This is a genomic window from Cupriavidus sp. 05N40 (genome assembly GCF_056397305.1).
This window is the reverse complement of sequence record NZ_JBFTND010000028.1, coordinates 1-43372: the sequence shown is the minus strand read 5'-3', so window position 1 is coordinate 43372 and position 43372 is coordinate 1. Positions and strand designations below refer to the sequence as shown.

42 protein-coding genes and 1 pseudogene are annotated in these 43372 nt (G+C 66.9%); 13 read left to right on the top strand and 30 right to left on the bottom strand.

Annotated elements, in window-relative coordinates; all coding sequences use genetic code 11:
• The 8 genes and pseudogenes from AC1DO7_RS09080 to AC1DO7_RS09045 form a co-directional block, all read right to left on the bottom strand.
• Positions 1–176 (bottom strand): annotated as a pseudogene (locus tag AC1DO7_RS09080) (HPr(Ser) kinase/phosphatase); the annotation flags it as partial.
• Between the two features lie 77 nt (positions 177–253).
• Complete coding sequence (gene ptsN, locus AC1DO7_RS09075) at positions 254–709, bottom strand: PTS IIA-like nitrogen regulatory protein PtsN (RefSeq protein WP_441613713.1); 456 nt, start codon at positions 707–709, stop codon at positions 254–256.
• Positions 710–1113: 404 nt separating this feature from the next.
• A complete protein-coding gene (gene hpf / locus AC1DO7_RS09070) occupies positions 1114–1464 on the bottom strand; it encodes a ribosome hibernation-promoting factor, HPF/YfiA family (protein ID WP_441613712.1) in 351 nt (116 codons plus the stop codon).
• Between the two features lie 49 nt (positions 1465–1513).
• The gene (locus AC1DO7_RS09065) at positions 1514–2989 is read right to left on the bottom strand and encodes an RNA polymerase factor sigma-54 (protein WP_441613711.1); all 1476 of its coding nucleotides are present in this window, start codon (positions 2987–2989) and stop codon (positions 1514–1516) included.
• Between the two features lie 147 nt (positions 2990–3136).
• Complete coding sequence (lptB, locus tag AC1DO7_RS09060) at positions 3137–3922, bottom strand: LPS export ABC transporter ATP-binding protein (protein ID WP_441613710.1); 786 nt, start codon at positions 3920–3922, stop codon at positions 3137–3139.
• Between the two features lie 44 nt (positions 3923–3966).
• Complete coding sequence (gene lptA / locus AC1DO7_RS09055; RefSeq protein ID WP_477116016.1) at positions 3967–4611, bottom strand: lipopolysaccharide transport periplasmic protein LptA; 645 nt, start codon at positions 4609–4611, stop codon at positions 3967–3969.
• Between the two features lie 89 nt (positions 4612–4700).
• Positions 4701–5330, bottom strand: coding sequence for an LPS export ABC transporter periplasmic protein LptC (lptC, locus tag AC1DO7_RS09050; RefSeq protein WP_477116015.1), 630 nt, complete (start codon positions 5328–5330; stop codon positions 4701–4703).
• Positions 5331–5345: 15 nt separating this feature from the next.
• A complete protein-coding gene (locus AC1DO7_RS09045; protein WP_441613707.1) occupies positions 5346–6329 on the bottom strand; it encodes a KpsF/GutQ family sugar-phosphate isomerase in 984 nt (327 codons plus the stop codon).
• Between the two features lie 151 nt (positions 6330–6480).
• On the opposite strand from AC1DO7_RS09045, the gene AC1DO7_RS09040 reads away from it, so the two are divergent.
• Entirely contained in the window at positions 6481–8460 is a 1980-nt protein-coding gene (locus AC1DO7_RS09040; RefSeq protein WP_441613706.1) for a monovalent cation:proton antiporter family protein, read from the top strand.
• Positions 8461–8530: 70 nt separating this feature from the next.
• Here the strand turns inward: AC1DO7_RS09040 and AC1DO7_RS09035 are convergent, their stop codons facing one another.
• Both AC1DO7_RS09035 and AC1DO7_RS09030 read right to left on the bottom strand, forming a co-directional pair.
• On the bottom strand, positions 8531–8923 hold the full coding sequence (locus AC1DO7_RS09035) for a ribbon-helix-helix domain-containing protein (RefSeq protein ID WP_441613705.1): 393 nt from the start codon (positions 8921–8923) through the stop codon (positions 8531–8533).
• Positions 8924–8980: 57 nt separating this feature from the next.
• The gene (locus AC1DO7_RS09030; RefSeq protein ID WP_477116014.1) at positions 8981–9559 is read right to left on the bottom strand and encodes a DJ-1/PfpI family protein; all 579 of its coding nucleotides are present in this window, start codon (positions 9557–9559) and stop codon (positions 8981–8983) included.
• Between the two features lie 164 nt (positions 9560–9723).
• Here AC1DO7_RS09030 and AC1DO7_RS09025 point away from each other — a divergent pair, with 164 nt between their 5' ends.
• The 3 genes from AC1DO7_RS09025 to AC1DO7_RS09015 all read left to right on the top strand — a co-directional run bounded on the left by AC1DO7_RS09025 (position 9724) and on the right by AC1DO7_RS09015 (position 12906).
• Positions 9724–10296: an adenine phosphoribosyltransferase gene (locus tag AC1DO7_RS09025; protein ID WP_441613703.1), complete on the top strand. Its 573-nt coding sequence runs from the start codon at positions 9724–9726 to the stop codon at positions 10294–10296.
• A 44-nt stretch (positions 10297–10340) separates the two neighbouring features.
• Positions 10341–10949 (top strand): LysE family translocator, encoded by a 609-nt coding sequence (locus AC1DO7_RS09020; RefSeq protein ID WP_441613702.1) that lies wholly within the window; start codon positions 10341–10343, stop codon positions 10947–10949.
• 271 nt (positions 10950–11220) lie between these two features.
• Positions 11221–12906 carry a Na/Pi cotransporter family protein gene (locus AC1DO7_RS09015; RefSeq protein ID WP_441613701.1) on the top strand — a complete coding sequence of 562 codons (1686 nt, stop codon included), beginning with the start codon at positions 11221–11223 and terminating at the stop codon, positions 12904–12906.
• A 31-nt stretch (positions 12907–12937) separates the two neighbouring features.
• Here the strand turns inward: AC1DO7_RS09015 and AC1DO7_RS09010 are convergent, their stop codons facing one another.
• Positions 12938–13423 carry an adenosine-specific kinase gene (locus AC1DO7_RS09010; RefSeq protein WP_477116013.1) on the bottom strand — a complete coding sequence of 162 codons (486 nt, stop codon included), beginning with the start codon at positions 13421–13423 and terminating at the stop codon, positions 12938–12940.
• A gap of 131 nt (positions 13424–13554) precedes the next feature.
• The gene (gene uvrA, locus AC1DO7_RS09005; protein ID WP_441613699.1) at positions 13555–16416 is read right to left on the bottom strand and encodes an excinuclease ABC subunit UvrA; all 2862 of its coding nucleotides are present in this window, start codon (positions 16414–16416) and stop codon (positions 13555–13557) included.
• Between the two features lie 338 nt (positions 16417–16754).
• Here uvrA and AC1DO7_RS09000 point away from each other — a divergent pair, with 338 nt between their 5' ends.
• Together AC1DO7_RS09000 and AC1DO7_RS08995 are read left to right on the top strand one after the other, a co-directional pair.
• The gene (locus tag AC1DO7_RS09000; RefSeq protein ID WP_441613698.1) at positions 16755–18023 is read left to right on the top strand and encodes an MFS transporter; all 1269 of its coding nucleotides are present in this window, start codon (positions 16755–16757) and stop codon (positions 18021–18023) included.
• A gap of 205 nt (positions 18024–18228) precedes the next feature.
• Complete coding sequence (locus AC1DO7_RS08995) at positions 18229–18783, top strand: single-stranded DNA-binding protein (RefSeq protein ID WP_477116012.1); 555 nt, start codon at positions 18229–18231, stop codon at positions 18781–18783.
• A 221-nt stretch (positions 18784–19004) separates the two neighbouring features.
• On the opposite strand, the gene AC1DO7_RS08990 is transcribed toward AC1DO7_RS08995, so the two are convergent.
• From AC1DO7_RS08990 to AC1DO7_RS08970, 5 genes are all read right to left on the bottom strand, one after another.
• Positions 19005–20237 (bottom strand): MFS transporter, encoded by a 1233-nt coding sequence (locus AC1DO7_RS08990; protein WP_441613696.1) that lies wholly within the window; start codon positions 20235–20237, stop codon positions 19005–19007.
• Between the two features lie 76 nt (positions 20238–20313).
• Entirely contained in the window at positions 20314–20775 is a 462-nt protein-coding gene (locus tag AC1DO7_RS08985) for a chromate resistance protein ChrB domain-containing protein (protein ID WP_441613695.1), read from the bottom strand.
• 37 nt (positions 20776–20812) lie between these two features.
• Positions 20813–21403 (bottom strand): superoxide dismutase, encoded by a 591-nt coding sequence (locus AC1DO7_RS08980; RefSeq protein ID WP_441613694.1) that lies wholly within the window; start codon positions 21401–21403, stop codon positions 20813–20815.
• A gap of 18 nt (positions 21404–21421) precedes the next feature.
• Positions 21422–22627, bottom strand: a complete 1206-nt coding sequence (locus tag AC1DO7_RS08975; protein WP_441613693.1) for a chromate transporter — start codon at positions 22625–22627, stop codon at positions 21422–21424.
• 40 nt (positions 22628–22667) lie between these two features.
• On the bottom strand, positions 22668–23642 hold the full coding sequence (locus AC1DO7_RS08970; protein ID WP_441613692.1) for a chromate resistance protein ChrB domain-containing protein: 975 nt from the start codon (positions 23640–23642) through the stop codon (positions 22668–22670).
• Positions 23643–23926: 284 nt separating this feature from the next.
• Between AC1DO7_RS08970 and AC1DO7_RS08965 the strand changes: the two genes are divergently transcribed.
• Positions 23927–25267 carry an MFS transporter gene (locus AC1DO7_RS08965; protein WP_441613691.1) on the top strand — a complete coding sequence of 447 codons (1341 nt, stop codon included), beginning with the start codon at positions 23927–23929 and terminating at the stop codon, positions 25265–25267.
• On the opposite strand, the gene AC1DO7_RS08960 is transcribed toward AC1DO7_RS08965, so the two are convergent.
• Positions 25240–25395 (bottom strand): hypothetical protein, encoded by a 156-nt coding sequence (locus tag AC1DO7_RS08960; protein WP_441613690.1) that lies wholly within the window; start codon positions 25393–25395, stop codon positions 25240–25242. The genes AC1DO7_RS08965 and AC1DO7_RS08960 overlap by 28 nt on opposite strands.
• 149 nt (positions 25396–25544) lie before the next feature.
• Here AC1DO7_RS08960 and AC1DO7_RS08955 point away from each other — a divergent pair, with 149 nt between their 5' ends.
• Positions 25545–26006: a MarR family winged helix-turn-helix transcriptional regulator gene (locus AC1DO7_RS08955; RefSeq protein ID WP_441613689.1), complete on the top strand. Its 462-nt coding sequence runs from the start codon at positions 25545–25547 to the stop codon at positions 26004–26006.
• A gap of 130 nt (positions 26007–26136) precedes the next feature.
• On the opposite strand, the gene AC1DO7_RS08950 is transcribed toward AC1DO7_RS08955, so the two are convergent.
• The 4 genes from AC1DO7_RS08950 to AC1DO7_RS08935 all read right to left on the bottom strand — a co-directional run bounded on the left by AC1DO7_RS08950 (position 26137) and on the right by AC1DO7_RS08935 (position 29750).
• Positions 26137–26556, bottom strand: a complete 420-nt coding sequence (locus tag AC1DO7_RS08950) for an organic hydroperoxide resistance protein (RefSeq protein ID WP_441613688.1) — start codon at positions 26554–26556, stop codon at positions 26137–26139.
• Positions 26557–26688: 132 nt separating this feature from the next.
• Complete coding sequence (locus AC1DO7_RS08945) at positions 26689–27282, bottom strand: copper resistance protein CopQ (protein WP_441613687.1); 594 nt, start codon at positions 27280–27282, stop codon at positions 26689–26691.
• A 414-nt stretch (positions 27283–27696) separates the two neighbouring features.
• Positions 27697–29013, bottom strand: coding sequence for an ATP-binding protein (locus tag AC1DO7_RS08940; RefSeq protein ID WP_441613686.1), 1317 nt, complete (start codon positions 29011–29013; stop codon positions 27697–27699).
• Positions 29010–29750 (bottom strand): response regulator, encoded by a 741-nt coding sequence (locus AC1DO7_RS08935; protein WP_441613685.1) that lies wholly within the window; start codon positions 29748–29750, stop codon positions 29010–29012. The genes AC1DO7_RS08940 and AC1DO7_RS08935 overlap by 4 nt, the downstream gene beginning before the upstream one ends.
• 442 nt (positions 29751–30192) lie before the next feature.
• Between AC1DO7_RS08935 and AC1DO7_RS08930 the strand changes: the two genes are divergently transcribed.
• Together AC1DO7_RS08930 and AC1DO7_RS08925 are read left to right on the top strand one after the other, a co-directional pair.
• Positions 30193–30756 (top strand): thioredoxin family protein, encoded by a 564-nt coding sequence (locus AC1DO7_RS08930; protein WP_441613684.1) that lies wholly within the window; start codon positions 30193–30195, stop codon positions 30754–30756.
• 153 nt (positions 30757–30909) lie between these two features.
• Entirely contained in the window at positions 30910–31962 is a 1053-nt protein-coding gene (locus AC1DO7_RS08925; RefSeq protein WP_441613683.1) for an alpha/beta fold hydrolase, read from the top strand.
• Positions 31963–32000: 38 nt separating this feature from the next.
• Here the strand turns inward: AC1DO7_RS08925 and AC1DO7_RS08920 are convergent, their stop codons facing one another.
• Positions 32001–33332: a sensor histidine kinase gene (locus tag AC1DO7_RS08920; protein ID WP_441613682.1), complete on the bottom strand. Its 1332-nt coding sequence runs from the start codon at positions 33330–33332 to the stop codon at positions 32001–32003.
• Positions 33329–34072: a response regulator gene (locus tag AC1DO7_RS08915; protein WP_441613681.1), complete on the bottom strand. Its 744-nt coding sequence runs from the start codon at positions 34070–34072 to the stop codon at positions 33329–33331. The genes AC1DO7_RS08920 and AC1DO7_RS08915 overlap by 4 nt, the downstream gene beginning before the upstream one ends.
• Before the next feature lie 246 nt (positions 34073–34318).
• Between AC1DO7_RS08915 and AC1DO7_RS08910 the strand changes: the two genes are divergently transcribed.
• On the top strand, positions 34319–36100 hold the full coding sequence (locus AC1DO7_RS08910) for a cytochrome c biogenesis protein DipZ (RefSeq protein WP_441613822.1): 1782 nt from the start codon (positions 34319–34321) through the stop codon (positions 36098–36100).
• 33 nt (positions 36101–36133) lie between these two features.
• On the opposite strand, the gene AC1DO7_RS08905 is transcribed toward AC1DO7_RS08910, so the two are convergent.
• Positions 36134–36817: a Crp/Fnr family transcriptional regulator gene (locus tag AC1DO7_RS08905; RefSeq protein ID WP_441613680.1), complete on the bottom strand. Its 684-nt coding sequence runs from the start codon at positions 36815–36817 to the stop codon at positions 36134–36136.
• A 197-nt stretch (positions 36818–37014) separates the two neighbouring features.
• On the opposite strand from AC1DO7_RS08905, the gene AC1DO7_RS08900 reads away from it, so the two are divergent.
• Complete coding sequence (locus AC1DO7_RS08900; protein ID WP_441613679.1) at positions 37015–38526, top strand: class I adenylate-forming enzyme family protein; 1512 nt, start codon at positions 37015–37017, stop codon at positions 38524–38526.
• Positions 38527–38582: 56 nt separating this feature from the next.
• Here AC1DO7_RS08900 and AC1DO7_RS08895 read toward each other — a convergent pair whose 3' ends face one another.
• From AC1DO7_RS08895 to AC1DO7_RS08875, 5 genes are all read right to left on the bottom strand, one after another.
• The gene (locus tag AC1DO7_RS08895; protein ID WP_441613678.1) at positions 38583–38795 is read right to left on the bottom strand and encodes a hypothetical protein; all 213 of its coding nucleotides are present in this window, start codon (positions 38793–38795) and stop codon (positions 38583–38585) included.
• A gap of 292 nt (positions 38796–39087) precedes the next feature.
• Positions 39088–39546, bottom strand: coding sequence for an FAD-dependent oxidoreductase (locus tag AC1DO7_RS08890; RefSeq protein ID WP_441613677.1), 459 nt, complete (start codon positions 39544–39546; stop codon positions 39088–39090).
• A gap of 38 nt (positions 39547–39584) precedes the next feature.
• A complete protein-coding gene (locus AC1DO7_RS08885) occupies positions 39585–40112 on the bottom strand; it encodes an FAD-dependent oxidoreductase (RefSeq protein ID WP_441643142.1) in 528 nt (175 codons plus the stop codon).
• Between the two features lie 37 nt (positions 40113–40149).
• Entirely contained in the window at positions 40150–41133 is a 984-nt protein-coding gene (locus AC1DO7_RS08880) for a Bug family tripartite tricarboxylate transporter substrate binding protein (RefSeq protein ID WP_441613675.1), read from the bottom strand.
• 163 nt (positions 41134–41296) lie between these two features.
• Positions 41297–42247, bottom strand: a complete 951-nt coding sequence (locus AC1DO7_RS08875; RefSeq protein WP_441613674.1) for a LysR family transcriptional regulator — start codon at positions 42245–42247, stop codon at positions 41297–41299.
• Positions 42248–42469: 222 nt separating this feature from the next.
• Here AC1DO7_RS08875 and AC1DO7_RS08870 point away from each other — a divergent pair, with 222 nt between their 5' ends.
• Complete coding sequence (locus tag AC1DO7_RS08870; RefSeq protein ID WP_441613673.1) at positions 42470–43240, top strand: sulfite exporter TauE/SafE family protein; 771 nt, start codon at positions 42470–42472, stop codon at positions 43238–43240.
• The last annotated feature ends 132 nt before the right edge of the window (positions 43241–43372 follow it).

Sequence of the window (43372 nt, the reverse complement as noted above, 5' to 3'; positions counted from 1 at the left end):
CGGTTCGGGTGGATCAGGTTCAAGTGCCCGACGAGATCGGCGGCGGACGTGGCTTCACGCGCGAACTCAACGTCGAAGGCCCGGTCGGCCCCTTCCAGGCCAGCGACCCAGGAGAGTTTGATGTCGGCTGCGTTGTCGTCGAAGATCGACTGCGAGGTGACGCCAGTGAGTTCCATGCGGTGCTTTCGGGGGACAGGCTTTCAGGCCGGGGAGGCAACGGCCCTGTTGGCCGGGCAGGGCTTGCCCCGGCGGGTCAGGGATGCCATTGCGTCAGCAACTGGTGCACGGCATCGGGAGTGGGCAGGGTAGCGAGTCCTTCGCGCATTTCGCGGTCGGACAGCAGCTGGGCAATCTCGGAAAGGATCTCCAGGTGCTGCTGGGTAGCCTGTTCGGGCACGAGCAGGAAGATCAGCAGCGACACCGGCTTGCCGTCAGGCGACTCGAAGGGGATCGGCTCGCCCAGGCGCATGAAGGCGGCCAGGGGCTGCTTGAGGCCCTTGATGCGACCGTGCGGAATGGCAACCCCGGCTCCGAGGCCGGTCGAGCCCAGCGATTCGCGGGCGAACAGGTTGTCGGTCACGGTAGCGCGCGCTACGCCATGGTTGTTCTCGAAGAGGAGCCCGGCCTGTTCGAACACCCGCTTCTTGCTGGTGACGCTGACGTCGAGGTTGATGTTGCCGGGTGGCAGCAATTTAGCCAAACGATTCATGTGGAATGCGCAGGTTTTTCTAGTAAGCAGGCCCGTGGCCAGGAGAGGGCCGCACCAGGCAAAGGGGATAGAAAGGCTCGTGCCCTCGTTTCACCGGTTATCCCATGCCGGTGTCGGGCGTCTGGCCATTATAGAGCAGGCCCGCCCCCGCCTTGTGCATTGCAATAGCCGATGCGCGGAAGCGGTGCCGCGCGCACGGAAAAATTGCCGCGCTATTGCTTATGTATTGCACAGCATACACCGGGAGCGTGGCCTTGCGGAATCCCCTTGCGTGATTCGATACCGGCCGTAAATGCGGGAGAACGCCACAAAAATGTGCGCAAAAAAGCCGCGCATCGGGCGCGGCTTGTTCTGGTTTCAAGGGACTGACACCGACGGCCCCCTAGGTGGGCCGCCAGGCACGGTCATTGCTGCATCTGCGCTGCGGCCAATTGATACTTGACCGCTTCGCGGTCGTGGCTTTGCACGCGATCCTTGTGGCGAATCACCTGCCGGTCGAGCTTGTCGACTAGCGCGTCGATAGCGGCATACAGGTCTTCGTGATGCGCTTCGACAAAGATGTCCTTGCCCTTGAGATGTAGATTGATTTCCGCGTACTGCCGCCGGTCCTTTTCTTTTGTATTGTCGACAGATAGCAGCACACTTACGCCAATGACTTGATCGAAATGCCTGACGATACGCTCCAGTTTCGTTTCCACGTACTCACGCAGCGGGGGCGTGATGTCCAAGTGGTGTCCACTGATCTTGAAGTTCATAGCGTTTCTCCTTCTGAAAGAGTTGCATCAGGCAGGCGATGCAACTCGGCTACAAAGACTTGCGGAGATTTACGGCAGGGATTTTCAGCGCCTCGCGGTACTTGGCGACGGTACGGCGCGCCACCACGAAGCCTTGCTCGCCGAGCAGTTCGGCGATCCTGCTATCCGACAGGGGATTCCTGGGATCTTCGGCTCCTATGAGTTGCTTGATCAACGCTCGAATTGCCGTTGAAGAGGCCGCGCCGCCGGTTTCTGTGGATACGTGACTGCCGAAGAAATACTTCAGCTCGAAAGTCCCCATCGGCGTTGCCATGTATTTATTGGTTGTCACCCGAGAGATGGTGGACTCGTGTAGACCCAGTGTATCGGCAATCTCCCGCAAAACCAAGGGGCGCATCGCAATTTCCCCGTGGGTGAAGAAGTTCTTTTGACGTTCGACAATCGCTTGTGCGACGCGCAATATGGTGTCGAAGCGCTGCTGGATATTCTTGATCAACCAGCGTGCTTCCTGCAATTTTTGCTGCAGTCCGGCAGCCCCTGAATCGCCTTTTGCACCGCGCAAAATCTGCGCGTACATATCGTTGATGCGTAGCCGCGGCATCACATCCGGATTGAGTTGCGCGATCCAGCCGCCGCTCATTTTTCGCACGAAAACATCCGGCACCACGAAATCCGCCTCGGGGCGGCTATAGGCATGGCCGGGATACGGGGCGAGCGAGCGGATCAGTTCGTGCGCGGCCTTGAGGTCGGCCTCGTCGACCTGCAGCGCTTTCTTCAGGCGCGTGTAGTCGCGCACCGCGAGCAGCTCCAGGTGGCTGGTGACGATGGTCAGGGCCAGTTCGCGCTGCGGATGGGTGAGCCGGCGCAGTTGCAGCGCCAGGCATTCGGCGGCGTTGCGCGCACCTACGCCGGCCGGGTCGAAGCTCTGCAGCAGGGTCAGGACGGCGTGTACCTCGTCGATCTCGAACTCGAGTTCCTCGGGCAGTTCGGCGCAGATCTCCTCGAGCGAAGCGCTAAGGTATCCGTCGTCGTCCAGCGACTCGACCAGGAAGATCGCGAGCCCTTTGTCGCGCATGGAAATCTTCAGCGGCGCGAGTTGCTCCATCAGGTGCTCGCGCAGCGTCGGCTCGGCGTCACGCAGCTGCATCGGCGTCTTTTCGTCCTCGTCGCCCTGCGGGCGGCGGGCAAAGTCGTCGAGGCTCCAGTCGCTGCCGTAATCCTCGCCGCTGTCGGCGTAGTTGTCGTCGCCATCGGCGGCGCCGTCGGGGCGGTTCTCGCTGGTGCCCTGGCCATCGGCGGGCGCAGGCGCGGGCGCGCTCTGCAGGTTGACGGAGCCATCGGCACCCACGCGCAGCGGGCTTTCGATCCAGTCGTTTTCGCGTTCGAGCAGGGGGTTCTCGGTGAGCGCTTGCTCAACTTCCTGCTGCAGTTCGAGCGTGGACAGTTGCAGCAGCCGGATCGACTGCTGGAGTTGCGGCGTAAGCGCGAGATGCTGCGAGAGGCGGAGCTGTAGCGACGGTTTCATGCGACCTATTTTATGCGCAACTTCCATGCCGTTGGAACGGAAATTGCTATCGCTGATGCCGCCGTGATCGTTTGCAGGATGAAAGGCGACATGAACGCCGCCTGGCCGCGAATATCCCGGCTGCGCGGCAGTAGGCCGCGCCCCGCGTTACATGCGGAAGTTCTCGCCCAGGTAGACCTTGCGCACCGATTCGTTGGCAATGATGTCTTCGGGCTGGCCTGACGCCAGCACGGTGCCTTCGCTGATGATATACGCGTGGTCGCAGATGCCAAGCGTCTCSCGCACGTTGTGGTCCGTGATSAGCACGCCGATGTTGCGYGCCTTGAGGAAGCTGACGATGCGCTGGATTTCGCCCACCGCGATCGGGTCCACGCCGGCGAACGGTTCGTCGAGCAGGATGAAGCGCGGCGCGGAAGCCAGCGCACGGGCGATTTCCACGCGGCGGCGCTCGCCACCGGACAGCGACAGCGCCGGATTCTCGCGCAGGTGGGCGATCTGCAGGTCGTCGAGCAGCGAGTCCAGGCGTCGCTCGATATCCGCCTTGGACAGCGGCTTGCCGTCGTGCACCTGCAACTCGAGCACGGCGCGGATGTTCTCCTGCACGTTGAGCTTGCGGAACACCGAGGCTTCCTGCGGCAGGTAGGACAGGCCCATGCGCGCGCGCTCRTGGATSGCSAGGCCGCTGATGTGCTTGTCGTCGAGCACGATGTCGCCTTCGTCCAGCGCCACCAGCCCGACGATCATGTAGAACGAAGTGGTCTTGCCCGCGCCGTTGGGACCCAGCAGCCCGACCACCTCGCCGCTCTTCACGTCGAGCGACACGTCCTTGACCACCGTGCGCGAGCCGTAGCGCTTCTTCAGGTGGCGCACGACCAGGGTGCTGCTCTCGGTCAGGACGTTGGGCTGGGACGGTTCGGTTTGGGTAGCGGTCATGAAGGCTGAATCCGTGGATCGGGCGGCGCTGCTGCGCGCCGGCGTCAGGGGTTGGYGGGGGCAGGGGCCGGCTTGAGCGGCAGCGGACTGGCGGCGGCGCCGCTGGCGGGCTGCTCCTGGCGCGGCGAGAGCACCGCGCGCACGCGTCCGGACGGGCTGCCTGCCGTGGCGTTCTCGGCGCCGCCGGTGGCCGTGTAGAACTCGTTGCGGCTGTCGTAGGTGATCACGGCACCGCGGATCTCGTCGACCAGCTTGGCGCCGGCCAGGCGCGCCATGCGGGCGCGGCCGATCAGCTTGGAGATTTCCTGCTTGCCGTCGGACTCGATGCGGTCGCCCCAGCCGTCGATGTATTCGTCGACGTTGTCGCGCTTCTGGCGGATATAGGCCTGCTTGCCTGCCTTCGAGGTGGCCACGGCGTACTGGTAGCCCTCGGGGTCGGTGCGCACTTCGGCCGCATCGGACTTCAGCACCATGGTGCCCTTGGTCAGCACCACGTTGCCGGTCAGTACGTACACCTGCTTGACGTCGTCGTAGCTGGCATTGTCCGCCTCCAGCACCAGTGGCTTGTCGCGGTCGGCCTTCTCGGCGCGGGCGGGCGCGGCCAGCGCAAGGCCGAGCATGGCTGCCAGCGTCAGCAGGGCAGCCGTGCTGCGACGGCGACAGGACGATGTCGTCAGGAATGGATTCATATTGGCGTGGTGGCGGTTGGCGCGGGCGGCTCTGGCCCGCGGGCGGCTTCGTTTCTTGGCTGTTTCCGGGCGCGGCGCGTCAGGCTTCGTCAGGGCTGCTTCGCGGCGCTGGCCGGCGGCCCCGTAATGATGGTGCCGTGTACGTTACCCAGCAATTGTACTTCGCGSGTGACRTTGTTGAAGAYCAGKCCGTTGGCSGTCATCACCGACGGGCCGCGCGTGAGCTTGACGGCCTTGTCGGTCTTGACGATGTCGTCGTTGACCAGCACCTGGAAGTACTCGGACGCAGCGGTCATCTGCGGATCCTTGGCGGGATCGGGCCCCTGCGCGCGCACGATCAGCGCGTTGCCGAACAGGTCCACCACCGAGCCCTCGGCATTCATGGTGCCGCGGTCGGAGTGGCCGGTCACCGGCGGGCGGTCAATCTCATAGGCGCGCATGGCCGGGCGCGTCACTTCGTAGGTCTGGTCGTCCTCGAAGTGGGTCATCTTGTCGCCGGTGAAGCGCATCTTGGTGTTTCCGTCCTCGGCAAGCTCCGTGGCGGAAAAATGGATCATGTAGTAATCCGGCTCGTGCTTCTTGCCGACCGGGCCGGTGGCGGCTTCGCGCGGCGAGTTGACCTGCACCAGCCAGAAAGTGCTGCCCGCCACCAGCGCCATCAGCAGCAGTGGCAGCAGCCGCATTCCGAGCCGGCTCACGGAGGACAGGAGATCCCGCATATGCTGTGGCCGCCCTCAGATGACCTTGGCGCGGGTCAGGTCGTGGATATGCAGCGCGCCGACCAGGCGGTGCTCGGCGTCGACCACCAGCATCTGGTTGATGCGGTTCGCCTCCATCACCTGCACCGCTTCCACGGCCAGCTGGTCCGGGCCCACGGCGTGTGGCGCGCGGTGCATGACCTCGCTGATCGGCACCGTCTTCCAGTCGCGGGGGGTCTCCAGCAGGCGGCGCAGGTCGCCGTCGGTGAACACGCCGATCAGGTGATCGTCCGGATCCACCACGGCGGTCATGGCCATGCCCTTGCGCGTGATTTCCATCAGCGCCTGTGCCAGCGGTGTGCTTTCGCGCACCTTGGGCACCGCGTTGCCGCTGCGCATGACATCGCGCACATGGGTCAGGAGCTTGCGCCCGAGCGCGCCGCCCGGGTGCGAGCGGGCGAAGTCTTCCTCGCCGAAGCCGCGCGCGTCGAGCACCGCCACCGCCAGCGCGTCGCCCATCGCCAGCGCGGCGGTGGTGCTGGCGGTCGGCGCCAGGTTGAGCGGGCAAGCTTCCTTCTCGACGCCGGCATTGAGGTGGGCGTCGGCCATCTTGGCCAGCGTGGAGCCGGGATTGCCGGTCACCGAGATCAGCTTGGCGCCGATGCGCTTGACGATCGGCAGGATCGACAGCARYTCGGCGGTYTCGCCGGAATTGGAGAAGGCGATCAGCACGTCGTCGCGCGTGACCATGCCGAGGTCGCCGTGGCTGGCCTCGGCAGGATGCACGAAGAACGAGGGCGTGCCGGTCGACGCCAGCGTAGCGGCCACCTTGCGGCCGATATGCCCGGACTTGCCGATGCCCGACACCACCACGCGGCCGCTGCACTCCAGCGTGAGCTGCACGGCATGCGCGAATTCGCCGTCCAGGCGGCCCGCAAGGGCGGCAACGGCGTCTGCTTCGATCTGGAGGGTCTCGCGAGCAAGCCGAAGTGCTCGATCCGCATTGAAATTAGCTATCATGGCGACGAAGTATACCAACGAATGCGATGGCGCCTTGCCTGTTCCGGGGATCGGGCAGCAAAGGCGGCCGCCGCGCTTGCCGTAATCCGCCGGCAGGGTCGCCCGCGCCGGGCGTGGCCCTGTCCCGGGGCGGCGTACCAGGCCCTTGTCGATGCACTCTCCRCTGGACCTGACTCTCGTGTTGCTGGCCGCCGCCGTGTTCGGCGTGGTCGCATTCCGCATGCTGCAGCTGCCGCCGATGCTGGGATACCTGGCGGTCGGCATCCTGATCGGTCCTCACGCGCTAGGCCTGGCCAGCGATACCGCGCAGACCAAGTACCTGGCCGAATTCGGCGTGGTCTTCCTGATGTTCTCGATCGGGCTGGAGTTCAGCCTGAGCAAGCTCAAGGCCATGAAGCGCCAGGTGTTCGGGCTGGGCGGCTCGCAGGTGGTGCTGTCGATGCTCGTGGTGGTGCCGGCGAGCTGGCTGTTCAACTGGGCGTTCCCGATGACCTGGCAGGCTTCGGTGGCGCTCGGCGGGGCGCTGGCGATGTCGTCCACCGCAATCGTGTCCAAGATGCTCTCGGAGCGCCTGGAGCTGGAAAGCGAGCACGGGCGCAACATCATCAGCATCCTGCTGTTCCAGGATCTGGCGGTGGTGCCGCTGCTGATCGTGATCCCCGCGCTGTCGCGCGATCCCGGCGACATGGCCATGGCGCTGGCGCTGGCCACGCTGAAGATCGCGGTGGCCCTGAGCCTGATCTTCTTCGTCGGGCAGAAAGTGATGAGCCGTTGGTTCCACGTGGTGGCCGCGCGCCGCTCGCAGGAACTGTTCATGCTCAACCTGCTCCTGGTCACGCTCGGCATGGCGGCGCTGACCGAGCGGCTCGGGCTGTCGATGGCGCTGGGCGCCTTCATGGCCGGCATGCTGATCTCCGAGACGCCCTACCGCCACCAGGTGGAAGAAGACATCAAGCCCTTCCGCGACGTACTGCTCGGGCTGTTCTTCGTCACCATCGGCATGTTGCTCAATATCCACGTGGTGCTGGACCACCTGTGGCTGGTGCTGGGGCTGCTGGCGGTGCCGATCCTCTTCAAGCTGCTGCTGATCTCCGGCCTGGCACGCGCGTTCGGCTCGCGCCAGGGCGTGGCGATCCGCACCGGCCTGGGCCTGGCGCAGGCGGGCGAGTTCGGCTTCGTGCTGCTCAACCAGATCGACGGGCTGAACCTGGTCGATCCGGTGCTGATCCAGGTCATCCTGGCCTCGATGCTGCTCTCGATGCTGGCCGCGCCCTTCCTGATCCAGTACAGCGATGCCATCGTGCTGCGCTTCGCCGCCAATGAATGGCTCATGCAGTCGCTCAACATGACGCGCATCGCCGCGCAGAGCCTGCAGACGGAAAAGCACGCCATCATCTGCGGCTTCGGCCGCAGCGGGCAGAACCTCGCCCACATGCTCGAGCGCGAGGGCATCACCTATGTCGCGCTCGATCTGGACCCCGACCGCGTACGCGAGGCCGCGGGCGCCGGCGACACCGTGGTGTACGGCGACGCCGGCCGGCGCGAGGCGCTGATCGCCGCCGGGCTGCACCGGGCCGCCGCCATGATCATCACTTACGCCAACACACCTTCCGCCCTCAAGGTGCTGCACCACGTGCAGGAGCTCGCGCCGGCCCTGCCGGTGATCGTGCGCACCGTGGACGACTCGGAACTCGACATCCTGCAGAAGGCCGGCGCCACCGAGGTGGTGCCGGAGATCATCGAAGGCAGCCTGATGCTGGCCTCGCACGCGCTGGTGCTGCTCGGCGTGCCGATGCGCCGCGTGGTGCGCGGCGTGCAGCAGGCGCGCGACGCGCGCTACAGCCTGCTGCGCGGATACTTTCACGGGCGCGACGACGAAGAGGATATGGTCGAGCGCGACTCGGTGCGCCTGCATTCGGTCTCGCTCGGCCCCGACGCCACTGCGCTCGGGCGCAGCCTCGGCGCGCTGGGGCTGGAACGCATCGGGGTGGAGGTGACGGCAGTGCGCCGGCGCGGTATCCGCGCCTTCGACCCCCAGCCGGAAACCGTGCTGGAGCCGGGCGACGTGGTGGTGTTGCGCGGGCAGCCGGAGGCGCTGGAGGCGGCGGAAAAACGCATGCTGACGGGCTGAAGGGCGCACGGCCCGCAAGGACGGCCTGCAAGCACGCCCCGCAAGCGCCCGGCAAGGCACGGCTGTGGCGCTATGCCGCCACGCGGCTGGCGGTTTTCGATCCTTCCACGCTGTCGGCCCATGACGGCGGCAGGCCTTCGAGCACGGAGCGCGCGTCGAGCGAGCGGATCGGGATGCTCGGATCGGCCGGGATGCGGCCCTCTGCCTGCAGCATCAGGTACCGCAGGCAGCACACGCGCAGGAAGGAGGTGAAATTCGCCGCCTCGCCGCGGTAGGCGGCCAGTTCGTCGTGCAGCCGCGTGATGAGCTGGCCCACGCTCATGCCGTCGCGCCCGGCCAGCGTTTCCAGGACTTCCCAGAACAGGCTTTCCAGCCGGATGCTGGTGGCCACGCCGTGCAGGCGCAGCGAGCGCGACTGGCAGAGGTACGACTCCGGGTTGGCCCGGATAAAGATTTCGCACATGGGGGACTCCGGTTCGGCGCGGCCCGGCGCAAAGGGCGGGCCGCGTTTCGGCAGCCTCTACTGTACGATCCGGGTGCCCAGCACCGCAAGGAACTGCGCCAGCCAGGCCGGATGCGCAGGCCATGCGGGCGCGGTCACCAGGTTGCCGTCGGTGTGGGCCTGGTCCACGGGGATGTCGGCGTATTTGCCGCCAGCCAGGYGCACCTCGGGCGCGCAGGCCGGGTAGGCCGAGCAGGTGCGGCCCTCCAGCACGCCGGCCGCGGCCAGCAGCTGGGCGCCGTGGCAGACCGCGGCGATCGGCTTGTTGGCGCTGGCGAAGTGGCGCACGATCTCCAGCACACGGTCGTTCAGGCGCAGATACTCCGGCGCGCGCCCGCCCGGGATGACCAGCGCATCGTAGGCGACGGGGTCGACCTCGGCGAAGGTCGCGTTCAGCGTGAAGTTGTGGCCGCGCTTCTCGCTATAGGTCTGGTCGCCCTCGAAATCGTGGATGGCGGTCGCGCAGCTGGCGCCGGCCTTCTTGTCCGGGCAGACCGCATGGACCGTATGGCCCACCATCTGGAGTGCCTGGAAAGGCACCATGGTTTCGTAGTCCTCGGCGTAGTCGCCAACCAGCATCAAGATCTTTTTTGCCATCGCGGTCTCCTGTATGGTTACGGGTGCCCGGCGGAACGGCGCGCAAGCCTGCGCGCCCGGCCCCCCTGGTACCAGCCCATTGTGTTGCCGTTCGCGGCAGCCCGGGTGGTAGCCCATTACCGCATCCGGCCTGCCACGGCGGCAGGCTGTCAGAACGAGTTCCCATGCCCAATACCACTATCCAGTCGTCCGCCCTCGGCCACGTCACCGACTACCTGCGCGAGCGCATCCGCACCGTGCCCGACTGGCCGCAGCCCGGCGTGATGTTCCGCGATATCACGCCTCTGCTGCAGGATCCCAAGACCCTGCGCGTGCTGATCGACGTCTTCGTCCACCGCTATATGGACGCCCGCCTGGACCTGGTCGCCGGCATCGACGCGCGCGGCTTCATTCTCGGCGCCATCGTGGCCTACGAGCTCAACCTCGGCTTCGTGCCGATCCGCAAGAAGGGCAAGCTGCCCTTCCAGACCGTGTCCGAGGAATACGAGCTGGAATACGGCAGCGCCACCGTCGAGATCCACGCCGACGCCTGCAAGGCCGGCGACCGCGTGCTGCTGATCGACGACCTGATCGCCACCGGCGGCACCATGATGGCCGGGCGCAAGCTGCTCGAGCGCCTGGGCGCCACGGTGGTGGAGGGCGCCGCCATCGTCGACCTGCCGGAGCTGGGCGGTTCGCGCCATCTGCTCGACAGCGGGCTGCCGCTGTTCACGGTGTGCCGCTTCGACGGCCATTGAGGCGCGCCGCGCGCTCACCTGGATAGACCACCGGAGCCTGTTCCATGCCGGATCTCATGCTGTTCCTCGTCACCTCGGTGGCCATCACCCTGGCTCCCGGGCCCGACAACCTGCAAGTGCTGGCGCGCGGCATGGCGCAGGGGCGCCGCGCCGGCGTGGCGGCGGCGCTGGGCTTTGCTTTCGGTTGTCTCTTCCACACCGTGGTGGCAGCCGTGGGGCTGGCGGCCGTGCTGCGTTCCTCGCCGCTGGCCTTCCAGTGCATCAAGTTCGCGGGGGCCGCCTACCTGATCTGGATCGGCATCCAGGCGCTGCGCTCGCGCGGGGCGCTGGGCAAGGCCGCCGACACGCCGGAGGTGCCGCTGTCCACGGTGTTCCGCCAGAGCGTGCTGGCCAACCTGATGAACCCCAAGGTGACGCTGTTCTTCCTGGTGTTCCTGCCGCAGTTCGTGCGCGCCGATGCCGCCCACCCGGGCTGGCAGATGCTGGTGCTGGGCGTGGTCTTCATGCTGCAGACGGCGGTGGTGTTCTCGCTGTTCGGGCTGTTCGCGGGTGTGCTGGGCGACTGGCTCAAGCACCGTCCGCGCGCCGGCCGCTGGCTTGACCGCGTTGCCGGCGCGATCTTCGTGGTGCTCGGCATCAAGGTCGCGCTATAGGCCCGGACGCCCGGGCATCCGGACGCCCGAACAGCCCGGACGCCCGGTGTCCGCGCGGCCCCGCTGCCGCCCGGACTGCCGGCACTGTTGCGCAGTTCCACGCGCCATCCCCATGGCGTTGCCCGCACATGCATGCGGGCGCATAATGCCCCATTGACAACAACGATACGATGACCGGGCGGCAACTTGCGGCCGGCATTTGCCTCAGCCTTCATGCCGGGCTCCGGCACCTGCCATCGCAACGGCGGCACCGGTCACAGAAGGGTGGACCATGGGCGTTTTACTTCATTTGCTTTCCGGCGTGGCGCTGCTGGTTTGGGGCACCAACATCGTCAAGGTGGGCATCTTGCGCGTGTACGGCGCCAACCTGCGCCACGTGCTTTCCTCCAGTATCTCCAACCGCCTCTCGGCCTTTGCCGCCGGGCTCGGCGTGACCGGCCTGGTGCAGAGCAGCAATGCCACCGCGGTGATCGTCAGTTCCTTTGTCGGCCAGGGCCTGATTGCCGTGGCACCGGCGCTGGCCATCATGCTGGGCGCCAACGTGGGCACCGCGATCATGGTGCAGGTGTTCTCGCTGGACCTGTCGTGGCTGTCGCCGCTGCTGATCTTCGTCGGGGTGATCCTGCACCTGTCCTGGAAGGGCAACAAGCCCGGCCACGTCGGCCGCGTGCTGATCGGCCTGGGGCTGATCACGCTGGCGCTCGAGCTGATCTCCATCGCCACGCGCCCGGTGGTGCAGGCAGCCGGCGTCAAGGTGCTGTTCGGCACGCTGACGGGCGATCCGACGCTCGACATGCTGATCGGCGCCTTCCTCACCATCCTGTGCTACTCGAGCCTGGCAGTGGTGCTGTTCTGCGGCGCGCTGGCCTCGGCCGGCGTGGTTTCGCTGCACGTGGCGCTGGCCCTGGTGCTGGGCGCCAACCTCGGCTCCGGGATCTCGGCGCTACTCACCACCTCGGGCAACAACCAGCCCGGCAAGCGCGTCACGCTGGGCAACCTGCTGTCGCGCCTGCTTGGCTGCGTGGTCGCGCTGCCCCTGCTGGGGCAGGCCGAGAGCCTGCTCGCGCTGTTCGATGCCGACCCGCAGCGGCTGGTGGTGAACTTCCACCTGCTGTTCAACGTGGCGCTGGCGGTGTTGCTGCTGGGCGCCACCGGCCCGCTGGCGCGCCTGTGCGAGGCGGTGCTGCCGGGCCGCAATACCGGCGACAGCCAGGTCACGCCGCGCCACCTGGACCTGGCCGCGCTGTCCACGCCCGCGCTGGCGCTGTCCAACGCCGCGCGCGAAGTGCTGCGCATCGGCGACCGCATCGAGCAGATGCTCGACAACATGCTGCGGGTGCTGCGCAACAACGATGCCAAGCTGGCCGCCGCCACCTGCCGCATCGACGACGAGGTGGACGACCTCTACACCGCCATCAAGCTCTACCTGACCCAGATCAGCCTGGAGGCCCTCGACGAGCGCGACGGCCGGCGCTGGACCGAAATCATCTCGCTCACCATCAACCTCGAGCATGCCGGCGACATCATCGAGCGCATCCTGCTGGATGCGCGCGACAAGAAGATCGCCCACAACCTGGCCTTCTCGGAGGCAGGCATGCAGGAAATYGCGCAGATGCATGCGCGCGTGGTGGCGAACCTGCGCCTGGGCTTGTCGGTCTTCCTCTCCGGCGACCTCAGGAGCGCGCAGCAACTGATGGCCGAGAAGGCCACCTTCCGCGACCTGGAGCGCCAGTACGCGCGCACCCACCTGCAGCGCATCGCCGTGCAGACCGCGGAGAGCATCGAGACCAGCTCGCTGCACCTCGACGTGATCAGTGACCTCAAGCGCCTGAACTCGCTGTTCTGCGCCACGGCCTACCCGGTGCTGGAAGAGGCGGGCGTGCTCAACCGCAGCCGCATGAAGGAGGACGACGGCGAGCCGCCGGTGCGGGCAGTGCCGTCCGCCCAGGCGCACTGAGGCGCGGCCCGCGCCCGGCGGGCGCGGGATGTCAGAGCTTGTAGCCGATCTGGCGCAACAGGTCGCGCCGCCAGGCGATGTCGGCGTCGGTTTCCAGCCCGAGCGGCGGCTCGCCGTCCACCACGCCCAGTACCGCGCGGCCTTGCGCGGTCTGCGCGATCACCACCTCGACGGAATTGGCCGTGGCGCAGTAGATCCTGCAGACCTCGGGCACCGCGCGCACCGCGCCCAGCACATTGACGGGATAGAAGCCGTCGCCCAGGAACAGCAGGAAGCTGTGCCCGGCGCCGATCGCCATGGCGTTGCTGCAGGCCAGGTCGATCAGCCCGTCGTCGTTGCCGGACCAGCGCACCAGGCGCTTGCCCGAGGCTTCGCAGAAGGCCAGCCCGAAGCGGATGCCCGGCACCGCGCCGACCAGCGCCTCGTGGATGTCGTCGACGGTCTTGATGAWGTGCGACTGGCCGAAGATGAAGTTGGTCGCCTCCGGCTTGGAGACCGGTACTACGCTGAGTTCCATGGCCATGCTCCTGCATCGACCCGAGCGAATCGGGATCTTCCGCAGTCCATGGTAGGCCGCGCGGTGTCGAATGCAAGGCGCCACCGCCGCGGGGGCGCGCACGGCGGCGCGCCGGCCAGGCCGATGCGCGCTCAGCGCGCGAGCAGCGGCGCGAGGTACTTGCCGGTAAAGCTGGCGCGGCTGCCGGCCACGGTTTCCGGCGTACCCTTGGCGATCACCTGGCCGCCGCCGGCGCCGCCCTCGGGGCCCATGTCGAGCAGCCAGTCCGCGGTCTTGATCACGTCCAGGTTGTGCTCGATGATCACCACCGTATTGCCCTGGTCGCGCAGCTTGTGGATGACCTTGAGGAGCAGCTCGATGTCGTGGAAATGCAGGCCCGTGGTGGGCTCGTCCAGGATGTAGAGCGTGCGCCCGGTGTCGCGCTTGGACAGCTCCAGCGAGAGTTTCACGCGCTGCGCCTCGCCGCCCGACAGCGTGGTGGCGGACTGCCCCAGGCGGATGTAGCCCAGGCCCACGTCGAGCAGTGTCTTGAGCTTGCGCCGTACCACCGGCACTGCGTTGAAGAACTCGTGCGCCTGCTCCACCGTCATGTCCAGCGTCTCGTGGATGCTCTTGCCCTTGTAGAGCACCTCCAGCGTCTCGCGGTTGTAGCGCTTGCCGTGGCACACATCGCAAGGCACGTACACGTCGGGCAGGAAGTGCATCTCCACCTTGAGCACGCCGTCGCCCTGGCAGGCCTCGCAGCGCCCGCCCTTGACGTTGAACGAGAAGCGGCCCGGATCGTAGCCGCGCTCCTTGGCCGCCGGCACGCCGGCGAACAGCTCGCGGATCGGCGTGAACAGGCCCGTGTAGGTGGCGGGGTTGGAGCGCGGCGTGCGCCCGATCGGGCTCTGGTCGACGTTGATGACCTTGTCGAAGTGTTCCAGCCCGTCGATGCGGTCGTGCGCCGCCGGCTCCGCCGTGGAGCCGTACAGGTGGCGCGCCACCGCGTGGTACAGCGTGTCGTTGATCAGCGTCGACTTGCCCGAGCCGGATACTCCCGTGACGCAGGTCAGCAGGCCCACCGGGATCTCCGCGCTGACGTTGCGCAGGTTGTTGCCGGTGGCGTTGATGATGCGCAGCAGCTTTTCCTCGTCGGGCGCGGCACGCTCGGCCGGCACCTCGATGCGGCGCGCGCCGGACATGTACTGGCCGGTAAGCGAGTTGGGCGACTGCTCGATCTGGGCCGGCGTGCCCTCGGCCACGATCATGCCGCCGTGCACGCCGGCGCCCGGGCCGATGTCGACCACGTAGTCGCAGGCGCGGATCATGTCCTCGTCGTGCTCCACCACCAGCACGGAATTACCGATGTCGCGCAGGTGCTTGAGCGTGCCGATCAGGCGGTCGTTGTCGCGCTGGTGCAGGCCGATCGACGGCTCGTCCAGCACGTACATCACGCCGGTCAGGCCGGAGCCGATCTGCGAGGCCAGGCGGATGCGCTGCGCCTCGCCGCCCGAGAGCGTGTCCGCGCTGCGCTCGAGCGAGAGGTAGTCCAGCCCCACGTTGTTGAGGAAATTCAGGCGCGCGGTGATCTCCTTGACGATCTTGTCGGCGATCTCGCGCTTGGCGCCGTGCATGTCCAGTGTGAGGAAATACGTCAGCGCATCGCGCAGCGGCCAGCCGTTGATCTCGAAGATGGCGCGCGCCTGGTCGTTCTCGCCCAGCTTGACGTGGCGCGCCTCGGTGCGCAGCCGCGTGCCGTGGCAGGCGGGGCAGGCCTGGTTGTTCTGGTACTTGGCCAGTTCCTCGCGCACCGCGACCGAGTCGGTCTCGCGGTAGCGCCGCTCCAGATTGGGGATGATGCCCTCGAAGGCATGCTCGCGCACCGTGGTGCGGCCGCGCTCGTTCATGTAGGTGAACGGGATCTCGACGTCGCCCGAGCCATGCAGCACCACCTCCTGCACCTCGGCGGGCAGGTCCTCGAAGGCCGTATCCAGCTCGAAGTCGTAGTAGGCGGCCAGGCTCTGCAGCATCTGGAAGTAGAACTGGTTGCGCCGGTCCCAGCCCTTGATCGCGCCCGAGGCCAGCGACAGGTTGGGAAACGCCACCACCCGCTTGGGATCGAAGAAGGTGATCTGGCCCAGCCCGTCGCAGCTCGGGCAGGCGCCCATCGGGTTGTTGAACGAGAACAGGCGCGGCTCCAGCTCCTGCAGCGAGTAGGAACAGATCGGGCAGGCGAACTTGGAGCTGAAGCCGTGCTCGTGCGCGCTGTCGATCTCCAGCGCAATGGCGCGGCCGTCGGCCAGGCGCAGCGCCGTCTCGAACGATTCCGCCAGGCGCTGCTTGATGTCGGCGCGTACCTTGACGCGGTCCACCACCACGTCGATGGAATGCTTTTCGGTTTTCTTCAGCTTGGGCAGCGCGTCGACTTCATAGACCACGGCCGGCGCCTCGTGCGTGGTGCCGCCGCCCGAGCGGATGCGAAAACGCACGAAGCCCTGCGCCTGCATGGTGTCGAACAGGTCGAGGTGCTCGCCCTTGCGATTGGCCACCACCGGCGCCAGGATCATCAGCTTGGTGTCTTCCGGCAGCGCCAGCGCGGCATCCACCATCTGCGACACGCTCTGTGCCTGCAGCGGCAGGTTGTGGTCCGGGCAGTAGGGGGTGCCGGCGCGCGCGAACAGCAGGCGCAGGTAGTCGTGGATCTCGGTGACCGTGCCCACCGTGGAGCGGGGGTTGTGGCTGGTTGCCTTCTGTTCGATGGCGATCGCCGGCGACAGGCCTTCGATCAGGTCCACGTCGGGCTTTTCCATCAGCTGCAGGAACTGGCGCGCGTAGGCCGAGAGCGACTCCACATAGCGCCGTTGCCCCTCGGCATACAAGGTGTCGAAGGCCAGCGATGACTTGCCCGAACCGGATAGCCCGGTGATCACGATCAGCTTGTTGCGGGGCAGATCGAGATTGATGTTCTTCAGGTTGTGGGTACGGGCACCACGGATTCTGATTTCTTCCATATACCGAATGTCTTCGCCAGGCGGGCCGCCAGTCAGGTCGACAGGCCGGTCTCACGGAATTTCCAAGAAAAAAGCATGCCAGGCACGGCTCTGGCAGCCCGCTCCGGGCCGCGCGGCGCCCGTTGCGGCGCCCAAAGCGCGGCGAAGCAAACCTGTTAATATACCGAACTTCGGTTTCCGGGGTTGCCCGTCCTTGTGTGGCGATGCCTCCGAGGGTGTCTCCGAGGGTCCCGCGATGGGTGCCATCCGGGGGCTTCCGGGGGTGCAGCGCGGCACCGCATCCGGCGTGCTGCATGGGCCGGTCCGGCAACCAGTCTCGGAAATTCCCCACGATCGCAATGTCGTCGATCCATAGCTCCTCCCAAGATGCGGCCAAGGCCGACGATTCCAAGGCCGATGGCGCCAGGCCCCAGGCCGCCGGTCGCGACCGCATGACCCGCATGGAACTGCGGGCCAGCATCTCGCTCGCCAGCATCTTCGCACTGCGCATGCTCGGGCTGTTCCTGATCCTGCCGGTGTTCGCCGAATACGCCGCCGGGCTGCCCGACGGGCACGACGCCCAGCGCGTGGGCCTGGCCATGGGCATCTATGGCCTGATGCAGGCCTTCCTCCATATCCCGCTGGGCTGGCTGTCCGACCGCGTCGGCCGCAAGCCGGTGATGGTGGCGGGGCTGCTGCTGTTCGTCGCCGGCGGCCTGGTGGCGGCCGGGTCGGACACGCTGACCGGCATCATCGTCGGCCGCTCGCTGCAAGGCATGGGCGCGATTTCCGCGGCCATCACCGCCTGCATCGCCGACCTGACCCGCGAGCAGCACCGCACCAAGGCCATGGCCATGGTCGGCGGCAGCATCGGCCTGACCTTCGCGCTGTCGCTGGTGATCGCCTCGCCGCTGCTGCACAGCATCGGCATGCCGGGCATCTTCACGCTGATGTCGGTGCTCGGCGTGGTCGCCATCCTGGTCACGCTGTTCCTGGTGCCCGCGCCGCCGCCGCCGCACCCGGTGCGCTTGCCGTTCCGTGCCGTGCTGCTCAACCCCGACCTGATCCGCCTCAACGTGGGCGTGCTCGCCCTGCATGCGTCCCAGGTCGCCATGTTCATGGTGGTGCCGGCCATGCTCAGCAGCGCCGGCATGCCGCTGGACCAGCACTGGAAGGTCTACCTGCCCGTGGTGCTGGTTTCCTTCGTCCTGATGCTCGGACCCATGATGGCGGCCGAGCGCTATGGCAAGGTGCGCCCCGTGCTGCTGTGCTCGGTCGGCCTGATGACTGCCGTGCAACTGCTGTTCGCCGCGGTGCACGGCCTGTGGGGCATCGTTGGCGTGCTGCTGCTGTTTTTCGTCGCCTTCAACGTGCTCGAAGCCATGCAGCCTTCGCTGGTGTCGCGGTACGCCGCCGCGGCGCGCGGGGCCGCGCTGGGCGTGTACAACACCACGCAGGCGATGGGCCTGTTTCTCGGCGGCGCCGTCGGCGGCTGGCTGCTCAAGCACGAAGGTCGCAGCGCGGTGTTCATCGGTTGCGCGGTCGTGCTCCTGCTCTGGCTTATAATCGCCTGGAACATGAAGTCGCCCCCGGCCCGGAAAAGTAGTGCGCCGGCCGTCGCTGCCTGAAGCAGGCGGCAGCGGGAAGGCAGGTCCGAAAGGGTTTGTCGCATCACTTCGTAAAGCTTTTCGCCGCTGTTTGGCACTAGCATGACCGCGCGCCCGACTCTATGGCCGGGGGCGCGTTATTCGTTTACGCGCATTTGTTTGCGCATCAGTCAAGGCATCGCCACGCCGCTTGCAGCAGAGGGCGTGGTCCTGGGAGAACATTYACATGGCATCGRTCAACAAAGTCATCCTCGTCGGCAATCTGGGCGCGGACCCCGAAACCCGCTACATGCCCAGCGGCGACGCCRTGACCAACATCCGCCTGGCGACCACCGACCGCTACAAGGACAAGCAAAGCGGCGAGATGAAGGAAGCCACCGAGTGGCACCGCATTGCCTTCTTCGGCAAGCTGGCCGAGATCGCCGGCCAGTACCTGAAGAAAGGTTCGCAGGTCTATATCGAAGGCCGCATCCGCACGCGCAAGTGGACCGACCAGGCGGGCGCGGAAAAGTACAGCACCGAAATCGTGGCCGAACAGATGCAGATGCTGGGCTCGCGCCAGGGCATGGGCGGCGGCGGTGGCGGTGACGACATGGGCGGCGGCTACAGCGGTGGCCGCGAATCGGGCGGTGGCGGTGGTGGTGGCTACGGCGCCCGCGGCGGCCAGGCCTCCGGTGGCCAGGGCGGCGGCCAGGGTGGCGGTCAGGGTGGCGGCGCGCGTCGTCCGCAGCCAGCCCCGTCGAACGGCTTCGAGGATATGGACGACGATATTCCGTTCTGAGATACATATCTCCAGAAGTGGAGAAAAGTAGCCAAGGCCCTCTTTCTAGAGGGCTTTTTTGTTTCTGGTGACCGTCACGGAGCTATTTTGATGTGACTGGTGATGCCCGTGCCCCACGCATTGCTACACGCTCGCCTGCGCATCCGGGACTTTTGCCATTCGCATTCTCCACGCCAGCGTCACCGTTGGAAGGAGGCGGGCCGGATCAACGCCCATGTACGCTAATCGAGTGGCCTGACACGCCTGAAAGCGGCCAGGATGGCGAGGTCATAGCCAATCTTCAGCACGCCGCAGGCCAGCAACGGCGCGCCTATCCAGCCCATTGCCATCAGGCCACCGGCAAGCACCGGGCTGATGGCGGCAGCCAGGCTCCTCGGTACCGCAGTCAGGCTCGCGGCCGCAGTGCGCTCGGCTGGCGTCACCACGGCCATCACGTACGCCGTCCGGGTCGGCACGTCCATTTGCGACAGCGCACTGCGCGCGAGCAATAGCAGCAGGGTCATCGTCAGTGACGGCGCGAATGCGGCGGCGATCAGGAAGACGCTGGAAGGAATGTGTGTGAACACCATCGTGTTCAGAAGACCGACCTTCCGTGCCAGTGGCACCGCGGCGAACTGCGAGGCCGTTGTCAACATTCCAGCCCAGAAGAAGAACTGCCCTGCCGCGCCGGGAGACATCCCGAAGCGCTGCATCAGCCAAAGTGAAAGCAATGCATTGACCACCAGCCCGCCCGCGAACGCGTCCACGCTGAACAGCATCGCCAGACGAATGACGATGCGACGAGACGGGCCCAGAGGCGTTGTTGCCGAGACCGACTGCGGGGGGCTTTCGGGCAGCCGCGCATAGAGGCCCCAGAGCGCAATGCCGGTCAAGGCGTAGATGCCGAACATCAGGCGCATTGCAGCCAGAAGCGACAGGCCGGCATGCAAGGAAATCCAGCCGGGCAGGGCTGCGGCCAGGGCGCCGATGGCAGCAGAGAAGGCGCCAACAAGGCTGTAGCGGGCGTATAGCGCGGTGCGCGCGTCGGGTATCGCCGCCTCTGCCARCCGGGCCTGCTCCAGCGGCAGGAACACGCTGACATCGCCGGAACTCGGGTTCAGCGTGCCGATGAAAGCGACGATCAACAGCGGCCAGAGCGAGGACAGGCCGGCAAAGCCCACCCCGGTCGCCGCCATCAGCACTGCCGCCAGTTTCAGCAAGCGACGTTGTGGAAAACGGCTGCCGACGAGCCCGACCAGAATCGTAGCGAGGGCAGAGCCGATCAGCGTGGCGCTGCTGATCAGCCCGACAGCCAGCTGGCCAAAGCCGAGCCCCAGCAGGTACGCCGGCAAGAGTACCGCGACGAACCCGTCGCACAATCCGCGCAGCGCTCGCCCAATGAGAAGCGGCGTGACACGTGCGTCGATGCCCTGCGGAAGCAGAATCCCCGCGAGCTTGGTGTGGACGGTGGCCATTACCGACACCTCAGTCCCGTCTTGTACTCCGCAAGCTCGCGGCGAAAATCCGTTTCATCTGATGCCCCAGCGCTTTTCATGCGGACATTTGCGGCGGCCACGCATGTGTCTCCGCCTGGCAACTCTGACACCAAGCATATAGCGCGTCGTACATCACCATGCCATGTTCAAGCATTTCATGGTCGTCGGTGAAAACGTGAGACAGCCCCAGCGAAATGGCATAGAGGCCGCTCGACTGCGGTGTGAGGTCCAGCCGTGATGTATCCGCGCCGCGCACGATGCCGGCCAGTTGCTGCAGGGCCGGATCACCGCCGAGCTTGTACTTGCCGAGGAATGCGTCGAAGCTGCAAAGCTCGCCCACATGCGTCAGTTCGACACCAGGGATGTCATAAGGAATTGCGCCGCTTTCGCTGGCGATGCGCGCGACGTCCCCGGCCCGCACGTACAGGAAGTCCGGTGTCTCGTCGATAAAGCGCGCGATCAGCCATGGGCAGGCGATGCGATCGATCTTGGGGCGTTCCCGCGTGATCCACTGCATGGTGACAGTCTCCGTTGGTTTGCAGGATGCATCCAGCCTACTGCTGCAGGGCCGCCAGTCGGTCGGCCACGCGTTTCCAGTGGATGTTCTGCATGAATGCATCCACATAGGCCGCGGCCTTGGCGCCGTAGTCCATGTGATAGGAATGCTCATACATATCGAGCGCCAGGATGGGCGTGGCACCGGCCAGCGTATGAGCGTGATCCGACGCCCACTGGTTGACAAGCCGATGGTCGCGCGGCGAGTAGGTGAGCAGCACCCAGCCCGAGCCGCCGCCAAGCGCCTTGCCCATGGCCGTGAATTCGGCCTGCCAGCGTGCGAACGAGCCGAAATCGCGCTCGATGGTGGCCTTCAGATTGCCTTCCGGCGGCCCGGCATCGCCAAGGCTGTCGAAATAGACCTCATGCAGGATCATCGAATTCGTGGCGATCAGCTCCTCGCGCTTCAAGCCATTGAGCAAGAACACGGGTGCGGTCGCCATATCCAGTGCGACAAGCTCCGCCGTAATGGCGTTGAGCCGCTTTACCGCACCACCGTAGTTGTTCTCGTAGTGGCTGACGATCAGTTTCTCGGACAGGCCCGGCAGCCTGGTTGGATCGCATGAGAGCGGCTTCGTCTGGTAAGTCATGGTGTCTCCTTTGGCGACTCAGTGATGCAGCAGCGGATAGGCCACCAGGCCGATCACGGCAGCACCCGCAACAATCATGGGTTCGGGCAGCTTCTTGAACTTAAGCAGCAGCGCAACGGTGACCAGCGCCAGCAGCGCGGTGGGAATATCGACGATCGAGCGCCTGGCCAGCACAATGACCGCTCCGGTGATGGCGCCGATGGCGGCTGCGGTGACGCCATCCACGAACGCCAGGATGGCGGGCAGCTTGCCGTACTTCTTGAAGTAAGGCGCCGGCAGGATGGTGAACAGGTAACAGGGCAGGAAAGTCGCCGCCGCTGCCACGCAGGCACCCGGCAGTCCCGCGACCAGATAGCCAATGAAGCCGACGGTGATGACGACCGGGCCAGGCGTAATCATGGCCACGGCCACGGCGTCGACAAACTGCTTGTCGTTCAACCACTGGTGCTCAGTCACCACGCCGCCGTACAGGAACGGTACGATGGCAAGCCCTGAACCGAAGACGAACGCACCGGCCTTGGCAAAGAACACACCGATCTGCGAGAGCAGTGGCCAGTCCACCGTACTCAGCAGGCCGCTTGCCGCCGGGAAGGGTGTTGCTGCCATCGCATTCAGCTTGCCTTGACGCAGCCATTTCGGCGGCGCACGCCAGAACCAGACCAGAATGCCGGCCGCGAGAAATAGCCAGGCCACCTCCGACTCGGTGATGACCGTCACTGCGACGAGGACCAGGTAGATGAACCACAGCAGTTTGTCCTTGCCCACGCTTTTCCTGGTCAGCTTGTAGGCACTGATCGCGATGATGCCGATGACGGCTGCACCCACGCCGTAGAACACCGACTGCATCCACGTCAGCCCGCCGAAGCGCAGGTACGCCCAGCCGAGCGCCAGCACCATCAGGAACGATGGCAGCACAAAGGCGATGCCGATGAGCGTCGCGCCCAGGATGCGGTAATGCACATAGCCAAGATAGATCGCCAGCTGGGCCGCCAGCGGCCCTGGCGCCAGTTGTGCCAGCGCGATGCCTTCCTTGTAGTCGGCATCGGTGATCCACTGCCGCGCATCCACCAGGTCACGGTGCATGTAGCCGGCCAGTGCTACCGGGCCACCAAAGCCGAAGGTGCCAAGTCGCAGGAAGTAGAGCACCAGTTGCCGCAGCGTGTAGCCGGGGCGGCTATGCGTTGGCTGGGCCGACGAGGTATCGGCTGGTTGGGGCGAGTTCATCGTTAGTCTCGAGGGGTGAGCTTGATTGGGGGGGAGTGGCCTAGCGTTTGCGGCTGCCGGAGAAGTGCACATGGAGCGAATCGAGGACATGGCTCATCTCGCCCAGCAGGGCATCGTCATCGGGCAGCCGCTCGCGGGCACCGGTCAGCATGGCCTCGAAGCCGCTCGCTTCCGCGACGGGCGTGCCGCCGATGTCGAGTACGTGAATCATCTGGCCAAGGCGCGCCAGTCCCTTGTCCTCGTCGAGCCCAAAGCTGGCGAGCAACACCTCGAACGAAACGCGGTCGCCGATATGGGTGAAGGTCGCGCCATCGAAATCGAATCCCAGCGCATCGTCCGGGCATTGGCGCACGTCGTCGAGCCAGAGGAAGGTGGCGTGGGGATCGATGAAGCGCTGGATCAACCAGGCACAGGCGACTCGGTCCACCCAGAGGTGCCGGCGGGTCGCCCAGCGCCTTCCCTGATACTGGGCGGGATCGCGTCGCGGGATGCGGCCGGCTACTCCGTGCGGTTCGCCGGGCGACAGGAGGATGTCGACGGCCGCGTTGAAGTCGCGCCATTGCGCTTCCGCCCGGGCTGACGCATCGCTGTGGAAGAAATCGATATTCCGGATCGCGTCGAATGCCCGGCCGTGACGGCGCACCAGGCGCAGCAGTTCCGCTTCGTCCGCGTCACCCAACGTTGCACGGGCGCCGGAGAGTTCGGCCGTCCAGGTCGCATACTCGGCAGACCGGTCGAACAATGCGCGATACTCGGCATCTTCATGCGCATCGTTCGTCTGGACCGAAAGAATCCAGACCTTGCCGTCCTCGCTTTTCGCGTCCCCGGCCAGCTTTTCGAGCTGGCCGCGCAATCCTGGCTGGTCGGGCAGAAGATAGGCGCCGTCGCGCAGCGGCGCTGCGCCGAGCGACTTGATGCCGCGCCACAGTCGCATGCGCGGCGTGGCGGCCGATGTCGGCAGGCTGACGATCAGCAGCAGCCAGGCGGCCTGGGGGCTTGATTGGAGAGGGTTCATGCGCCAAGCGTAGCTGGCCGTAGTCGCCTCWTCAATGTTGTAGATATCTCTACAATTCCGGGAATCCGGTAAAGATGCGCAATCGTCACAGGCACGGGCGCTTAAGTTCAGACGCCGCTGGCGATAGTCGTCATTGGTGGACGCATCATGGCGACCGTGCCGACGCTGTTTGTCCTGCCGGCCCCATGCGGCGCGGCGTGGCCCTGGGCCGGCAACGGCATGCCGTCACAGGCGACAGCGCACTGGTCGAAGTGTAGTGAGCGTTTTGAAGCGTCGGAGACGTCATGCTTGAAGTACTGGGAAATCGCACGTACAGGCACCTGTTTGCGGCGCAGGTGATTGCACTGGTCGGGACGGGGCTGGCAACCGTTGCGCTTGGGCTGCTGGCCTACGACCTCGCCGGGGCAAACGCTGGAAGCGTCCTTGGCACGGCGCTCGCTATCAAGATGGTGGCCTATGTCGGCATCGCGCCCGTGGTGGGCGCCTTCGCCAACCGCCTGCCGCGCCGCGCATTTCTCGTGGCGATGGACCTCGTGCGTGCCGCCGTGGCCATTTCGCTGCCGTTCGTGACACAGGTCTGGCAGATCTACGTGCTGATCTTCCTGCTGCAATCGGCCTCCGCCGCCTTCACGCCAACGTTCCAGGCGACGATCCCGGACGTGCTGCCGGAGGAGAAGGACTATACCCGTGCACTGTCGTTGTCGCGCCTGGCCTACGACATGGAGAGTCTGGCGAGTCCTGCGCTTGCTGCGGCATTGCTGTCGGTCATCAGTTTTCACTGGCTGTTTGGTGGCACGGTCATTGGCTTCCTTTGCTCGGCCGCACTGGTGGTATCGGTGCGTCTGCCGCAGTCCCGTGCCGTGGACCGTACGGGCAGCATCTACGCGAAGACCTTTCGCGGGATCTCCATCTACCTGCGTACCCCGCGCCTGCGAGGGCTGCTTGCGCTGAACCTTGCCGCGGCAGCCGCCAGTTCGATGGTGATCGTCAATACGGTTGTCTACGTGCAGGGCAATCTGCAGCGTCCGGCATCGGACGTGCCGTTCGGACTGGCGGCATTCGGTTTCGGCTCGATGCTTGTTGCGCTGATGCTGCCGCGCTTCCTCAATGCGCGTCCGGACCGGCCCCCAATGCTGACCGGGGCGTTCATCATGACCCTTGGCCTTGCGTTCGGCGTGGTGCTGACCGGCCTTGCGCCGGCGGCCGAGTGGCCGGCATTTCTTCTGACGTGGTTTGTGATCGGCGCTGGCTACTCGATGACGCAGACGCCGGGCGGACGCCTGCTCAGGCGATCCGCCACCTCGCCCGACCGAGCGGCGGTGTTTGCCGCGCAATTCTCCCTGTCACATGCATGCTGGTTGATCGCCTATCCGCTGGCCGGCCAGATCGGCGCCGGGTATGGCATGACTGCAGCGTTTGCAGTGCTGGCCGGCATCTCCTTGATTGGTGTCCTTTGCGCATGGCGGCTATGGCCGGCCAATGACCCCGACATGCTGGAGCACGAGCATCCTGAAGGCGACGAACTGGATGCCCACCTGGAAGAAGGAGAGAGGACCGGACAACGCAGGCATCGCCACGCTTTCACGATTGACGACCTTCACCGGGAATGGCCCGGCAAGTGGTAATCGATGCCGCTCGCCTCGCGGGCGATCGCTTTGATGGCCTCAACTTCCACGGCTTCGAGTGAGGCCAGAGCTTGCTGAAACAGGCTTTCAATATTTAGCGTGTCAGCAGGCAGAGCCTCCTCGGACATCCACTGCCCGAAGCGGTGAACCCGGATGTGACGCCATCGGAACAGGCACCCCCGGTGTTTCCGTTCCCGATTTTCATAGCGGTTCCGATTAACGCGTATCCGATGTATGCTGTGTCATTCAACGGACAGCGCTAACGCGAGGGATACAGATGAAATCGAATGTACGGGCCGATCCCGAAGACGTAAAACTGGCCGACTTCCTGTGCTTTGCGGTCTACTCGGCGAACCTGGCGTTCGGCAAGGCCTACAGGCCGCTCCTCGATAAACTCGGCCTCACCTACACCCAATACGTCACGATCATCGCGCTTTCGGAGGAGGACGACCAGACGGTCAGCGGCCTCGGCGAGAAGCTCTTTCTCGAATCGAATACCCTCACGCCGATCCTCAAGAAACTCGAAGCGGTGGGCTACGTGGAGCGCAAGCGCGATGCGGCCAACGAGCGCCAGGTGCGGGTCAGCCTGACGAAAAGCGGGAGGCGCCTGCGCGAACGGGCCCAGGACGTCAATCTGGTGGAGGCCTGCGGCCTCACGCCCCAGGGATTCACGAAGCTGCAAAAGGACATCGTCGGGCTGCGCAACAATCTCGTCAAGGCTGTGCGAAGCGAGGCGTGACGGCCGGCACGGCCGGTCAGAAGCTTGCTGCCAGGCCCGGGGAAACGCCTGAGATGTCTGGCGGGGCCTGCAAGGCAGGGGGCAGCCCGCCCGATCGGCGCGGGCGGGCCGGGGCCGTGATGCGCGTGGCTCAGACCACGTTGATCACGACGTCGATATTGCCGCGCGCGAGCTTGGAGTAAGGGCAGGTCTGGTGCGCGCTGTCCGCCAGGGCTTGCGCAACGTCGCGCTCCAGTCCCGGCAGGCTGACGTTGAGGCGGGCCTGCAGGAAGTAGGCGTCGCCGCCGTTGACCAGGTCCACTTCGGCGTCGACGGCCAGGTCGGCCGGGAGCGCGACCTTCAGCTTGCCGGCCGCAATCCCCATCGCGCCGATGAAGCAGGCCGACCAGCCGGCGGCAAACAGTTGCTCCGGATTGGTGCCGCTGCCCGTCGTGCCGGGCGACGAAAGCTTGATGTCCAGGTGGCCATCGGTGCTGCGGGAGCTGCCGTCGCGGCCGCCGGTGGTGTGGGTCTTGCCGGTGTACAGGACCTTGTTTTCGACTTGGGTCATGATGGACTCCTCAGAGTAAAAAACTGCCTTCGGATTCTTTGAAAGCGGGCACGGCTGCCGTGCCCGGGGTACAGAATCAGCGTGGGTATTGCGTGGATGTGCCGTTGCGCGCAGGCGGGACCCGCGGGGGCCTCAGGCAGCGGCGCGGGCACCATCGGTGAAGACATCGCGCTGGCCGATACGGGCGCCGTCCAGGTAGGGGTCGGCGGCGCGGGCCGGGTCGGCCGACACGCCGGTGCGGTCCAGGCCGGCAAGCGTGCGGGCACCATCGGTGAAGACATCGCGCTGGCCGATGCGGGCGCCGTCCAGGTAGGGGTCGACGGCGCGGGCCGGGTCGGCCGACACGCCGGCGCGGTCCAGGCCGGCGAGCGTGCGGGCACCATCGGTGAAGACATCGCGCTGGCCGATGCGGGCGCCGTCCAGGTACGGGTCGATGGCGCGGGCCGGGTCGGCCGAGGGGCCGCTGCGGTCCAGGCCGGCGAGCGTGCGGGCACCGTCGGTGAAGACATCGCGCTGGCCGATGCGGGCACCATCGATGAACGGGTCGCGTTCGCTGGTGCGGGCACCGTCGATGAACGGGTCGCGTTCGCTGATGCGGGCTGCCGCCGCGCTCTGGCCAAAGCCGTGATTCGTGGCCGCGTCCGCCGCGAAGGCCGCCTGCACGCCGCTTGCGGCGGCGACCAGTGCGATGGCGGAAACGAAGCGCTTTGCAATGATGGTGTTCATGATGACTCCTAGGCTGTATTCAGGGTCCGTGGACCAGTCCTGGTCCGGGGCTTGTGTTGCTGCCGCCGCTGGGTTGTCCGGGTTTTTCCGGGGTTTGTCGTTCCCGCCGCGCCATGAGATGCATTTAAGGCGACCGAAGTATCTGGCCCGTATCCGTGCAGGAGCACATCTGTGATCACACGTATCGTGTCGAGCAGCCGATACAAGCGAATACAAAGTCGTCGGCCGCGGCTGCGGCATGTGACGAAGGCGGCGAAAAGGCAGGCTGGCGGGGGGAGGGGGGCGACGCAGGACGCGCCAGGAATGGCGGGCCGCAACCGTAGCCGTGCTTCCACACGGTTACGCCCACGGCCACGATCGGGGCAAAGGAGGCAAGGCGGTGAGCCCGGCGCCGGCGCCGGGCGGAACCGGCCGCTAGACGGCCAGGGTGAGCTTGGCCTGGAGACCTCCGCCTTCGCGGTTGGAAAGCACCAGCCCGCCGCCGAGGGCCTGCGCCAGTTGCTGCGCGATCGCCAGGCCCAGCCCGGTGCCGCCGGTTCCCCTGTTGCGCGACATCTCGAGGCGATAGAACGGCTGCATCACCCGCTCCAGTTCGGACTCGGGGATACCTGGCCCGCGGTCGCGAACGGCGATGGCAAGGCGCCCGTCGGCCTCCCGTGACACGCAGACGGCGACGTCGCCGCCGAACTTCAGAGCGTTGTCGACGAGGTTCGTCAGGATGCGCCGCAGCGCCTGCGGCCGCGTCACGATCGGCGCGCATACCTTGCCGTCAATGGCAATCGCATGCCCGCCGTCCAGGTAGTCTCCCGCCAGGCTGTCGAGCAGCGCGTCGGCATCGACGCGAACCGGCGTCTCCGCGCTGCCATGCAGCGTGCGCGCGTAAGTGATGCCTTCGCGCACCAGATGCTCCATCGCGCGCAGGTCGCTGCGCAGCTTGCCCAGCGTCTCGGATTCGTCCATCAGGTCCAGCCGCAGCCGCATGCGCGTGATGGGGGTCTGCAGGTCATGGGAGATCGCCGCGAGAATCTCGATGCGCTCGGCGAGGTATCCGGCGATCCGCTGCTGCATGGCGTTGAAGGCTGTGGCGGCGTGCACGATCTCGGCGGGTCCGCGTTCCGGGATCCGCTCGGCCTTCAGGTCCGGTCCCAGCATCTCGGCGGCTTTCGCCAGCTGCTTGAGCGGACGCGTGACCAGGCGCACGGCGATCCACGCACATCCCGCCAGCAGGGCGAGCTGGATGCACAGCAGCACCGGAAGCCATGTCGACACCGTCATGCGGGCCGGCAGGATATCGATGGTGAGCGGGCTGCCGTCGCTCAGCCGCAAGTGCACCTGGAGATGCTCGCGCTTGCCCGGCAGCGCGTTTGCCTGCACTTCGTAGCGCCCCGCCAGCGCCTGTGCGATGGTCGTGGCTGCCCGCGCCGATTCCGACGAATGCAATGGCATGCCGGGCGTTCCGTGATCGAGCCTGTAGCTATATGCCGCTCGCCGCAGGCGGTCCAGCCAGGCCGGCCGTTCCGCCGCCGGCAGCCGGTCGAGGACCGCGACGGATCCCGCCACGTCGAGTTCGAGGTTGTCCAGCATCAGCCTGTCGGCGGCTTCCCTGCGCTCCATCACGACAAGCCCGAAGGAAAGCCCTTGCGCAAGCGTGAGACCGATCACGAGGATGACCATCAGGCGTGCAAACAAGGTGCGCGGCCATATGCGCAAGGCGTGGGTGGCAAAGCTCATGTGCGCTCCTCGTGGATTGCCACCGTCGCGGCGAATACATAGCCTTCGTTGCGCACTGTCTTGATATAGCGGGGCTCGCGCGCGTCGTCGCGCAGGCGCTGGCGCAGCCGGCTTACCATCAGGTCGATGGAGCGCTCGAACAGCTCGGCGTCGCGGCCCTGCGTGAGGTTGAGCAACTGGTCGCGGTTCAGCACCCGCTGCGGATGATCCAGGAAGGTGCGCAACAGCCGGTACTCCGCGCCGCTGAGGGCAACGACGACATCGTTCTCGTCGAGCAGGTGCCGCGCGGTCGTGTCCAGCCGCCAGGTACCGAAGGCCAGCACGGTAGCGGCTTCGGTGACCTGCAGGTTGGGCGGCAGCATGCGCGTGCGCCGCAGCACCGAACGTATCCGGGCCAGCAACTCGCGCGCCGCAAACGGCTTCACCACGTAGTCGTCGGCGCCCATCTCGAGGCCCAGGATGCGGTCGGTTTCCTCGTTGCGGGCAGTCAGCATCAAGACCGGCATGTTCCTGCGATCGCTGGCGCGCAGGTCGCGGCATAGCGTCAGCCCGTCTTCGCCGGGAAGCATCAGGTCCAGCACGACGAGGTCCACCGCGCCGGTTTCGAGCGCCGAGCGCATCTGGAGGCCGTTCTCAGCCAGGGTGACCCGCATCCCGCCGCGCTCCAGGTAGGTGGCGACCAGTTCACGGATCTCGCGGTCGTCGTCAACGATGAGGATATGGTCAGGCTGGATCATTTACGCATTCCATGGGCAGGTTGGGGGGCCGGTCATCTGGAGTGCGTCTTGCGCCGGGGGGCGCCGACGGTCCGCACGGCAGGCGGATTCGCAGGCCCCCAGCGGCAGGTCACGGAGCCGCGCAGCTCATACACGAACGCGGACAAGATCATGGCGACGACAAGCAACGGACGCGTCATTCGATGGTCCTCCTCACAGGTTGCGAAGGCGCGCTTTTGCGCGGTGAGGCAATTATGTGTGGGGTCGCGCGGCCCCTTGTATCGCTGTGTATCCAGGCCGCCGCCAGACAAGATACTTTTCAAATCAGGCGGTTTTCGAAACAGGCGGGATACGCGCGGGCGTTGAAATGCGTCTACCGCTTCCATGCAGGCGGCCGGTGCCGGCAGATATGCATTGCCTCGCAGACCGGGCGATTTTCCCATCCAACCCTGGAGCCTGAACCATGCGCCACGCAATCCGCGCCTGTATCGCAGCAGTCACCCTTCTCGGCGCAGCCACCCTGCTCGCCGCGACCTACGCCAACACGGCGACCCCGGCGCCTGCCAGCCACGGGATGGCGCCGGAGTTCACCGGCATCGAGCGATGGCTGAACTCGGAGCCGCTGTCCATTTCCTCGCTGCGCGGCAAGGTCGTGCTGGTCGACTTCTGGACCTACAGCTGCATCAACTGCATTCACACGCTGCCGTACGTCAAGCAGTGGCACGAAAAATACCGTGACCAGGGGCTGGTGGTGGTGGGCGTGCACACGCCCGAGTTCGCGTCCGAAAGATCGACCGCGAACGTACAGGACGCGCTCAAGCGCTTCGGCATCAAGTACCCGGTCGCGCAGGACAACGCGTACGCAACCTGGGGCGCGTACGGCAACCAGTACTGGCCCGCCCTCTACCTGATCGACGCCAGCGGCAAGATCGTCTACCAGCACTTCGGCGAAGGAAACTACAAGGAAACGGAGGCGACCATCGAGCGCCTGCTGTCGGAGCGCAAGCAGGAGCGCGCCGCGCAATGAGCGGCCGGTGCCGTCGGCTTGGGCCTTTGTAGCGCCATGTATCCGGAGGCGCAAAAGCTACATGCGCATGCAATCGCGCCGGGCCGCGGAAATATGCCGGATACACGGCATGCCTATTCTGCGGTCCGAGTGCAATCCATTGGGAGAGAGAGAATGTCGGATGAAATCAACCACCTTCGCCGCCGCATCTTCGGGACTGCGGCCATGACTATCGCCGCCGCCCAGTTCGGCCTGGCCGGCTCCGCCCGGGCGCAGGCCGGCAAGGCAGCACCGGCAAGCCTGCCCGCCATCAAGCCGGGTACGAATACATCGTTCGGCGCCTTGAAGCAGATCGATGCCGGCGTCCTGAATGTCGGCTACGCGGAAGCGGGCCCCGCCGACGGCCCCGTGGTCATCCTCCTGCACGGCTGGCCCTATGACATCCACAGCTTCGTCGACGTGGCGCCCATGCTGGCATCGGCGGGCTACCGGGTGATCGTGCCGCATCTGCGCGGGCACGGCACCACGCGCTTCCTCTCCGCCCAGACGCAGCGCAATGCCCAGCAGGCGGTGGTCGCGCTCGATATCATCGCCCTGATGGATGCCCTCGGGATCCAGCGCGCGATCCTCGCTGGCTATGACTGGGGCGCGCGCACGGCCAACATCATCGCGGCGCTCTGGCCGGAGCGCTGCAAGGCCATGGTCTCGGTGAACGGCTACCTGATCAACAACCGCGAACGCAACAAGGTGCCGCTGCCGCCGAAGGCCGAATGGGGATGGTGGTACCAGTTCTACTTCGCCACCGAGCGCGGCAAGGCCGGCTACGAGGCAAACCGCAAGGACTTCGCCAAGCTCATCTGGAAGGTCAACTCGCCGAAGTGGGATTTCGACGATGCCACGTTCAATCGCGCCGCGTCGTCCTTCGACAACCCGGACTACATCAGCATCGTGATCCACAACTACCGCTGGCGGCTGAGCCTGGCCGAGGGCGATCCGCAATACGACGAGCTGGAAAAGCGGCTCGCGGCGGGTCCCGCCATTGGCGTGCCCACGATCACCCTGGACGGCGATTCGGACGGCGTCGCGCCGGCTACGGACGGTACCGCCTACGCGAAGATGTTCACCGGCAAACGGACGCACCGGATCATCAAGGGCATCGGGCACAACCTGCCGCAAGAGGCGCCCCAGGCCTTCGCCGAGGCAGTCGTCGAAGTCGACCGGTACTGATCAGGCGCGGGCATTTCAGCGAGGCCCGGCGCCGCGGGTCAAGGCGTTGCGCAAGGGATGGTGATTTCCGCGCAGAGCCCGCCGCCTTCGCGGTTGCTCAGCTTGAGCGAGCCGCCGATCGCAAGCGCAAGCTGGTGCGCGATGGCCAGTCCGAGCCCGGTCCCGCCGGTCTCGCGGCTGCGCGACTGTTCCAGGCGGAAGAAGGGCTGCATGACGGCCTCGAGTTGCGCCTCGGGAATGCCGCGCCCGCGATCCATCACCTTGATGATGACCGAGCCTTGCGCATCTGTCTGCGCGCAGAGCTCCGCGGAGCCGCCGAACTTCAAGGCGTTGTCGATGAGATTGGTGAGGATGCGGCGCAGGGCGTGGGGACGCGTCAGGATGGTGCCGTCGAGCTTCTGCGCCATGGTCACGGCCTTGCCGGTGTCCTGGTAGTCGTAGGCGAGGCTCTCCATGAAGGACCCGATGTCGATGCGGGACGGCTTCTCGGTATCGCCATGCGTACTGCGCGCATAGGCCAGGCCTTCCTGGACGAGTCGCTGGATCTCGGCCAGGTCCTGAACCAGCTTGTCCTTTTCGACGGAGTCCTCCGCCATTTCGGCGCGCAGCTTCATGCGCGTGATCGGGGTCTGGAGGTCATGCGAGATCGCCGCCAGGATCTGGACCCGCTCCTCGACATAGTGGGCGATGCGGTCCCGCATGGCGTTGAAGGCCGTGGCGGCATGCGCCACTTCGCTTGGCCCCGTTTCGCTCAGCCGCGGTGCCTGCTTGTTCGGGTTGAGCGCATTGGCGGCATTGGCGAGGTCCGCCAGCGGGCGTATCGCCAGCCGCACCGCGAACCAGCAGCAAAGCACCAGAAGAATGAGCTGCGTGATCAGGACATAGGGCAGCCACTGTGCCAGCGGCATGGCGGCGGGGTGCACGTCGATCGTCAGGGGATTGCCGTCGCTCAGGGTCAGGTGGGCCTGCAGGCGCTTGCCGTCGCCCGGTATGGATTCGACCTTGACGGGAAAGCGCTGGCCGCCGGCGTCCTGGATCCGCGCGGCAATGTCGGCCCCCCGGCTGGTGAGGTCGGGGACGCCGGGCAAGCCCGGGCCCAGCACATATCGATACGTTCCGCGGTTGAGCCGCGACAGCCAGTCTGCCCGCTCGTTGGCCGGCAGGCGGTCCAGAATGGCGATCGAGGTCGCCACGTCGGTCTCGAGCGTGCCGAGCATCATCGCCCTGGCCGTGACGTAGCGCTCCAGGAACACCACGCCGAAGGACAGGCCATAGGCAATCGTCAGGCCGCCGAGAAGGATGAGGAACAACCGCGATGCCAGCGTGCGGGGCCAGGGCAGGAACCGCCGGGGCACGGGGATGGCGTTCATCGGCGGATCTCGGTGATCTCGACCGGCATGGAAAAGACGTAGCCCTCGTTGCGCACGGTCTTGATGTAGGCCGGCTCCCGCGCATCGTCGCAAAGGCGCTGGCGCAGCCGGCTGACCAGCAGGTCGATGGACCGCTCGAACAGTTCCGCTTCGCGCCCCTGCGTGAGATTCAGGAGCTGGTCCCGGTTGAGCACGCGCTGCGGATGATCGACGAATACGCGCAGCAGGCGGTATTCGGCGCCGCTGAGCGCCACCTCCGTGCCTTCCTGGTCGATCAGGTGCCGGCCGGAGGTGTCGAGCTGCCAGGTGCCGAAGCTCAGCAGCTGGCCGGCCTCGCTCACCTGGAGGTTCGGCGGCAGCATGCGGGTGCGGCGCAGCACGGCCTTGATGCGGGCCAGCAGCTCGCGCGCAGCGAACGGCTTGGCCAGATAGTCGTCGGCGCCCATCTCCAGGCCGACGATGCGATCGGTCTCGTCGCTGCGCGCCGTCAGCATCAGCACCGGAGTCGCCTTGTGCTTGCCGGCACGCAGTTCGCGACACAGGACCAGGCCGTCGTCGCCGGGCAGCATCAGGTCGAGCACGATGAGATCGACGGTGTTGGCCTCCAGGAAAGCCCGCATGTGCCGGCCGTCGGGTGCGACGGTGACGCGCAGCCCGTTCTTGGTGAGATAGGTCGAGACCAGTTCCCGGATTTCGCGATCGTCATCGACGATCAGGATGTGATCGATATGAGGGTCCATCGTAAGCACCTTCGACGTGGATTGGATACGGATTGGCAGCGGCCCGGGAAATGCGTCAACGCGGACTGTTTCCGGGGATTGTAAGCGCTTCTCTTTGTATCGCAATGTATCTGCCGGGGCGCCGCGCACACTTCCATACGCGTGCGGCCGATCCCGATACATCGGGGATATGTCGGTGGTGTTTCATACATGCATGGCCGGGATACAGCCGCGCCTCCCAGCATTCACGCAAAAAGGACGATCATGATTACGCTTCTGGCCGTTGCCTATCTCGGGGGTGTGCTGACGATACTCAGCCCGTGCATCCTGCCGGTGCTGCCGTTCGTCTTTGCGCGCGCGCAGCAGCCCTTCGTGCGCAGCACGCTGCCGATGCTCGCCGGCATGGCCATGACCTTTGCCCTCGTCGCCACCCTGGCGTCGGTCGGCGGCGGCTGGGTGGTGCAGGCCAACGAATACGGACGCTACGCCGCGCTCGCGCTGCTGGCCGTGTCCGGTGTCACGCTGCTCTCGCCACGGCTTGCCGGCGCGCTGACGCAGCCGGTCGTCGCGCTGGCCAACCGCTTGATGAAATCGACGGGCGGGACGTCGCAGGCGCCGACCTCCGGCGCTGCCTTGCTGGTCGGCATTGCCACCGGCCTGCTCTGGGCGCCCTGCGCGGGGCCGATCCTCGGCCTGGTGCTGACCGGCGCGGCGCTGCACGGCGCCAACGCAAAGACCACGCTGCTGCTTGTGGCCTATGCGGCGGGCGCGGCAACGTCGCTCGCGGTTGCGCTGCTGATCGGCGGCCGGGTCTTCACCGCCATGAAGCAATCGCTGGGTGCCGGCGAATGGGTGCGCCGGGGCCTCGGCGCGGCGGTCCTGTGCGGTGTCGCAGCCATCGGGCTGGGTGCGGATACCGGGCTGCTTGCGCGGTTTTCGAACGCCGGCACGGCCAGGTTCGAGCAGGCGCTTCTCGATACCTTCCCCGCGCACGCAAAGCCGCCGTCGACCAGGACGGCCGCGCGCGTGCGCGACGGCATCATGCGGGTCGCCGCCGACGCGCGCCCCGCGTTTCGCAGCGGCTTGCCGGTCGAGGGATCGTTGCCGTCGCTCGATGGCGCAGTGGGGTGGCTTAATTCGCCGCCGCTGACGAGCGAGCAACTGCGCGGCAGGGTCGTGCTGGTCGATTTCTGGACCTACTCGTGCATCAACTGCATTCGCACCATCCCCTACCTGCGGGCCTGGGCGGAAAAGTACAAGGACCAGGGCCTTACCGTGATCGGCGTGCACACGCCCGAGTTCGCCTTCGAACGAAACGCCGGAAACATCCGCAAGGCGATCGATGGCTTCCGTATCGGCTATCCCGTCGCGGTGGACAGCGACTTCAAGATCTGGCGTGCATTCGACAATCACTACTGGCCGGCCATCTACTTCGTCGATGCCAAGGGGCGGATCCGCTATCACCAGTTCGGCGAGGGCGACTACGACAAGGCCGAGAAGGTCATCCAGGACTTGCTTGCCGAAGCGGGCGCCGCGAAGGCCGCGACACCTGCCGTGACGCCGGACGCCACGGGTGCGCAGGCCGCACCCGACCTCGACAACGTGCGCTCGGCCGAGACCTACATCGGCTATCAGCAGGCGTCGAACTTTGCCTCGCCCGAAGGACTGACGAGCGATGTCGCGCGGAACTACACCATCGGCGCTCCGCGCCTCAATCGCTGGGGGCTGGACGGGAACTGGACGGTGGGCGCCGAGCAGGCGACGCTGAACCGGGCGAATGGCGGCATCACCTACCGGTTCCGCGCGCGCGATCTCCATCTGGTCCTTGGCGCGGGCGCCGACGGCAAGCCGGTGCGCTTCCAGGTGAAGGTGGACGGCAAGGCGCCGGCAGAAAGCCACGGTGCCGATATCGACGCGGCGGGCAACGGCACCGTCACCCAGACGCGCCTCTACCAGCTCGTGCGCCAGTCGGGCGAGGTCGCTGAACGCACCTTCGAGATCCGCTTCCTCGACCCGGGTGTCCAGGCCTTCGTCTTCACCTTCGGCTGACCGCCCTTCCCGGAAGGCGTCGCCGGGCGCCGGTCAGGCCGCCTGCGCGGCAAAGGCACGCAGCCCGGGCAGATCGATCACCGTGACGCGGCCGTAGGTGATCGCCAGCAGGCCATGCGTCTCCATCCGGCGCACGGCAAGATTGACCTTTTGCCGCGTGACGCCGGACAGATAGCCGATCTCTTCCTGCGTCAGCGGTATCTCGGCCTTGCCCAGGGGATAGAGGCGCGGATTGAACATCGCCAGCAGGCAGTTGGCGACGCGCAGGACGGGCTCGGTAAGGCGGTCGTTCTCGACCATGGCCATCAGTTGGCCGAGCCGTTCGTTGACGTGTTCGAGCAGGAAGCGGTTGAAGGGGATGCTGCAGTCAAGCAGCTTGAAGAACAGCGCGGCGGGCAGGCACGCCACGCGCGAGGTGCGCAGCGCGACGGCGTCGTAGTGCCAGGCTTCGGCCTTGATGACCGTGCCCTCGCCGAACCAGGCGCCGGCCGGAATGCCGGCGAACGTCATCAGCCGGCCTTCGCTCGACGTATTGCACACCTTGACCAGCCCGTCCACCACGCCGAACCAGCAATGGCTCGGCTCGCCGCGCCGGCACACGTAGCCGTCCGGCGCTACCACTCGCAGGCTGGTTCCGGCGCGCACCTGCGCTTGCAGCCCGGGGTCGAGCGCCCCGAACCACGGCGCGGTGAGTAGCAACTGGTCGATCGTGTCCATGGCTTGCGGGGTTGGCTTGTGTGTCGGCCGGCTCCGGCGCGGGATTGCCGCGGATTGTTGCGCACGGGACAGACTTGCGCCGCGCCCATGCCTAGAGTGGCAACCATCGAAGACGCGCGCAATGCCAGCCATGGCATGACGCGAAGCGTTCCGCCGCATATTCTGCGGGAATTCGCGCGCGCGGCCAACCGGAGACGATGATGGAGACTTCACTCGGCGCGCTGATCGCGCAGGCTGCCGCGCGCTTCGGCGACAAGACGGCGCTGGTGGCCGACGGGCAACGCTATTCCTTTGCCGAACTGGACCGCCTGTCGTCCGGCGTGGCCACCCGCCTGCTGCAACGCGGACATGGCCATGGCACCACGATCTCGCTCTACGCGCCCAACTGCGCGCAATGGATCGTGGCCTACTACGGCATCCTCAAGGCGGGCTGCATCGCCAACCCGCTCAACCTGATGCTGACAGCGCCGGAGGCGGCCTACGCGGTGGGCGACTGCGGCGCGTCGGTGGTGTTCGGGGAAGGCGACAAGCTGCTGGCGCTGCGCGAGGCGCTGGGCGAGGCCTGCCCGGCACTGGTCTCGCTGCAGGGCACCACGGCAGGCATGGAAGCGTTCGCCGACTGGACCGGCACGCCGCCCGACCCGGGCCTGCGCCTGGACCAGGACCGCCTCGGCGAGATCAGCACGATCGGCTACACCTCGGGCACCACCGGCAAGCCCAAGGGCGCCGTGCTCTCGCACCGGTCGATCCTGATGAACACCGCCATGACCGCGACCATGCACGGGCGAACCGAGGCGGATACCGTGGTCAGCGCGCTGCCCTTGTCGCACGTGTACGGCAACATCGTCATGAACTGCGCGATGGCGTATGGCATGACGCTCGTGCTGCACGCCGTGTTCAGGCCGGAAGTGGTGCTGCAGAGTATCGCCACGCATCGCGCCACCCTCTTCGAAGGCGTGCCGACGATGTACATGTACCTGCTGGACTATCCGCAGTTCGGCGACTACGACATCAGTTCGCTCACGCGCTGCACGGTGGGCGGCCAGACCATGCCGGTGGCGAAGATGGAGCAAGTGCAGGCGCGCTTCGGCGCACCACTGCTTGAGCTGTGGGGAATGACCGAGCTGGGCGGCCTGGGCACCACCCATTGCCTGCTCGGCCCGCGGCGGCTCGGCTCGATCGGCATCCCGCTGCCCTTCATGCAGGCGCGCATCGTGCGCGCCGATGCCGCCGGCACCGTCCTGCCGCCGCATGAAGTGGGCGAACTGGTGCTCAAGGGGCCGCTGACGATGGACGGCTATCTCAACCGCCCGGATGCCACGGCGCAGGCCATCGACGCCGAGGGTTTCCTGCATACCGGCGACCTCGCGTACATGGACAGCGACGGCTATATCTTCGTGGTCGACCGCCTCAAGGACATGATCATCACCGGTGGCTTCAATATCTATCCGGCCGAACTCGAAAGTGTGCTGTGCGAGCATCCCGCCGTGGCGATGGCGGCGGTGGTCGGTGTGGCCGACGCGTTGAAGGGCGAGCTGGCCAAGGCATTCATCGTTCCCGCCCGCGGGCACGTCGTCACGGAAGAGGCCTTGCTGGCGTTTTGCCGCACGCGGCTCGCCGCCTACAAGGTGCCAAGGCTGGTGGCGTTCGTGGACGACCTGCCCAAGACCGGGTCGGGCAAGATCCTGCGGCGCGCGCTGCGCGGCTGAGCGCAGCGCGCGTGCGGGCACGGGGCGCCTGCACGCGCGCCGGTGGCTGGCCCGGCTCAGCGCTGCGGACTATCGAGCAGCGTCCAGCGGTCCGGCGCGTCTTCGTTCGCGGCGGACAACACGAGGGTCTGCCCGCACGCCTCGCAGCGGTAGACAAAGCCCGTGCCGCGCATGGCTTCGCGCAGCATGGTGACCTTGGCCAGCCGGGGGTGTGGCGGGAAATGGCCGGGTCGGTCCACTTGCGTGATGCATAGATCGCAGAGTGACATGCCTGCCTCCGTTTGGATGGCCACGCGGGCCGGGAAATGCTGTGGTGCAGCATTTCATCCAGTATAGAGGTGTTTCGCCGCACGGCATGGCTTTATCGTGCGGGCCGTCGCGCCGCCGCCTCACTCGCGCCGGACGGCGGCGCGGCGGCCGCCAGCAGGCGGCGCGCCGTCAGCCTGGCGCCCGATGCCTGGCGGGCCTGGTTGCACAGGTGTGCGTGCCTGGCAGGAAAGACCCGATCCCGGCACCGCGGACTTGACAGCCTTCGGACGATGCGCCGCGCATGCCGGCAGCTCAGTTCCGTGCCTCCATGCGCCTGGTCAGGGCCGCCCGTTCCTGCACCGCGCTCCCCAGCAGCGAAAAGCCGACGAGCTGGCCGCTCGCGGCATCGGTGCAGAGCGCGCGCAGTGATTCGTCCACCGGGCCGGCGGCCTGTTCGACCAGCCAGTCGCCGCTGCCCGGCGGGGGCGCTGCCACCACGGCGGGCACCGCGGGCGTCTTCACGCTGACCGGCATCACCGGGAACACCACCGGCGTCGGCTCGCCGCACAGCGTGCGCGCGAGCGCGCGCGCGGCGTGCGTGATCGGCAGCACATAAGGCTGCACCTTGCCTTCGATCTCGGCGCAATCGCCCAGGGCATACACATCTGGCGCGCTGGTGCGGCAGCAGGCGTCGGTGCGGATGCCCTGGCCGGTGTCGATGCCCGCCGCGCGCGCCAGCGCGGTGCGCGGTGCCAGCCCGATGGCCGACACCACGAGATCCGCATCGAGCGTGCCGCCGTCGGCCAGCGTCAGGCGGTAGCCCAGCCCTCGTGCTCGATGGTGCTGACGCTGCGCCCGAGCAGCATGCGCACGCCGTGCCGGTGCAGGCCGCGCGCGTAGACATGGCCGGCGGCTTGCGGCAGCAGCCGCGACAGCGGCGCGGCGGCGGGGTCGATCAGCGACACGACGAAGCCGGCCGAGGCCAGGTCGTTGGCAAATTCGCAGCCGATCAGCCCGGCGCCGAGAATGGCGACCGAGCGGCAGTTCGCCAGCGCCAGGCGGAAGCGCGCGTAGTCGCGCAGGTCGTTGATGCACAACACGTCGGCGGCGCCCGTGCCCCGCAGCGGCGGCCGGCGCGGATCGGCGCCCACGGCCAGCACCAGCCGGCTGTATTCCAGCGCCGTGCCGTGCGATTCGACGGCATGCGCCTCCGCACGGATGCGCCCGACCACCTGGTGCGTGCGCACCGTCGCGCCGAGTTGCCGTGCCATCGCGGCGGCATCGAAGTTCGCCAGCGCGGCGGGCGCCTTCTTCAGCGCCAGCGCGTTGGACAGCATTGGCCCCCGCCCCCGCCCGCGACGCACCGCGTTCATCTCACTCCGCGCTGGCGCCGGACTCCTTGGCCACCTTGGTCCATTTGCTCGTCTCCGCACGAATGAAGCCGGCCAGCTGCGCGGGCGTCATGTCGCCGGCGGTCACGCCCTGTTCCTCGAAGCGCTTCTGCACTTCCGGCAGTTTCAGCACCTTCGCCAGTTCGGCGCCGATGCGCTGCTCGACGGCCGGCGGGGTGCCGTGCGGGGCCATCACGGCGTACCAGGTGGTGACCTCGAAGCCCTTCACGCCGCTCTCGTCCAGCGTGGGCACGCCGGGGTAGGCGCCGGAGCGCCTGGCCGTCGTCACGGCGAGCGCCTTGACCTTGCCGCTGCGCACATGGGGCGCGGCCGACGGGCTGGTCTCGATGGCCATCTGGATCTGGCCGGCGATCAGGTCGGTCATCATCGGCGCGCCGCCCTTGTAGGGCACGTGGGCGATATCGGTGCCGGTCATCGAGCGGAACAGCTCGCCGGACAGGTGCTCGGTGCTGCCGGTGCCGGCGGAGCCGTAGTTGACCTTGCCGGGATGCGCCTTGATGTAGGCGATCAGTTCGGGCACCGTCTTCGCCGGGATGGACTGGTTGACCAGCAGCACGTTGGGGGTCAGCGCGGCCAGGCCGATCGGGTCCAGGTCCCTGGTGAAGTCGTAGGGCAGGGTCTTGTAGATGCCGGGCGCCATGGTGTGCGCCACGGTGGCCAGCAGCAGGGTGTAGCCATCCGGCTGGGCGCGCGCCACGATGCCGGCGCCGAGCGTGCCGCCGGCGCCGGGCCGGTTGTCGACCACCACCGGCTGGCGCAGCGCCTCGCCGAGCTTCTGGCCGATGGTGCGGCCGATGATGTCGGTGGTGCCGCCGGCGGCGAAGGGCACCACCAGCGTGACCGGCTTGGCGGGCCACGGGTCCGCCGCGAAGGAGGCGGCGCCTGCCGACATGAGGATGGTGCCGAGGATGCCGGCGAGCGCGGCGCGGCGGGCGGTGGACTGCATGGTGTCTCCTGGAGGGATGGTTCTTGTCGTCGGCGCGCGGGCCGGCTGCCGCGCGTGCGCGCGGCGCCGGGCCAATGCAGGGCATGCGCCGGCGCGGCGCGATGGTGGCGTGACTGTACGAAGCGCGGCGAGGCGGCGCCAGTCACGTTACGGCAAGGGGTCTTCAGGATTCGTGAAGGGTGGCGCCGGGCCAGCGGCCTTCCCTGACCAGCGTGCGGGTCACGCTGGCCAGCACGGTGCGCGCCGCCAGCCCGGCCGGGGATAGCTCGTCGTCGGACAGGCTGACCAGCATGTTGGGCCGGCACACCGCGCCGTTCGTGCCACTGGCGCCGCCGCCGTCGGCGATCTCGATCATGTCGAGTGGCTCGCCGAGCAGCCGCGCCACCGCCGCGCCGGGCTGGATGGTGGCGCCCAGGCCGGCGCGCACCGCGTCCATCAGCATCGCCAGGCCGTCGATCTCGGCCACCACATTGGGCTGGTGCCGGCTGCGCGCGAAGGCCTTGTTGAGCAGGGCGCGCAGGCCATGCGGGCTGCTTGGCAGGATCAGCGGCAGGGCGCCGAGCTGTTCGAGCTCCACCGGCGCGCCCGCGGGCATGCCGGCCTGGCCCGTGCGCGCAATCACGAACAGGCGTTCCTCGAGCAGCGGCGTCACGCTCCAGCGCTGGCTGCCCTCGATCTGGAACAGCACGGCCAGGTCGAGCTGGCGCGCGCCGATCATCGCGGCCAGGTTGCCGGACAGGTTCTCCACCAGGTGCAGGCGGATATCGGGATAGCGCTCGCGCATGGCCAGCATGAAGGGCAGCCCGAGCACGGCGATCGTGCTGGGCGCCATGCCCACGCTCACATGGCCGGACAGGCGCGCGAGCTGGGCCGCGCGCACGGCGTCATCGGCATGGCGGATGGCCAGCTGCGCCTGGCGCCAGAAGGCCAGGCCCGCGTCGGTGGGCACGGTGCCACTGGAGGTGCGCTGCAGCAGCCGCGTGGACAGCTCGCTCTCCAGCCGGCTGATCTGCTGGCTCAGGGCGGAGGTGACCACGCCCAGCTTCTGCGCCGCCTGGCCCATGCTGCCCAGTTCCACCACCTGGACGAAATAGCGTAGCTGTCGAAGTTCCATGTTCCTTTCCCGATTCCCGTGCCCGAAGCAACAGCCGGCATTGTGCACGCCTTGCGGCGAGGCCCGCGCGGCGCCGGCCCCGGCGACCGCGCGAGGCTTCTCCAATCACCCATGTCATATAGATGATGTGGTTGACGTGAGGGTGAGCGACCCATATGATGGGGCACGCTTCGCAGCGCCGGATCCCTCCCGCCCCCGTCCCCTTCCCATCGGCTGCCCATCTTGCTGACCGAATTCCTCCTGTCGCAGACGCACCTGTCGCTGTTCCAGCTTGCCTGCCTGGTGCCGATCGTCATTTGGGCCTATACGATATTCGGGCTCACCGGGTTCGGCTCTTCCATCATGGCCATGCCGCTGCTGACCCAGATCGTGCCGTTGCGCACGGCCGTGCCGATGATCCTGTTCTTCGATCTGGTCGCCGGAACGCTGCTGGGCCTGCGCAGCCGCCGGCAGGTGAATACGGCAGAGTTGCGGCGGCTGGTGCCGGGCGTGCTGGCCGGCATGGCGTGCGGCCTGGCATTGCTGATGCATGCGCCGGAACGCCCGCTGCTGCTGGTGCTTGGCCTGTTCGTGCTGCTGCACTCCGCATGGAGCCTGCTGTTCAAGCGCGGCTACAGTGAACTGGATCCGCGGCTGTCGGTGCCGTTCGGCCTCGCCGGCGGCGTGCTGACCGCGCTGTTCGGCACCGGCGGCCCCGTCTACACCATCTACCTGGCCGGCCGGCTGCGCGATCCCGGGCAGCTGAGGGCCACCACCAGCACGCTGATCGTGCTGACCGCTTTCGCAAGGCTGGCGATGTTCGCGGCGGCGGGACTGTACGCCAATACCGCCATCTTCGTGCTRGCGGCCGTGCTGATGCCTTGCGCGATCGCCGGCTATCTCGCCGGCGGCTGGCTGCACCGGCGCATCGCGCCGGCGAAGGTCATCCACGCGGTATGGGGCGTCCTCGTCATGGCCGGACTCGGCCTGGTCTATCGCAGCGCGCTGGGCTGAGCGCCGGGCGCGCCGCGGCCGTGTCGCTCAGCGGCGCGCCACGACGGGCGCCGCCACGCCTTCCATCCGCACGTTGACGCAGGCCGGACGGCCCGATGCGATGGCGCGCCGCACGGCAGGCAAGAGCTGGTC

Excerpts from the sequence above, each read along its gene's own strand:
- AC1DO7_RS09020 (WP_441613702.1), top strand. The coding sequence starts at position 10,341 with ATGCCGGATCTCATGCTGTTCCTCGTCACCTCGGTGGCCATCACCCTG.
- AC1DO7_RS08880 (WP_441613675.1), bottom strand. The coding sequence starts at position 41,133 with ATGCAGTCCACCGCCCGCCGCGCCGCGCTCGCCGGCATCCTCGGCACC.
- AC1DO7_RS09035 (WP_441613705.1), bottom strand. The coding sequence starts at position 8,923 with ATGTGCGAAATCTTTATCCGGGCCAACCCGGAGTCGTACCTCTGCCAG.
- AC1DO7_RS08975 (WP_441613693.1), bottom strand. The coding sequence starts at position 22,627 with ATGAACTCGCCCCAACCAGCCGATACCTCGTCGGCCCAGCCAACGCAT.
- AC1DO7_RS08885 (WP_441643142.1), bottom strand. The coding sequence starts at position 40,112 with ATGCTGTCCAACGCGCTGGCGCTGAAGAAGGCGCCCGCCGCGCTGGCG.
- ptsN (WP_441613713.1), bottom strand. The coding sequence starts at position 709 with ATGAATCGTTTGGCTAAATTGCTGCCACCCGGCAACATCAACCTCGAC.
- AC1DO7_RS08960 (WP_441613690.1), bottom strand. The coding sequence starts at position 25,395 with ATGTCCGAGGAGGCTCTGCCTGCTGACACGCTAAATATTGAAAGCCTG.
- AC1DO7_RS08985 (WP_441613695.1), bottom strand. The coding sequence starts at position 20,775 with ATGCAGTGGATCACGCGGGAACGCCCCAAGATCGATCGCATCGCCTGC.
- AC1DO7_RS08935 (WP_441613685.1), bottom strand. The coding sequence starts at position 29,750 with ATGATCCAGCCTGACCATATCCTCATCGTTGACGACGACCGCGAGATC.
- AC1DO7_RS08940 (WP_441613686.1), bottom strand. The coding sequence starts at position 29,013 with ATGAGCTTTGCCACCCACGCCTTGCGCATATGGCCGCGCACCTTGTTT.
- AC1DO7_RS08900 (WP_441613679.1), top strand. The coding sequence starts at position 37,015 with ATGATGGAGACTTCACTCGGCGCGCTGATCGCGCAGGCTGCCGCGCGC.
- AC1DO7_RS08930 (WP_441613684.1), top strand. The coding sequence starts at position 30,193 with ATGCGCCACGCAATCCGCGCCTGTATCGCAGCAGTCACCCTTCTCGGC.
- AC1DO7_RS08925 (WP_441613683.1), top strand. The coding sequence starts at position 30,910 with ATGTCGGATGAAATCAACCACCTTCGCCGCCGCATCTTCGGGACTGCG.
- AC1DO7_RS08945 (WP_441613687.1), bottom strand. The coding sequence starts at position 27,282 with ATGAACACCATCATTGCAAAGCGCTTCGTTTCCGCCATCGCACTGGTC.
- AC1DO7_RS08955 (WP_441613689.1), top strand. The coding sequence starts at position 25,545 with ATGAAATCGAATGTACGGGCCGATCCCGAAGACGTAAAACTGGCCGAC.
- AC1DO7_RS09065 (WP_441613711.1), bottom strand. The coding sequence starts at position 2,989 with ATGAAACCGTCGCTACAGCTCCGCCTCTCGCAGCATCTCGCGCTTACG.
- hpf (WP_441613712.1), bottom strand. The coding sequence starts at position 1,464 with ATGAACTTCAAGATCAGTGGACACCACTTGGACATCACGCCCCCGCTG.
- AC1DO7_RS09000 (WP_441613698.1), top strand. The coding sequence starts at position 16,755 with ATGTCGTCGATCCATAGCTCCTCCCAAGATGCGGCCAAGGCCGACGAT.
- uvrA (WP_441613699.1), bottom strand. The coding sequence starts at position 16,416 with ATGGAAGAAATCAGAATCCGTGGTGCCCGTACCCACAACCTGAAGAAC.
- AC1DO7_RS08905 (WP_441613680.1), bottom strand. The coding sequence starts at position 36,817 with ATGGACACGATCGACCAGTTGCTACTCACCGCGCCGTGGTTCGGGGCG.
- AC1DO7_RS08920 (WP_441613682.1), bottom strand. The coding sequence starts at position 33,332 with ATGAACGCCATCCCCGTGCCCCGGCGGTTCCTGCCCTGGCCCCGCACG.
- AC1DO7_RS08915 (WP_441613681.1), bottom strand. The coding sequence starts at position 34,072 with ATGGACCCTCATATCGATCACATCCTGATCGTCGATGACGATCGCGAA.
- AC1DO7_RS09025 (WP_441613703.1), top strand. The coding sequence starts at position 9,724 with ATGCCCAATACCACTATCCAGTCGTCCGCCCTCGGCCACGTCACCGAC.
- AC1DO7_RS08970 (WP_441613692.1), bottom strand. The coding sequence starts at position 23,642 with ATGAACCCTCTCCAATCAAGCCCCCAGGCCGCCTGGCTGCTGCTGATC.
- AC1DO7_RS08965 (WP_441613691.1), top strand. The coding sequence starts at position 23,927 with ATGCTTGAAGTACTGGGAAATCGCACGTACAGGCACCTGTTTGCGGCG.
- AC1DO7_RS08875 (WP_441613674.1), bottom strand. The coding sequence starts at position 42,247 with ATGGAACTTCGACAGCTACGCTATTTCGTCCAGGTGGTGGAACTGGGC.
- AC1DO7_RS08950 (WP_441613688.1), bottom strand. The coding sequence starts at position 26,556 with ATGACCCAAGTCGAAAACAAGGTCCTGTACACCGGCAAGACCCACACC.
- AC1DO7_RS08895 (WP_441613678.1), bottom strand. The coding sequence starts at position 38,795 with ATGTCACTCTGCGATCTATGCATCACGCAAGTGGACCGACCCGGCCAT.
- AC1DO7_RS08980 (WP_441613694.1), bottom strand. The coding sequence starts at position 21,403 with ATGACTTACCAGACGAAGCCGCTCTCATGCGATCCAACCAGGCTGCCG.